At 39.2% G+C, this 57671-nt stretch carries 40 protein-coding genes and 1 other RNA gene (1 of these 41 only partly in view); 24 read left to right on the top strand and 17 right to left on the bottom strand.

What is annotated here, in order from left to right; genetic code table 11:
• Positions 1-58: 58 nt before the first annotated feature.
• From petA to H4J70_RS08845, 5 genes are all read left to right on the top strand, one after another.
• Positions 59-649 carry a ubiquinol-cytochrome c reductase iron-sulfur subunit gene (gene petA, locus H4J70_RS08865; RefSeq protein ID WP_070375785.1) on the top strand — a complete coding sequence of 197 codons (591 nt, stop codon included), beginning with the start codon at positions 59-61 and terminating at the stop codon, positions 647-649.
• Positions 649-1914 (top strand): cytochrome bc complex cytochrome b subunit, encoded by a 1266-nt coding sequence (locus H4J70_RS08860; protein WP_146799547.1) that lies wholly within the window; start codon positions 649-651, stop codon positions 1912-1914. The genes petA and H4J70_RS08860 overlap by 1 nt, the downstream gene beginning before the upstream one ends.
• Positions 1914-2627 carry a cytochrome c1 gene (locus H4J70_RS08855; protein WP_182213685.1) on the top strand — a complete coding sequence of 238 codons (714 nt, stop codon included), beginning with the start codon at positions 1914-1916 and terminating at the stop codon, positions 2625-2627. Before H4J70_RS08860 ends, H4J70_RS08855 begins: the two co-directional genes overlap by 1 nt.
• 85 nt (positions 2628-2712) lie before the next feature.
• Entirely contained in the window at positions 2713-3351 is a 639-nt protein-coding gene (gene sspA / locus H4J70_RS08850) for a stringent starvation protein SspA (protein ID WP_070375788.1), read from the top strand.
• Between the two features lie 2 nt (positions 3352-3353).
• Positions 3354-3821: a ClpXP protease specificity-enhancing factor gene (locus H4J70_RS08845; RefSeq protein WP_404842492.1), complete on the top strand. Its 468-nt coding sequence runs from the start codon at positions 3354-3356 to the stop codon at positions 3819-3821.
• A 163-nt stretch (positions 3822-3984) separates the two neighbouring features.
• Here the strand turns inward: H4J70_RS08845 and dolP are convergent, their stop codons facing one another.
• From dolP to H4J70_RS08825, 4 genes are read right to left on the bottom strand one after another with little or no spacing between them, the layout of a single operon-like run.
• Positions 3985-4551 (bottom strand): division/outer membrane stress-associated lipid-binding lipoprotein, encoded by a 567-nt coding sequence (dolP, locus tag H4J70_RS08840; RefSeq protein WP_182213870.1) that lies wholly within the window; start codon positions 4549-4551, stop codon positions 3985-3987.
• Between the two features lie 4 nt (positions 4552-4555).
• Positions 4556-5146, bottom strand: a complete 591-nt coding sequence (locus tag H4J70_RS08835; RefSeq protein WP_070375790.1) for a phosphoheptose isomerase — start codon at positions 5144-5146, stop codon at positions 4556-4558.
• Positions 5147-5173: 27 nt separating this feature from the next.
• Positions 5174-5548, bottom strand: coding sequence for a YraN family protein (locus H4J70_RS08830; protein WP_259364682.1), 375 nt, complete (start codon positions 5546-5548; stop codon positions 5174-5176).
• Positions 5535-7412 (bottom strand): penicillin-binding protein activator, encoded by a 1878-nt coding sequence (locus H4J70_RS08825; RefSeq protein WP_182213682.1) that lies wholly within the window; start codon positions 7410-7412, stop codon positions 5535-5537. Before H4J70_RS08825 ends, H4J70_RS08830 begins: the two co-directional genes overlap by 14 nt.
• A 76-nt stretch (positions 7413-7488) precedes the next feature.
• On the opposite strand from H4J70_RS08825, the gene rsmI reads away from it, so the two are divergent.
• Positions 7489-8349, top strand: coding sequence for a 16S rRNA (cytidine(1402)-2'-O)-methyltransferase (rsmI, locus tag H4J70_RS08820; protein ID WP_182213680.1), 861 nt, complete (start codon positions 7489-7491; stop codon positions 8347-8349).
• A gap of 123 nt (positions 8350-8472) precedes the next feature.
• On the opposite strand, the gene H4J70_RS08815 is transcribed toward rsmI, so the two are convergent.
• Entirely contained in the window at positions 8473-10731 is a 2259-nt protein-coding gene (locus H4J70_RS08815) for a TonB-dependent receptor (RefSeq protein ID WP_182250953.1), read from the bottom strand.
• Positions 10732-10948: 217 nt separating this feature from the next.
• Here H4J70_RS08815 and H4J70_RS08810 point away from each other — a divergent pair, with 217 nt between their 5' ends.
• The 5 genes from H4J70_RS08810 (at position 10949) to H4J70_RS08790 (ending at position 17113) form a co-directional block, all read left to right on the top strand.
• A complete protein-coding gene (locus H4J70_RS08810; RefSeq protein ID WP_182213678.1) occupies positions 10949-11971 on the top strand; it encodes a LacI family DNA-binding transcriptional regulator in 1023 nt (340 codons plus the stop codon).
• A gap of 102 nt (positions 11972-12073) precedes the next feature.
• The gene (locus H4J70_RS08805; RefSeq protein WP_182213677.1) at positions 12074-13303 is read left to right on the top strand and encodes a sugar MFS transporter; all 1230 of its coding nucleotides are present in this window, start codon (positions 12074-12076) and stop codon (positions 13301-13303) included.
• A 23-nt stretch (positions 13304-13326) separates the two neighbouring features.
• Positions 13327-14880: an alpha,alpha-trehalase TreF gene (treF, locus tag H4J70_RS08800; RefSeq protein WP_259364717.1), complete on the top strand. Its 1554-nt coding sequence runs from the start codon at positions 13327-13329 to the stop codon at positions 14878-14880.
• A 126-nt stretch (positions 14881-15006) separates the two neighbouring features.
• An RNA gene (rnpB, locus tag H4J70_RS08795) (RNase P RNA component class A) lies at positions 15007-15412 on the top strand.
• Positions 15413-15766: 354 nt separating this feature from the next.
• Positions 15767-17113 carry an AarF/ABC1/UbiB kinase family protein gene (locus H4J70_RS08790; protein WP_182250952.1) on the top strand — a complete coding sequence of 449 codons (1347 nt, stop codon included), beginning with the start codon at positions 15767-15769 and terminating at the stop codon, positions 17111-17113.
• A gap of 137 nt (positions 17114-17250) precedes the next feature.
• On the opposite strand, the gene H4J70_RS08785 is transcribed toward H4J70_RS08790, so the two are convergent.
• The 6 genes from H4J70_RS08785 to proC all read right to left on the bottom strand — a co-directional run bounded on the left by H4J70_RS08785 (position 17251) and on the right by proC (position 27266).
• A complete protein-coding gene (locus H4J70_RS08785) occupies positions 17251-19002 on the bottom strand; it encodes a Mur ligase family protein (RefSeq protein ID WP_220465262.1) in 1752 nt (583 codons plus the stop codon).
• Between the two features lie 294 nt (positions 19003-19296).
• Positions 19297-22116 (bottom strand): cyanophycin synthetase, encoded by a 2820-nt coding sequence (gene cphA, locus H4J70_RS08780; protein WP_182213673.1) that lies wholly within the window; start codon positions 22114-22116, stop codon positions 19297-19299.
• A 503-nt stretch (positions 22117-22619) separates the two neighbouring features.
• A complete protein-coding gene (locus H4J70_RS08775; RefSeq protein ID WP_182213672.1) occupies positions 22620-23447 on the bottom strand; it encodes a cyanophycinase in 828 nt (275 codons plus the stop codon).
• An 8-nt stretch (positions 23448-23455) separates the two neighbouring features.
• Positions 23456-24628, bottom strand: a complete 1173-nt coding sequence (iadA, locus tag H4J70_RS08770) for a beta-aspartyl-peptidase (RefSeq protein ID WP_182213671.1) — start codon at positions 24626-24628, stop codon at positions 23456-23458.
• Between the two features lie 401 nt (positions 24629-25029).
• Positions 25030-26301, bottom strand: coding sequence for a glutamate-5-semialdehyde dehydrogenase (locus H4J70_RS08765; protein WP_182213669.1), 1272 nt, complete (start codon positions 26299-26301; stop codon positions 25030-25032).
• 185 nt (positions 26302-26486) lie between these two features.
• Complete coding sequence (gene proC, locus H4J70_RS08760; protein ID WP_182213668.1) at positions 26487-27266, bottom strand: pyrroline-5-carboxylate reductase; 780 nt, start codon at positions 27264-27266, stop codon at positions 26487-26489.
• A gap of 382 nt (positions 27267-27648) precedes the next feature.
• Between proC and proB the strand changes: the two genes are divergently transcribed.
• The 6 genes from proB (at position 27649) to H4J70_RS08730 (ending at position 34112) form a co-directional block, all read left to right on the top strand.
• The gene (proB, locus tag H4J70_RS08755; protein ID WP_182213667.1) at positions 27649-28827 is read left to right on the top strand and encodes a glutamate 5-kinase; all 1179 of its coding nucleotides are present in this window, start codon (positions 27649-27651) and stop codon (positions 28825-28827) included.
• Positions 28828-29081: 254 nt separating this feature from the next.
• The gene (locus tag H4J70_RS08750; RefSeq protein WP_182213665.1) at positions 29082-30428 is read left to right on the top strand and encodes a DASH family cryptochrome; all 1347 of its coding nucleotides are present in this window, start codon (positions 29082-29084) and stop codon (positions 30426-30428) included.
• A complete protein-coding gene (locus H4J70_RS08745) occupies positions 30421-31977 on the top strand; it encodes a cryptochrome/deoxyribodipyrimidine photo-lyase family protein (RefSeq protein WP_259364719.1) in 1557 nt (518 codons plus the stop codon). Before H4J70_RS08750 ends, H4J70_RS08745 begins: the two co-directional genes overlap by 8 nt.
• A 6-nt stretch (positions 31978-31983) precedes the next feature.
• Entirely contained in the window at positions 31984-32130 is a 147-nt protein-coding gene (locus tag H4J70_RS08740) for a DUF2256 domain-containing protein (protein ID WP_182230194.1), read from the top strand.
• Positions 32131-32181: 51 nt separating this feature from the next.
• A complete protein-coding gene (locus H4J70_RS08735; RefSeq protein ID WP_182213662.1) occupies positions 32182-33732 on the top strand; it encodes a cryptochrome/photolyase family protein in 1551 nt (516 codons plus the stop codon).
• A gap of 128 nt (positions 33733-33860) precedes the next feature.
• Positions 33861-34112 carry a TIGR03643 family protein gene (locus H4J70_RS08730; protein WP_070375800.1) on the top strand — a complete coding sequence of 84 codons (252 nt, stop codon included), beginning with the start codon at positions 33861-33863 and terminating at the stop codon, positions 34110-34112.
• Between the two features lie 110 nt (positions 34113-34222).
• Here the strand turns inward: H4J70_RS08730 and putA are convergent, their stop codons facing one another.
• On the bottom strand, positions 34223-38047 hold the full coding sequence (gene putA / locus H4J70_RS08725; protein WP_182213660.1) for a bifunctional proline dehydrogenase/L-glutamate gamma-semialdehyde dehydrogenase PutA: 3825 nt from the start codon (positions 38045-38047) through the stop codon (positions 34223-34225).
• Between the two features lie 420 nt (positions 38048-38467).
• Positions 38468-40255 (bottom strand): PhoX family phosphatase, encoded by a 1788-nt coding sequence (locus H4J70_RS08720; protein ID WP_182213658.1) that lies wholly within the window; start codon positions 40253-40255, stop codon positions 38468-38470.
• Positions 40256-40429: 174 nt separating this feature from the next.
• On the opposite strand from H4J70_RS08720, the gene H4J70_RS08715 reads away from it, so the two are divergent.
• From H4J70_RS08715 to H4J70_RS08685, 7 genes are all read left to right on the top strand, one after another.
• Positions 40430-42076 carry a hypothetical protein gene (locus H4J70_RS08715; protein WP_182230191.1) on the top strand — a complete coding sequence of 549 codons (1647 nt, stop codon included), beginning with the start codon at positions 40430-40432 and terminating at the stop codon, positions 42074-42076.
• 536 nt (positions 42077-42612) lie between these two features.
• A complete protein-coding gene (pdhR, locus tag H4J70_RS08710) occupies positions 42613-43374 on the top strand; it encodes a pyruvate dehydrogenase complex transcriptional repressor PdhR (protein ID WP_157471132.1) in 762 nt (253 codons plus the stop codon).
• Positions 43375-43671: 297 nt separating this feature from the next.
• Positions 43672-46359: a pyruvate dehydrogenase (acetyl-transferring), homodimeric type gene (gene aceE, locus H4J70_RS08705; protein WP_182213654.1), complete on the top strand. Its 2688-nt coding sequence runs from the start codon at positions 43672-43674 to the stop codon at positions 46357-46359.
• A 19-nt stretch (positions 46360-46378) separates the two neighbouring features.
• A complete protein-coding gene (gene aceF, locus H4J70_RS08700) occupies positions 46379-48052 on the top strand; it encodes a dihydrolipoyllysine-residue acetyltransferase (protein WP_182250951.1) in 1674 nt (557 codons plus the stop codon).
• 212 nt (positions 48053-48264) lie between these two features.
• Positions 48265-49698, top strand: coding sequence for a dihydrolipoyl dehydrogenase (gene lpdA, locus H4J70_RS08695; protein ID WP_070375807.1), 1434 nt, complete (start codon positions 48265-48267; stop codon positions 49696-49698).
• Between the two features lie 378 nt (positions 49699-50076).
• On the top strand, positions 50077-52029 hold the full coding sequence (locus H4J70_RS08690; protein WP_182213651.1) for a S9 family peptidase: 1953 nt from the start codon (positions 50077-50079) through the stop codon (positions 52027-52029).
• 186 nt (positions 52030-52215) lie between these two features.
• Positions 52216-52554 (top strand): hypothetical protein, encoded by a 339-nt coding sequence (locus H4J70_RS08685; protein WP_182213649.1) that lies wholly within the window; start codon positions 52216-52218, stop codon positions 52552-52554.
• Positions 52555-52802: 248 nt separating this feature from the next.
• Here H4J70_RS08685 and H4J70_RS08680 read toward each other — a convergent pair whose 3' ends face one another.
• The 4 genes from H4J70_RS08680 to H4J70_RS08665 form a co-directional block, all read right to left on the bottom strand.
• Positions 52803-55610, bottom strand: coding sequence for a bifunctional aconitate hydratase 2/2-methylisocitrate dehydratase (locus H4J70_RS08680; RefSeq protein ID WP_182221783.1), 2808 nt, complete (start codon positions 55608-55610; stop codon positions 52803-52805).
• Positions 55611-55943: 333 nt separating this feature from the next.
• Positions 55944-56237 (bottom strand): hypothetical protein, encoded by a 294-nt coding sequence (locus tag H4J70_RS08675; protein ID WP_182250950.1) that lies wholly within the window; start codon positions 56235-56237, stop codon positions 55944-55946.
• A 700-nt stretch (positions 56238-56937) separates the two neighbouring features.
• The gene (locus H4J70_RS08670; protein ID WP_182250949.1) at positions 56938-57501 is read right to left on the bottom strand and encodes a YSC84-related protein; all 564 of its coding nucleotides are present in this window, start codon (positions 57499-57501) and stop codon (positions 56938-56940) included.
• A 110-nt stretch (positions 57502-57611) separates the two neighbouring features.
• Positions 57612-57671, bottom strand: partial view of a MipA/OmpV family protein gene (locus H4J70_RS08665; protein WP_182250948.1) — the 3' end only. Its footprint extends 840 nt past the window's final position; only the last 60 of its 900 coding nucleotides appear in the window; its start codon lies off the right edge, out of view; it ends in the stop codon at positions 57612-57614.

Below are 57671 nucleotides of genomic sequence, written 5' to 3'. Positions count from 1 at the left end.
GTAGCTGTGAGAATAATAATTCGAATTTGTTTGAAACAATGTTATTTGGAGATTTTGAATGAGCAATGCGCCCGTGAATAACGGCCGTCGACGCTTTTTAACTGCTGCTACTTCGGTAGTAGGTGGTGTTGGTGTTGTCGGTTTGGCTGTGCCTTTCATTGGTTCTTGGAACCCTAGTGCTAGAGCGAAAGCTGCAGGTGCTCCGGTTGAAGTCAATGTTAGTAAAATAGAACCAGGTCAATTAATCCGCGCTGAATGGCGAGGAAAACCTGTGTATGTGGTCCGTAGAACTGAAGAAATATTATCAACTTTAGCGGCGCATGACGATCAATTGAAAGACCCAGGTTCAGAAGAGCCTCAACAACCTACTTATGCAGCCAATGCATATCGTTCAATAAAGCCTGAGTTTATGGTTGCTTTAGGCGTGTGTACTCACTTAGGTTGTGCTCCTACTCACCACCAAGGCGATTTTGAAGAGTTTGTTGAAGGTGTAAAAGACGGTTTCTTTTGTCCTTGTCACGGTTCTAAATTCGATATGGCTGGTCGTGTTTTTCAAAGCGTTCCTGCACCAACAAACTTGGTGGTTCCTGAGCATTCATTCCCAACAGCAGACACCTTATTAATTGGTGTTAGCGCAGGAGAAGCATAATGTTAGCTAATTTAATGGCGTGGATTGACAAACGTTTACCGTTAACCGACGCGGTAAACAAGCATGCTGGTCAATACCCTGCACCTAAAAACTTTAATTTTTGGTATGTCTTTGGTGTTTTAGCGAGTGTCGTACTCGTCAATCAATTGTTAACGGGTGTTTGGTTAACAATGAGTTATGAGCCATCAGGTGAAGGTGCATTCGCTTCTGTAGAATACATCATGCGTGATGTTGATTACGGCTGGTTACTTCGCTATATGCATTCTACAGGCGCGTCAGCGTTCTTTGTTGTTGTTTATATGCATATGTTCCGTGGCATGATGTACGGTTCATACCAAAAGCCTCGTGAGTTACTTTGGATCTTCGGTATGTTGATCTTTTTAGTGCTTATGGCTGAAGCTTTCATGGGTTACTTATTACCTTGGGGTAATATGTCTTATTGGGGCGCGCAGGTTATTATTTCTCTGTTTGGTGCTATTCCAATTATAGGTGATGACTTAACACTCTGGATACGTGGTGACTACGTTATATCAGGTGCTACCTTAAACCGTTTCTTTGCTTTACACGTTATTGCAATGCCACTGGTTTTAGTTGTATTAGTTTTCTTACATATTCTTGCACTTCATGAAGTGGGTTCGAACAACCCTGAAGGCACAGATATTAAAAAACCTAAAGGTAGTGTGCCATTAGAAGAGCACAGTAAATTTACTTTCCATGAGCAATATACTAAAAAATACGATATCGTCGATGCGATCCCGTTCCACCCTTATTACACGGTTAAAGATTTAGTGGCGATCGTTATCTTCTTAATCATTTTCTCTTGGGTAATGTTTTTCAACCCTGAAGGCGGTGGCTACTTTATGGAAGCGCCGAATTTTGAACCTGCAAATGGTTTGAAAACACCAGAGCATATTGCACCGGTTTGGTATTTTGGTCCTTTCTATACCATCTTACGTGTTATCCCTGATAAGTTATTAGGGGCAGTTGGTATGTTTTCTGCGATCATTGTCTTATTCTTATTACCTTGGTTTGACCGTGGTACAGTGAAATCTATTAAATTCCGTTGTACTGCTCATACGGTTAACTTAGCGCAATTTGTTATTTGTTTTATTGCTTTGGGTATTTTAGGTACATTGCCATCAACACCGGTCTATAACTTAATTGGTACTATCGCTACGTTTGGTTATTTTGGTTTCTTTCTTGCCTTATGGGTATACAGTAAGAACGAAAAAACTAAGCCAGTTCCAGAGAGGGTTTCAGGATAATGAATAAATTTATTAGAGCTTTTACTTTTGGAATTTTTGCGCTTGTGCCTATGCTTACACTTGCTGCTAGCAGTGGTGTTCATTTAGACAAAGCCGGTAATGATTTAAGTGACAAAGAGTCACTTAAACGTGGTTTTCAATCTTACATTAATTATTGTTTAGGTTGTCACCAGTTACAGTACCAAAGATACAACCGTACTTTTGAGGATTTAGGTATTAGTGAAGCCGATGGTATTGCTAATTATATGTATACGGGTGAAAAAGTCGGTGATCATATTACTAATACTATGCCAGCAAAAGATGCGGCTAAATGGTTTGGTAATACACCACCTGATTTAACGCTAATGGCGCGTTTAAAACCAGGGCCTGATTATATTTATACCTACTTGCGTTCTTTCTACGTTGATCCTGAGCGTCCCTTTGGCGTTAATAACACGGTATTAAAAAATGCGGGTATGCCGCATGTTTTACAGGGTTTACAAGGTGTTCGTACGATGGACGAAAATGGTAAACTCAGTGAAGCAACGGGTGGTTCTATGACCGTTGAAGAGTACGATGCCTTTGCTCGTGATTTAGCCAATTTCTTAGAGTACACCGGTGAGCCAAGCAAGCTTAAGCGTGAAGCTATGGGATATTGGGTAATAGGTTTCTTATTTATTTTCCTTATTTTTGCTTACTTACTTAAAGTTGAATATTGGAAGGATGTACACTAACAATTATTGTTAATGTACAGCGTTTTATTTATGGGGGGCTTTGGCCCCCTTTGTTAGTTTTTTATTACAGATTTTTGGAGGCATTATGGCCGTAGCAGCAAACAAGCGTTCAGTGATGAATTTATATTCTCATGCTGATGATATGTATAGTCATCAAACACGCATCGTACTCGCTGAAAAAGGTGTTGGCGTTGATATTCACTTAGTTGATTTGGCTAACTTACCAGAAGATTTACTCGACTTAAATCCCTATGGCACAGTACCGACGTTAATTGATCGTGAATTAGCACTATACGAAGCATCAATTATTATTGAATACTTAGATGAGCGTTTTCCTCATCCACCATTAATGCCAGTTTATCCGGTATCACGTGGTCGTAGCCGTTTGATGATGCATCGCGTAGAACAAGATTGGTACAGTCTAGCAAAAATAATTATGAGTGGCCCAGCAGACGCTGCAAGCAAAGCTCGTCAAGAACTTAAAGAAAGTTTGTTAAGTGTAGCGCCAATTTTAAATGAAGCGCCTTACTTTATGAGTGAAGAATTTAGTTTAGTTGACTGTTACTTAGCACCACTATTATGGCGTTTACCTGCTTTAGGTATTGAACTTGATGGTGAAGGCTCTAAAGAATTTAAAGGTTACATGCTGAAGTTATTTGAACGTGAGTCATTTCAAGCATCGTTAACTGAAGAAGAACGTGAAATACGTTTAGGTATGTTTTAACCTTGATATCTCCAGAGATGACCTCTAACAAGCCTTATATAGTGAGAGCTTTTTATCAGTGGATTTCTGATAACGACCTTACACCATATATTGCTGTAGATACGAGTGTCTATGGTGTGTTAGTTCCAACAGCTTATGTGACTGATGGGCAAATTGTGCTCAACGTTTCAATGTCAGCTGTTGGCTCTATTTCTCTTGCTGATCATGCCATTGAAGTTAGCGCACGTTTTGGTGGTAAGCTTGAACAGCTGGTCGTGCCTTACGGTGCTATAAGTGCTATTTATGCAAAAGAGAATGGTGCAGGGACATCGCTTGCGATTGAACACCCTGAACCAGAACTTGATAAAGAAATAAGTCCAGTAAAGCCAGTAGGTTTATCTAGTGTCTCTTCAGATAAGAGCAGCACTGTAAAAACCAAGTCTGAAACGGGTTCAGCGAAAGGTAAGCCTAGCTTAAAAGTGATCAAGTAATTACTAAAGACACCATAATTTTTGTTGGTATATTAGCGGTTATGCTGAAATTGTTTTAAATTTATTTCAGTCGTTATTATGACAAGCAGCAAATAATAAAAAAGCTTCACAAGTATTAACTTGTGAAGCTTTTTTTATGAGCACTATGGTAAGTAACTTATCGTTAAATGTATTCAAATATTTTGAATACACGATTGACGCCGCTAACATTACGGGCTATCTCTACGGCTTCATTAGCTTGTGCTTGTGTTATTAAGCCCATTAAAAATACTTCGCCATTTTCAGTAACCACTTTAATATTAGTCGCATCGATGTTGTCACTGCCAAAAAGAGCCGCTTTAACCTTAGACGTTAACCAAACATCATTACTTCTGGTCGTAATAGAAGTGGTATTACTGATACGAATTTGATTATGTAGCTGAACAATTTGTTTAACTTCATTAATCGATTTTATCGCCAGATCGCGTAAATAGGTATTGGGCACTTGCCCGATAACTAAGACACTACCGTTAACACTGATCACTTGTAGATTAGTGTTGTCTTCGAGGGCTTGATGTTTGCCAAGCTTAGCATTGGCCTCAAATTCAATTTTTTGGTCGTCCAACTGTGTACCAATACTACGCTCATCGGTAGCAGCAGATGCTCCACCGACAATAGTAACAACAGCAGCAGCAACACACCCTTGCAAAAGTACAATACTTGCTAGGGTTATTAATAATTTTTTTCGCATCATATTAATTGGCATCTTGAGGAAATAAAGTCGTGTCAATAATATCGCATAAGCAATGTATTACCACTAAATGTACTTCTTGAATTCTAGCCGTACGTGAAGAAGGTACACGTATTTCTACATCGTTTTCGCCCAGTAAACCTGCAATATCACCACCATCACCGCCGGTTAATGCGATAATAGGAATGTCGCGAGATACTGCTGCTTCAATCGCTTTTATGACATTGCGAGAATTACCACTGGTTGAAATAGCGAGTAAAACGTCACCATTATTACCTAATGCTCGCACTTGTTTAGAAAATATTTCATCAAAGGAATAATCATTCCCGATAGAAGTAATCGTCGACGTGTCGGTTGTTAAGGCTATTGCCGGCAAAGGTGGTCGTTCAGTTTCATAGCGGTTTAATAACTCGGCTGAAAAGTGCTGTGCATCACCCGCTGAACCGCCGTTACCACAGGCAAGTATTTTATTACCAGCCAATAAGCTTTGCACCATTATCATACCAGCATGCTCAATAGGGCCAGCTAGTAATTCACTGGCGGCAATTTTGGTTTGGATACTTTCGGTAAAGTTGCTTTTGATCCGTTCTAACATAAATGAAATTAGCTCCGTTTATTGACTCTAAAAGGCGTTTTTTAGCCAGGTAATATCGAGATTGTTTATATTACCTTGTAAAGCAATAACATCAAATCGACAAGAAGTATTATATTCGTTTAAACCACATTGTTGCAGATAAATTGCAGCTGTTTTCCTAATTTTTTGCTGTTTTTTCGTTGATATTGCTGAAATAGCACCACCAAACGACATCGAAGCACGATATTTTACTTCGACAAAGACATAAGTGTCAGCATCTTTGACGATTATATCAATTTCACCTAACCGGCAGGTGTAGTTTTTTTCTTCAATAATTAAGCCTTGTGCCACCAAAAAATCTCCCGCGTACCTTTCGGTAATATCGCCAGTTTTTTTAGTCGTAACTGGCTTAGTCCATAGCAATTTCAGCGACCTCGCCATCTTGATATATGCCCCACAATAAGCTTCGCGTTAGGGTGTTATTACTGTTTAATTTTAATATACCGGTTTGACCATAATGACGAACATAAGGTTTTTGTTTCATTAGCGGCAGTTTATCGACTAAATATAGGCTGTCATAACCCATGGCAAAGATGCGTTGTAAAGAGTCAGTGCGACTTGGCCAAAGCGTTTTACTCAAATCAGCTAATTGAGCATTTTGTTGTTGGCTACTTAATAGCCAAGGCATTTCGGTAAATATAAGGTTACGAAGATCATTATGCTTACTTGAATCTTGTTTACTGCTATGACTGCGAGAGCTAGCATAAACCGGGATAATAGTAGCAAAAGGACTGGTATTAACATCAATGTACGGTTTTAGTAATTTTGTTTGTGCCGGTGAACCCACTAAGTAAAACATATCGATGTCACGGCGATTTCTTGGCTCTGAATCGATACTCTGTTTTACTCTTATTTTCAAATCCTTGATACGGGCTTGGCTACTATCAACCTCTAAGCTAGCCTTGAGTTGCTCTTGCATCATTTTGCCTTTTTCGAAATATACAACTTCAGGAGCATAGCCGTTAATCAGTTGCCATTGTTTGCTAAAGGCTCGGGCAATTCTTTTACTGGCGGTATCTCGGTGGCTGAGTATGACTGGTGAGCGATAATTTTTTCGACTCAATGTTGTTGCTGCTTGGTAAGCTTCGTCTTCTGGGCGCATCGACAGAATGAATTGCTCTGCGCTCCGTTGCTGAACTTTTGGGGTGTTAAGTAATAAGCTAGGTAGCAAAATTTCACCTTGGGCAAGGAACTTATCAACATTATTTTTAAGCAAAGGGCCAATAATAAAATGACTATCTAAGGCGATTAGCTGTTCATTTAATAAGGTCCAGTCAAGTGTATCAGCATCGATAAAGGTTAAGTTTTTATTGGGAATATTACTATAAGCGGCTAGGATCCCTTGCTGGGCAGCTTTTCCTGCAGACGCTTGTTTACCGGAAAGGGGTAAAATAATAGCAATATTTTCAATAAGTGCTTGTGGGCTTTGTTCTGTTCTTCTTAATGTTTCAATAATCGCTTGTGCGGGGTGCGCAGAAAAATCACCTTGCCACTGACTTAAGTAAGCATCAAAGCGGTTAATATCACCGCCAAATTTATGCGCGTAAGTTAATAGTTGTTGCCAACCTTTAATATAAGGCGGGTCAAGCTCTGCTAATTGGCTGACTTGCCAAGTAGACAGTAAACTTAATGCTTGCCATAGTTCATAAATATCATCAACGTCTGTATTTGAACTACTGGAAAACCATTGCAATTTAGCGTTGACCGCACTAATTTCTAATGCTCTACGCTGCTGTATATCAGCCAGTAAGAAGTAGTAGTTTTCGCGATGAATAGCGTTATTATCGGTTGAAATTTTATTAGCAACTTCAAGCTGCTTAAAGGCTAATTCAACCTCATTTAGCTTAAGTAAACTTTCTGCACTTACCAATGCTAGACGGTAATTGTCTTGTGAATTGTCAGTTAATGTTGTGAGTTGCTCAGATAACCATAGTGCTTGATTATAACTCTCCTCACCAATCAGTAATTCACTAGCATCAATAAGTGTGGCGATTGCTGTTTTTACTTCTTGTGTTTGTGCAGCCGACAGCAACTGTTGTGAGGTTATTTTATTATTGGCACTCGCTAATGGTTGATTTCGAGAGTCGATTGCGCCTTTATTGGCAGCAATATTTTTGGAAGTACCGCAACTTGTCAATAATGTCGTTGTTAGTAGAACGACAGAAAAGAGTGTAGTAATGCGATAAAAAGTGCTTTTTTTAGAAAACAAAAAATTAGTTTGGCTCACCAGCGATAAATCCGTACTTTATTAGTTAGCTTTATAATAAACTTCATCTTCATCAGTCTCAACTTAAGTATTCATTATGTCGTCAGTATTTGTAGAATCAGGCACGCTTTACATCGTCGCCACACCCATCGGAAATTTAACCGACATCAGTCAACGCGCACTTGATGTGTTAACTCATGTGGATATTATTGCCTGTGAAGATACTCGCCATACTCAAAGATTATTATCTGCTTATTCTATCAAAAACAAAACATTATCATTACATGACCATAATGAACGCCAACGTCAAGACTATGTAGCAACACTTTTACAAGAAGGCAAAAGCATTGCACTGGTTTCAGATGCCGGAACACCCTTAATCAGTGATCCTGGTTTTCATTTGGTTCGCCATTGCCGACAACTTAATTTACCTGTTTCTCCTATTCCGGGTGCTTGTGCAGCAATTGCTGCTCTATCTGTCGCGGGTTTACCCACAGATCGCTTTTCATTTGAAGGTTTTCTTCCTTCAAAATCAGGTGCTAGACAATCAACATTAGCAAACTTATTAGAAGAACCGCGCACTATGGTGTTCTATGATGCGCCACGTAGAGCAATTGATACCGTTGAAGATATTGTCAAAGTATTGGGTGGAGACCGTCAGGTGGTTATTTCTCGTGAGTTAACAAAAACGTTCGAGACCGTCCACTCAGATACTGCTGAAAACTTACTAGCTTGGTTAAAAGAAGATCCAAATCAGTTAAAAGGTGAAATGGTTTTAATCATAGAAGGCAAAAAAATTGACGCCAATGTGATACCCGCAAAAGCGATTGACACATTGAAGTTATTATTGGAAGAAATGAAACCTAAAAAAGCTTGTGCAATTACTGCTGAAATTTATGGTGTGAAGAAAAACGCTTTATATGAGATTGCCCTTTCAATGAAGGAAGACCAAGTTTAGGTCGTTTACTCTCACTAATACGCTTATTTTAAATAGTACGAGTAAATGATAATTAAATAAATATAAAAAGCCAGCTAATAATATAAGCTGGCTTTTTGCTAATCGCTCAAACGTACCGTCAAACTAGAACTGATAACTCACGTTAAAATCCATTGTACGACCTATGATATAACGGCCATTATCCAACAGACCAGAAGTTCCGCGCGGATCTGCTTCTGTTAAACCTTCTTCATCAGTAAGGTTGTTCACCGCTAATTGCATTTTAACTTCGTCAGTAAGGTTTAGAATGACACCAAAATCAATTTTCGTATAACCTTCTAATATTAGCGCATCAGTATTCTCTGGATCACTGAAACGGTCGTCTGCCGAAGAAACTGTACCGTATACTGTGCTGTACATGCCATTGTCAAACTCAAGATCGTAGCTTGGCGTGATACGTACCTGCCAGTTTGGTAATCTTTGTGCTTGATTACCGACATTATCAGGGTTGCTAGACTCTGTAAGCTCAGTTTTTTGAAGCGTCGCACCTACGGCAACAGAGAAGCCATTATCGGTGAAGAAATTAAAATCAATCTCTACTCCATAAGCTTCATTGGTCGTTACTTGTGCTGGTTGGCCTGGAATAGCAACGAAAGAATCACCAGTCACTTCGTTGAAAAAACCTGTAGCATAAAGGCTAAAGTTATCAGCTGAGTGTTTATAACCTAATTCATATTGAGCAACTTCTTGAACTTCAGTTTGACCTTCTCTTAAATTATCAAAGAAAGGCATTTTGCTACCGTCACTGATACGAGCAAAAATTCCTTGTTTCTCTGTAAACATCCAGTTTGCACCAACAGTCCATGAAGTACTTGACTCATCAAAAGAGGCTACCTGATCAATACTACCGTCTAAGCCCGTATCAAGCGTATATTCAATTTCATGATTTTCACGACGTACACCACTATCGATAGTTAAAACATCTGAAATTTCATAAGATGCAGCAGCATAAAATGCGGTAGTTTTGCCATCACCAATGCTATTGATGTCGTAACTCCAACTACAGTGGTCGGCATTGTCATTACAGTCAATACCTGTCAGGTTTTCGCCACCTTGTTCTACCACATGATAAGACTGATTACCTAATGACCACCAATCGGTAGATGAAAATGTAGAATTATAAAAACCACCCGTTACACTGCCTTTATCAAATGTTTTAGTTAAAGCAAAGTCGTTAGTAAATGCTTCTATTTCTTTGAGAACGACCCAACCACCAATCATTTGTACGTCGGTATCACCATTATATTGAGTACCAGTAACCACACCAATGGCCGATTCGCCATTATCAGCAACCGTTGATAACTTAACCGCTCCACCTTGTGGTACTAAGCCATAGGTATCAGCATCACCTTTGGTGTAAGAGAAACGATCAACAAGACCCCAACCATTATCAAGGGTTAAATCAATGCTACCGCCAGATACTGCGCCATTCCAGCCTCGGCCTTTACCAAAATCAAAAACTTTAGATTCTCCATCACCAAACTCAATTTCTTGCAGACGATTATTAGTGCCAATTTGCGTATAGTTATTGTCTACGCCATCAACAGTGATAGGTGCGGGTACATACCAAGTACCATGATCATCAGTTTGACGGGTATAAATATTAATTTTACCGTTGTCTAACTTTTTAGTAATGTTAATAGTAAATTGATTACCTTCTTCAGCATTAAAACCTGCGTCACGAGCGCCAGGTGAGCTTTTAATATAGCCACCAACCATGAAGTATAAATCATCAGCTAAGCGACCACTTATTACGCCATCTACACGTTGTAAGCCGTAATCGGATGTTGAATATTTAATTGAACCTTCAGTATATTCAGAGCCTTCTTTTAATAAAAAGTTAGTGGTTAAGCCTGGCTGACCATTTGATATTACTGGGTTTGTGCCGCCACGAAGTGCTTCCATAAATTCAATAGTATCGTCTAAGCGAAATATGCTTGAATTTTCTAGGAAACTAAGTGTTGGTGGTGGGAAAATAGGAGCGCCTTGCAGCTGAATTGTAAGGTATGGTGCGTCACTTGCACCTGGAAAGCCGCGAACAAATACATTGGCACCGGCAACGCCACCCGAGCTTTCAGCCCAAACACCAGGAATTGCTTTAAAAAGATCAGCGGTACTTTTAGGTGCTATTTTTATCATGTCGTCTTCAGAAAAAGAACTAACAGCAAAGCTTGCTTCTTCCTTAGCAACGCTTTTACCACTGAAAGTACCCGTAACAACAATTTTTTCGATATTAGCATTTTTATTTTTTGTTGATGTTTTCTCTGCCGCAAAGCTTGAACTCACTTGGCAGCTTAATGCGACAACTATCGCAATGGTAGATAGTTTGAAGTTAGTAGTCATGTATTTTTCCCTCTTATACCAATATTAGCAGTGCCATATCAGTTATTAGTTATATTTATTGATATTTCCTTCCCCATAATTAATATAAAGATGAATGCAAACGTTTGCAAGTTGTTTTTGCAAACGTTTGCATTGTTGTGCTTTCAATTGCAATACTAGCTAGATATGTAATACTTCCTCGGCATTTATATTTTATTAATTTTGGAAATAAACGGAATTGGCTAACGCAAACAAACTTACTTTGGCAGGGCTGGCTAAACTAGCAGGTGTATCAACGTCAACGGTATCAAGGGCTTTGAATGATAACCCTTTGATAAAAAAAGAAACACGTGAAAAATTACAAGCATTAGCGAGTGAACATAATTTTAGCTTAAATAGAGCTGCTAGCCGTTTACGCACGCAAAAAACCAATGTTGTCGCGGTAATTTTAAACTTAACTGACAATACCGATCAAAGTATTAGTGACCCTTTTTTACTCAAAGTGGTGGGCGATTTAAACCAAGCACTTAATCAAAGTGGCTATGAATTACTGTTGTCGAATTCTTTTATGGCAACACAAGATTGGGCTAATTACTTCATAGGAAGTAGTCGCGCTGATGGCATTATTGTTATTGGGCAAGGTAAAAGCACGGAAAAAATTGAAAAGGTGGCTGAATCTAATGCACCACTTGTTGTGTGGGGCGATCCAAAAGGGCACGCGAACTATGCCGTTGTCGGCAGTAATAATGAGCTAGGCGGATATTTAGCGACGGAACATTTAATAAATACCGGTTGCAAACGTATTTTGTTTCTTGGAGATCCTGAACATGCAGAAATGAGTGAACGCTATAAGGGCTATGGGCGTGCACTAAAAGAGTATGATATTAATATTAGTGATGAATTAACATTAGCGTGTGATATAACCAGTAAAGTGGCTTACGAAAGAATCGGCGATCTTGTTCTTGAAAAGGGGCTGTTTTTTGATGGCATTGTTGCATCAAGCGATATGGTGGCACTTGGAGCGTTGAAAGCGTTGAAAGAGCGTTATGTCAGTATTCCAAATGATGTTGGTATTGTAGGATTTGATGATATAGCGATGGCTGAGCTTTTTCACCCGTCACTTACCACGATTAAACAAAATACTAAATCGGCGGCTAAAATTATGGTGGAACAGTTATTAGTTCAGTTTAGTGGCGGAAAAGCAAAATCGGTTGTTATGGATATTGAGTTAATTGCACGAAACTCTACCCGCTCTATCTAATAATCGTTAAATCCTCTTATTATTAGCGCACGAATGCAAACGTTTGCATTCGTGCGCTTTTGATTATAGACTAAACTTAATTATCAAATAATGAGTTTATTTATGTCGCGTTTTATTACCATAAGTGCAATTGCTGCAAGCTATTTCGTTTTTGCTATTCTGCTTAATAGCGTAGGTACTGTCATTCTTCAGTCAATAAATAGCTTTGATATAAGCAAACCGCAAGCGAGTACATTAGAAGGTTTTAAAGATTTATCTATCGCGTTTGTTTCTTTTTTTGTGGCATCAGTTATTCCACGAATTGGATATAAAATTGCGCTGGCTGTAGGTTTAGCCATAGTTACCATCGCTTGTTTCTTAACGCCAGTTATTGGTAACTTTCTAGTGATCAAACTCCTATTCGCCTGTATAGGTGTTTCGTTTGCTTTAGTCAAAATATCAGTTTATTCCATTATTGGTCAGTTAACACATTCAGTAAAATCTCACTCTTCACTGCTTAACACCATAGAAGGTATTTTTATGCTCGGCAGTTTATCGGGCTATTGGTTATTCAGTTTTTATATTGATGGCAATTCGGCAGAGTCTACGCAATGGATGAATGTTTATTATGTGCTAGCCGTTATGTCTTTATTAACCTTAGTGTTAGTGAGCTTTTCTTCGATTAGCAAAGCTGAGCAGTCTTCGACATCGACAAGTATATTTAGTGACTTTGTTGAAATGATAAAAATGAGTTATCAGCCTTTGGTGCTTATCTTTGTCATCTCTATATTTCTTTATGTATTAATTGAACAAGGGATCGGCACTTGGCTACCTACGTTCAATAGTGAAGTCTTAGGTTTACCCACCAATATTAGTGTACAGATGACGAGTATCTTTGCCGCTGCATTAGCATTAGGTCGATTATTAGCTGGGCAAATTCTACGTTACCTAAATTGGTATACCTTTTTGAATATTTGTTTAGCAGGGATGGCATTAATTATTCTATTACTACTGCCATTAACACAAGACCCGACAACGGGTTTAGTCACCAGTGTTTTTGATGCTCCAGCCGTCGCTTATCTTCTCCCGTTAATTGGTTTAATGATGGCGCCTATTTATCCTGTACTCAATTCAGTGATGCTAAGTAGTTTAGCGCGTGCAAAGCACTCATCAATGACTGGACTCATTGTGGTATTTTCTGCACTCGGTGGTACTACAGGTTCTATTATTACCGGTTATTCTTTTGAAGCACTCGGTGGTCAACAAGCCTTTTATCTCTCGTTAATACCTATGGGACTTCTCGTCGCTAGTTTGTATTTTTTTAAAGTCGCAACTGCGAAGCATTCTGTTTAAAGAAATAACAACAAGGTTACCCCATGATGAATACCGAATTATTAAATCAACAAACTAAAGAAAGTTTACATTTTTTTGAAAGTGAATTATTCAAAGATGTGCAAATGAGTGGTTTGTTTGCCGACAGCAAAACTTTTACTGATGCTATTCCTAAAACTGCTTTTATGGAAATTTTACAGAAGTATAAAATTGAAAAAAAACATAAGTCTTCATTCAATTTAGAAGCTTTTATCACAGAGTGTTTTGATATTGTTGAGCATAAAGAAATACGTTCAGAAAACGTAAAAACGACTATCGCCGAACACATTGATTCACTATGGACCGCTTTAAAAAAGGAAGCTGATCCCAATGCTGTAGGCTCTTTGTTACCTCTGAAAAATCCTTATATAGTGCCAGGAGGTAGATTTAGAGAGATATATTACTGGGACAGCTACTTTACTGCATTAGGTTTGATTGAGTCAGGAAATATTGCTTTAGCTGAATCTATGTTGAGTAACTTCTTAGAATTACAATCAAACTATGGTTGTATTCCTAATGGTAATAGAAGTTATTATCTATCTCGCTCGCAGCCTCCTATTTTAGGCTTGTTAGTTGAGTTACTTTTGCCTTTTCAACAAAATAAACAGCAATTTATAACAACTCATATTAAAGCCATTGAAACAGAATATAAGTTCTGGATGCAAGGTAAGGCATTGGAGACAGATGAACAATTTGAGTCTAGACGAATCATTAAAATGCCCGACGGAAGTTTCTTGAATCGATATTGGGATGATAATGCTGCTCCTCGTGCCGAATCATATCGTGAAGACATTGAATTATGTCAGGAATTAATGCCTGAAGACCCTGAATCTTTCTATCGTAATATTCGTGCAGCATGCGAATCAGGATGGGATTTTAGCTCACGCTGGTTAGGTGATGAAAATTCATTAGCGTCTATTAGAACCACGCGCATTCTACCAGTTGACTTGAATTGCTTATTGTACAAGCAGGAAGAATTACTCGCTAAGTTCTATGAAATACTGGGGAATGAAGCGTCCAGCCTTGTTTATAAAGATTATGCGGCAACAAGAAAAGCAGCAATACAGCGTTATATGTGGTCAGAAAATGATGGTTTTTACATGGACTATGATCTAGATAAAAAATCTTATAGCTCAGTAAAATCATTAGCCGGAGTATTACCTTTGTTTGTTGAGTTAGCTGATGCGAAACAAGTTGACCAAGTTAGTAAGGTGATTGAAAATGAATTTTTACAGCGAGGCGGTTTAATCACGACTGCTATTGAAACAGGCCAGCAATGGGATTCACCAAATGGTTGGGCGCCATTACATTGGTTTGCTGTTCAAGGCCTAATTAAATATGAAAAACAATGCTTAGCACTAACCATTAAGAACCGTTGGCTTAATACGGTAGAGTCGTATTTTCAGCAAACAGGAAAAATAATGGAAAAATATAATGTATGTCAGCAAAGCCATAAAGCCGAAGGCGGAGAGTATGATGTACAAGAAGGTTTCGGTTGGACAAATGGTGTGCATGTCGCCTTTAGCGCTTTATTTTTAGTGAAAGAGACTAAGCTGTAGCCTAAAAATAGCTAATTATAGTAATTGGTAATAATAAAAGGTTACTTACATCAGTGCTCACAATCATTTTTTTTAGTCGTATTAATAAGCCTTGGCGTTTTTTTGTAATTAAGGTAAAATGCGCGCCGAGTTGACCAGACAATCGCTGCTTTATTCTTGTATCAGATGTGTAAACTGAAGATATAGGTATGAGGGGGAGGAAAGTCCGGGCTCCAATGAGCAGGGTGCCAGGTAACGCCTGGGCGGCGTGAGCCGACGACAAGTGCAGCAGAGAGAAGACCGCCGATGGTTGTTTCTAGGAACTTCACAGGTAAGGCTGAAAGGGTGCGGTAAGAGCGCACCGGATTGCTGGTAACAGTAATTGCAGGGTAAACTCCACCCGGAGCAAGACCAAATAGGGTTTCATATGGCGTGGCTCGCGTTGAAACCGGGTAGGTTGCTTGAGCCTTAGAGCGATTTAAGGCCTAGACGAATGATTGTCACTCTTTTTCGAAAGAGATACAAAACCCGGCTTATGTGGTCAACTCAACTATTCTAGTGACCGCTTGATTATTTTAATAATAATCAAGCGGTTTTCTAAAATCCTTTCGTATCAATCTATACAATCCCAAATAATGTTATAGCGCTAGCTATAGGAGACTGAACGGCTTTCTATGCTGTTTAATTGACGCATTATCTTAGTCTTCGAAATACATAAATACCTAAAAATAAGGTAGTAATTGAACGTGTTGAAGTAACCTGTCTTTTTTGATTGTAATGTCATTGGTTGCCGGCTTAATTTTTGTTAATCTTATTCTTGCCCCTCACCGCTTGCTATAAATAGTATGGAGGCTAGAGTAAACAACATTAAGGTAATAGTTAACATGCCCAACCAAGCCATTTTGCGATGACCGACAAACGTAAAGAGCGGAAAGTACCTTCCGGAAGAATTGCTCGTCTCGCTAAGTTGGGCGGTTTGGCCTCAGCGGTTGCCGGCAATATTGTTAAAGGTGCGACAAAACAAATGCTCAGTGGACAACGTCCATCATTAACTGAGTCCTTACGTAATATTGACAACGCTATATCTATCACCAAGCGTTTAGCACATATGCGCGGCGCGGCGATGAAACTTGGTCAACTACTCTCCATGGATGCCGGTGAATTACTGCCTATCGAATGGGAACCTATTCTTTCAAGATTGCGCCAAGAAGCTGACCCTATGCCTAAGGCGCAACTACTTAAAACCTTGGCTGCGTCTTGGTCAAAAGACTGGCATCAACAATTTAGTTATTTTTCATTTACCCCCATCGCATCGGCAAGTATTGGTCAGGTTCATCGGGCAACACTAAAGGATGGTCGTCAGTTGGCGATTAAGGTCCAGTACCCGGGTGTTAGAGAAAGCATTGACAGTGATATTGATAACGTCATGAATTTATTAAAACTCAGTGGCGTTTTACCTAAACATATTGATTTGACTAGCGTGCTCGCTGAAGCAAAAGCACAGCTTAAAGCTGAAGCTAATTATTTACAGGAGGCGGAATTTCTTAACACTTATCGTGAAAAGCTGGGTAACGATCCTCGCTTTATTGTGCCCTTTGTTGTTGACGAGCTAACGGACAAAAATATACTGACGATGGAATATATCGAAGGTTCTCCCATCACTGATATTAGTAACATGAGTGCTGGTATTGTTGATTTAGTCTGTAGCCAATTAATGGATTTAACTTACCAAGAGCTATTTACGCATAAACTTATGCAAAGTGATCCCAACTTTGCTAATTTCTTGTATCAGAGCGATACACAAAAAATAGTGTTACTTGATTTTGGCGCTTGCCGGCAGCTTTCTCAACATACCTCAGTACATTATCTTGCTATGGCTGATGCAATGCAGCGTCAAGATAATAATGACATGCGTTCAGCCTTGTATTCGCTTGGCTTAGTTGACAATAACATGAGTGATACCGCGATAGATATTGTGCTAAAGACGTGTTTTGAAGCTAGTTATTGTTTACAAAGTAATACGGGCTACAACTTAAAAAAACAACAACTGATTAAGCGAATTAGAGAGGTTAGTATGCCATTAATTACCGATAAAACAGCGATAGCATCTCCGATATTTGAAGTTGCATTAGTCAATCGTAAAATTACCGGTATGATACTGCTAGCCAATAAGTTGGGGGCAACACTCGATTTTAAAAGCACACTTGCTCCTTATTTACTGGAAAGCGCAAAGCAATTAAACGATGAAACCTAACACAATCGATTTTCAAAACAGCAACTGCTGTTTTAGTCTTTTAAAAGTAAACTTTAGTAACCGCCTGAGCTATTTTTAAATCACTCAGCGGCTTTCTAAAGTTCTCTATTATTCAATGTTATTGATGATTTTATGGTTTACGACATACCTGCTGTTTGATTTGCCTTTTTGGTTAATAACTCGATCACTTTATTTCGTTCAGATAAAACGATTAACAGTGCTAAATCATTAGCTGACAGTTGATTAACAATCTGTTGCGCACCTTGATAAGGACCCTCTGAAAAATAGATGTTATCGGCAGACATACCACTTTCAATCGCTACTTTAGCTATTAAATTTGATATTTCGCCAAGCTCTCTTCCTCTTAAGTACTCGACAGTTTCGGCCGCAACCAATATATCAGGTTTCATTTTTAAGGCTGATTTTGTCATTTTAATAATATCGTCATTGCTGCGATCACCTGCATGACTAAGCATCAAAAACTTTCGTGATGCTGGTATATTGGCCATGGTCAGTGCCATGGCATTCATACCATGAACATTGTGGGCAAAATCCATAATAACCGAAGCGCCATTGAGTTTAAATTGGTTACCGCGGCCCGGATTATCGTCAACATTACTTGAAAAATTTTGCAAGGCAAGACCAATCACTGCGCTATCTATGTGTAAGCTCTTAGCTAAAGCGGTCGCCCCTAAGGCATTTTGAACATTATGTCGGGCAGCGCCGTTTAATGTCATAGGTATATCGTTAACGGCAACGATCATCGATTCAAGGCGCTCGCCAGTGCTGGTATTTTGCGTACAATAAAAAATTGCGCCGTCACGGATGAAACAAATAGCACCACCAATGGCTTTATGCTGTTGAAGTACTGGATTATTTTCATTTAATGAAAACCAACATTTATTAACGGTTAATGTTGGTGCAAGTGCTGTTAAATACGGATCATCAGCGTTGAGCACTAATACACCGCTAGTTAGCGCTTTTGCTACAACCGCTTTGGTTTGTGCAAGCCCTGCTACGGTATTGATACCATATTGCCCTAAATGGTCTTCAGCTATGTTGGTAATTAATGCGGCATCAACGTGATCTATGGGTAGGCCACGGCGCAATATTCCGCCGCGCGCGACTTCTAGAATGGCTGTTTCGGTTTCTGGATGTCGAAGTAACATTCGTGCACCACCGGGTCCTGAATAATCACCATAATCTATTATTTTTTCGCCAACACGAATAAAGTCAGTCGAGGTGACACCGCAACATTTATTAGACTGCTTAATAATTTCAGACATGATACGCACGGTGGTTGATTTTCCGTTAGTGCCAGTGACCAATGCAATAGGAATTGATTGGTAGTGTTGCCAATTGAGCTGCGTTGGATCTGGTAATGATGTCACTGGCCAGCGTTGACAGCTTTTACCGTAACCTAACGAAAACTCATCATCATCAACTAAATAATCGACATGATTATTTATGGCTAAATCTATTAAGTTAAGTAGAGCAGGGTTAGCCTCTTCGGCAATCATTTGTTTAAGACGAGTGACGGTTTTATCCATTTCTTGTTGATGAGTGTCACTTATACTGCCGGTTAAAATTTTGCTACACGCAAAATCCCATGCGGCTTCGTTGACATCGCAAGATGCATACAAGGCATCCATTGGCGCACTTATCGCAAGGCTTATGCCGTCTTCAAAAATACGATAACACGTAGATTCATCTTGCCAATCGACTGCTGCCAATAACTGATTAACGTAAATTAACCACTGATCAACGACTGTTTGCTTATCGATGCCTGAGACAAAAGCATCAATAATCGCGCCGGGTTTATTCCATAATAAGCTTTTGCCAGTAAGCCGTCGCTGGTCATCTAATGTTAAGGTTATAAGGTTATTCATGGCATACCAATTTGATTAAATTTATTCCCAACGCAGCGCTGTTAGGAAAGTGAGAAGAAGGTAAAGCTGTATCAATATAATTGTTCACTTTGAGACAGTTTTGTTAGGTCATTATTTGTATGACAAGCTCGATGATGATTTCAAAAACTAATACGCAGCTTTATTGGTTTAACAATAGGCTGCGTTAGTTTATGCCGCTAATTTATGCCGCTAGGTTATGTTGGTAACACATCACCTAGCGAGGTTAAGCTTATTCATCTTAAGTTAATGGCAAATAACTGCATTAACTTGGTTTTAATCACTTTCTTCTTCTATGGTTGAAACAATGCGAACGCCTCGATCATCCTTAACTAACTTCATGCCTGACTCTAGTATAAAGGGATCAGGTTCATCGGTGTTTAACATCGAAACAACGGTATGCACGGGTTTTGTTAATGTTTCTGCTGGATTATCTTCACTACCGTTAAAATTAATGATTTGCTTCCAACAACGGGTAATCGCATCACCAAAGACAATCACTAAATCATCTTTATTTGCCATCGACAAGGCTTTTTCAGTAGCTGTGACCTCGTCAGGTATCATCAAGATATTGTCTTCGCTGATACCTTGTGCTTTTAACGTTGCAGCTAACATTTGCGGCACTTCATCACTACCACGTCCACGAAGATTGTCATCGGCGCGACAGATATATAAATCAAAATGTCCAGCGGCTGCTTTGGCGATGTTTTCAATATCTTCATCACGGCGATCTCCCGGTGCGGCTAATACCGCAATACGCTTACCATTAACGTCTAATTTAGTCGCTAATTCGCTCATATGGCGAACACCATCGGCGTTGTGAGCATAATCTAAAATAACTCTAAAAGGATGTTCATCAAAGACGTTCATTCGCCCCGGTGCTTGATAGAAGGTGGTGTTAAACGTTCTTAATCCTTGTTGAATTGCATCAAGTGGTTTATCTAGAGAATAGGCGAGGGCAGCGGCAAACATCGCATTTTGTACGTTATGAGTGGCTTTACCTTCCAGTGTAGCAGGAATTAAATGTGTCCAAAGTAATGGGATATGCGCACCGTTATCAAAGATGGTGATCATTTCACCATTGATGCCCTTTTCAAGCACCACGGCACGTCCACCCGCGCGAATATGCTCTCTAACTAAACCATGTCCTGAATTCATAGTCACATAACATAAATGTTTTGCTTGAGTATGGTCGGCCATTTTTAAACAAAGTGGGTCGTCGGCATTAAGTATAACCGCGTCTTTGGCTACTTCAACGACAATACGTTTAATTTCAGCAAGTTGTTCTAGGGTATCAACACCTTTTAAGCCTAAATGATCGGGTTGAACATTAATGCAGGCGGCAACATTACTTTCTCTATAACCTAAACCTGAGCGAACGATGCCACCACGGGCAGTTTCAAGAACAGCAATATCAACCGAAGGATCTCTTAAGACAATTTGTGATGCAACGGGTCCGGTCATATCGCCTTTTACTGATAACAGACCATCAACGTACACACCATCAGTTGATGTCATACCTACAACATGTCCTGCTGTTTTTAAAATGTGCGAAAGCATTCGTGAAGTTGTTGTTTTACCGTTGGTACCTGTAATGCCGGCAATAGGGATACAAGTGGGTGTATTAGGTGGAAAGAGCATATCAATAACTTTGCCAGCAACATCACGAGGTTTGCCATGGCTTGGTGCAACATGCATACGAAAACCTGGCGCAGCATTGACTTCAACGATACCGCCGCCGATATCTTTATATGATTGAGTAATGTCAGAGGTCAGAAAATCAACACCGCCAACGTCAAGACCAACGGCTTTTATCGCTCGTTCAGCCATCACTTTATTGTCAGGGTGAACTACATCAGTCATGTCTATCGCGGTGCCGCCCGTTGATAAATTAGCGGTTGAACGTAAATAGAAAATTTCGCCTTCAGGTAATATGGTATCAACGCTATAGCCAGCTTCTTCAACTAAACGGGTTGCTTGTGAGTCCATTTCGAGTTGAGTGAGTACTTTTTCATGGCCAACACCCCGACGTGGGTCTTCATTTACAATATCGATTAATTGCATAATGGTGTGTTTATTGTCACCAACAACATGACCCGGTACGCGTTTTGCGACAGCAACAAGTTCGCCATTAACAACAAGCATTCGATGATCTAAACCGGTTAAAAATGACTCAACTAAAACAGCTCTACTGGTGCCTTGTTCGCGGGCAAAATCAAATGCTGTATTAATTTGCTCATCAGTGGTTAAATCGATAGAGACGCCACGGCCATGGTTAGCATTTAATGGTTTAAGTACAACCGGTAAGCCAATACGTTTTGCTGCTTTTATGGCATCTTTGGCAGAATAAACCATTTGTTGTCTAGGCACAGGTAAACCGAGATCATTTAATAAATTGTGGGTGTCTTCTTTATCACAAGATATTTCAACAGCAATATGATTCGTTTGGCTAGTAATGGTGGCTTGAATGCGCTGTTGGTATTTACCATGGCCAAATTGTACTAAGCTGTACTGATTTAACCGTAGCCATGGGATATGACGTTCTTCGGCTGCCGTTATTAAAGATTGAGTACTTGGACCAAATTCTTTGCGCTGTGCATAACGAATAAAGTTTGATAGCTCTTCTGCAAAATCGAAATCGGCTTCTAATTTTGTTTGTAGTTGTGCTTGAATATTTACTGGCATCACTGAGATAAGCAGGTTTCTGGCAAGTTCAGCAGCAGCTAATCCAACATCTCGTTGTTTGTACTGAAAGACCATGTCATATTGACCAACTTCGCCATTGCCTCTGGTTTTGCCAAAAGTAACTTCAGTACCGGCCATGCATTGCAGTTCTAAGGTTGCATGTTCCCATATGTGAGCTATCCAGGTACCTTCATCTTCTTGCAAGCGCCTAATAAAACCGCCAGATTCGCCGTATGAACAGCCATGCTCTTTTAAACCGGGTAAGGCTTCAATTAAGCCATCAATGAATTCTTTACCTAATTTTACCGAAGGGTATTGCTCTAATATGCCAACATCAACAGCGTGTCGAATAACAGGAAAATGGGCGTAAACATTAGGGCCAACATAAACATTACTTGTTAATATTTTCATTATATGTCCAAAAATCAGGTGATTAGAATTATTATTATGTGTACCTACAAGTTGAACCTTTTGTCGAAAACAGGGTGCAACAAAATATAATATGACAATTATTGGGAGGAATAAATCACGGTGATACTGAACTGACTATGTGCACAGGTTCTATTGATGTGCATATGTTGAGTTACAAACCGAGAAGTTTCAACGCATTACACTTAAGATCTTTATAAGATCGAATAGAAGTAAAAAATTGCCATAAAAAAATAATGGTATAACAAAAAGATACCATGGTTTTACTAATAGACAAGACAATTTTTTTCTAAACTTGCTAATGATAAAATGCGCAAGGAAAGTCAGCCAAAAAGTTATGGTGAATAGCGTCGTAGAAAGGTGTTTTTTAATTCGGGTTCAATGAAAAAGAAGCGGCGTTTGTGAGCCTTTTAAAGAGATTTGCCCATAAATAATGCGTTTATTTATGGGCAAATTTTAGCTTAGCTTATTGGTATCTAAAGAGACTAAACGGCTTTAGGTGATGCGACTCGAGTATTTAAACAATAAGTATCACCGTGACTAAGCATATGAAGTTTTAACCCTATCAAGGTAATGGAATCTCCTGTACGAGCTTCAGCCATTGAACTGTGCTGCAAATCAGAAGGGTCAACTACCGTAATACTTCCGTGTCCAACTACTTCTAGTAACCCGTCTGGCGCAATAAAGGCAGCGGTATTTTCACAAATTCCGAGTCCTGAAGCAAAAGGATTATATGAAACAGCAGAAAGTAGACGTCCTAAACGATTACGTTGACTAAAGTGTTGATCTAAAAGTACTTTACTTATTAAACCTAAGCCAGGAGCAAAAGTTACACCTTGCTCATTAGGTAATGCACCGGTAGAGCCACCTGCAATCATATGCTCAGGCATAATAGCGGCACCTGCAGATGTTCCTGCAACATGCACACCTTCAGAGTTTAATTTTCTTATACTCTGTGCAATCGAAGTACCGCCTAATATAGTCGACAAGCGTAATTGATTACCACCGGTAATAAAAATACCTGTTGCGTTTTCAAGTGCGGCTAAATAATCTTCGCGCTCAGCATCTTCTCTGCTATTTATCGGTAAAGATATCGCATTTTTGACATTAAGATTACGAAAAATAACTTCATAATTTGGCCCAGTCTCAGCAAGCTGTGACGCGGTTGGAATAATCACTATATTGGCATTTTCATCGCCACATAATTCTACAAAACGTTGTAGAATTATTGGGTCATCAACACGCTCTTCTGCCCCCCCGATTGGAATTATAAATCCCCTTTGCTGACCTTCAGCAATTTTTGCTGGACACATACCTACCTCTACTCAAAAGTTCCACTTACTACTGTTGTGTTGTCACGTTTATGCCAACGACCTTTTATCATCACGTCAGTAATTTCAAATTTGTTGTTAAGTACGAGCATATCGGCATCGTTATTACGTACTATTTTTCCTTTACTGTGTAAACGTAGCAACGTAGCCACGTTGCTAGTAAACATCGGTAAAATACTTTCAAGCGCAATATTCTTTCTTAATGTTGCTTGTAATGTTTCCAGTAATGTACTGGCTCGGCCAAAGTCCATGTGTTGTAATTCGCCTTGTTGATCGAAACAAGGTAAACAACCACCACCGTCTGAACTGACGGTTATTTTGTCCAAGGGTAAACCTCTTTGTACGGCAATTTCTATCGCATCGCATGCCTCTAAACCAGGCTCTGCTGTGCCTTCAGGAAAAGCGGTAATATCGATATAACAGCCGTGCGCTAATAATTTGCAACTGTCTTCAAATAATGGCTTATTTCGATTAACGTGCGTCGGATTAAAGACACGGGCAGGAATTTCTGTTTCATTAATCGCTCGCTCAATTAATTCAAGACGCCGTTCACCATCACCGAGATGAAAATGAATAATACCGGCTTTGCCTGTCAATAACCCCGCAACATGTGCTTCACTAGCTAGTTTTATTACTTCTTCAAAAGTTGGTTGGCTTGAACGATGATCGCTAATAGCAAACTCACCAATACCAATAACCGGCTCTAAAAAAGTAATATCTGCTTTTGCGCTACCAATTAACGTTGTTAACGGATAATGATAACCACCGGTCCAACAATATGCCGACATGCCTTCTTCACGGAGTCCGTAAACTTTGCTTATTAGGTTGGCAATACTTCGAGTGGTGTCATCTGTACCTAAAAGTCCAACTACAGTTGTCACACCCACTTGGGTAAATTCTGAAAGAGAAACTGGGGGAACTTGTGTTGAAAAACCTGCTTCACCACCACCACCGGTAATATGAGCATGACTGTCGATAAAACCTGGCACTAGGTATGCGCCATTAAAATCGATAACTTCAACCGGCCAGTTATCAGGGATATTATGGTGGGCATGATCAGATACATCAAAAATATCAGCGATTTTTCCACCAGCAATCAGCACATCTTTAATACCCATAGGAGCAGGGTTATAAAGGTTCACGTTTTTTAATAATGAAATCATAGGTTTACGGTAAGGCTTTATAAATGACGGGCAAGTATAGACTATTCTATACCTAGTCCTAAGGGTTGCAACTATAACATAGCTATAATTTCTCAGCCAACTACATTTGTAAACGAAAGGTTTAAATACTGTTTTACTAAGTATTTAAATCTATAGTGCATTGATAAGGTTCACGAAAGTGATAGTAATTCCGCGCCTAAACTAACGGTAGCTTTAACGTTTTAATCGTTTAATAAATGTATGGGGGATTTACGTGAAAAAGGTCTGAACTTAATATAAATAGCTAGCCCCTAACACTCGGTTAGAGGCACTATTATTGCTAACAAAAAAGTGTTAACTAGGTATAGCTTTAGCTAAAAGTTTGGTACTTTTATGCGTGGTAGTGTTTAACGCAAAAGCGTTTAAGGACGAGTTTGCCCTTGACCGGCAACACGGTATTTAAAAATGGTTAGCTGCTCTAAACCAACGGGTCCACGTGCATGTACTTTACCGGTCGCAATACCAATTTCAGCGCCCATACCAAACTCACCACCATCAGCAAACTGAGTTGAGGCGTTATGCATCACCACGGCAGAATCGACAGAGCGCATAAACGTTTCCGCGATTTCCGCATTTTCAGTGATAATAGCATCGGTATGTTTAGAGGAATGCTCTTCAATAAAATCAAGTGCTTCATCTAATCCAGATACTACTTTAACCGATAAAATCGCATCAAGGTATTCAGTATCCCAATCGGCTTCAGTTGCAACATTAATACGGGGATCGCAGGCTTGAGCCGCAACATCGCCACGAATTTCACAACCCGCTAAGGTGTCTACGAGTTGTGGTAAAAATTCTTTTGCTATTGCTTGGTCTAACACTAAACTTTCAGTTGCACCACAAACACCAGTTCTGCGTAATTTTGCATTTTTAATGATACTGAGTGCTTTGGTCAAGTCAGCGTCTTTATCAACATAAATATGGTTATTGCCATCTAAGTGTAACAAGGTTGGTACTTGAGCTTCGTTTCTGACTAGCTCAACTAAACCTCGGCCACCACGAGGAATAACTAAATCAACATAATCGGCACAGCGCAGTAAAGCGGCAACGGCAGATCGGTCATCGGTGTCAACCAGTTGTATACAGTTAGCCGGTAAGCCAGCCGCACGTAAACCCGTTGCCATACACTCAACAATAATACGTGTGGAATTTAAGCTTTCAGAGCCGCCACGTAAAATTACCGTATTACCTGACTTAAGACATAACGCGCCAGCATCTGCGCCAACATTAGGACGTGATTCATAAATCATCCCAATAACACCAATAGGTGTTGCTACACGGGTTATTTTAAGACCATTGGGACGGTCAAATTCAGCTAATACTCGACCGACAGGATCGGCTAGCTTGGCAATGTCTTCTAGCGCGACAGCCATACCTTCAACTCTTTCAGGGTTAAGCTCTAATCGGTCTACAAAAGAATCGGCTTTACCGGCTTTTTTAACGCTTAAAACATCGAGTGCGTTTGCTTTTAGCAGTGCGTCCATATTTTCACGAAGCGCATTTGCGGCAATAGTTAATGCTTTGTTTTTTTGTTCTGTCGTTGCACAGGCAAGTACTTTGGCCGCGGCTTTTGCTTGCTTACCAAGCGTGGTGATCATTGTTTCTATATCAGTATTCTTAGAGGTATTTGACATTAATTTTTATCCTTTTACTTGTTCATTTAACGCTAAACTGTTTGATCAACTTTTTTACTTGAATGATATTAACTTTTATTTTTATCGCTGATATTAATATCAAAAGCAATAATAAAAGTTCAGTTTAAAGAATTTAGGGTTTTCATCAAAAATGTTTGAGTGCGTCATTGCTGACTAGACTAAAGTTAGCGCAAGGCTACTGCACGTTGATAAGCCGATAAAACAGTTGAGTCAAATAGAGACGCTAACTGTTCATCTTGCATAAGCGCACTTAATCCTGCCGCTGTCGTACCATTTTTACTGGTTACTGAGTTTCGCAAAGTCTCGGCATCTTCTTTACTCGTTAAGGCCAACTCCATCGAACCACTGAGTGTATTCAATACCAACTCTCTTGCAGTTTGCGGTGAAAAGCCGAGTTTAATTGCCGACTCTATCCAACAACGTGCTATTTCAAAGGCATAACCAGGACCACTTCCAGCGACTGCCGTTACTCGGTCTAGCTCGTCTTCGCTGGTTGTTATGTGTGTAAAACCAACGGCATTGGTTAATGCTACAGCGTTTTCAATTTGAGCCGCACTACAACGAGAGTTTGCGAAAAGTCCGCTAACGCCTCTACCAATTTTTGCGGGTAGATTTGGCATAACGCGAACAATAGCTTGTTCGCCAATCAGTTGCTCTATTGAAGAAACCGAGTAGCCAGCAGCGATAGAAATAATGCAACCCGAATCAGCAAGATGACGACGATAGCTTGGTAATATTTTTTCAATAAGCTGTGGTTTAATCGCAATAACAATGATGTCGAAACGTTGATCAGCTAGCTCTTCAATGGCTTGTCTGACGATAACATTCTGCGGTGCTTTAACTAATGAGGGATTAATAATAGTGATGGTGTGATTTGTAGAGGTTGCCCAACGAGTCAATAAAGAACCGCCCATTTTACCACAACCAATCATAAGTAATGACATGAAACTCCTGTTGTTTTTTAGCTTACATTGAATGAAATGCAGATCGTTTTGCAGGTGTTCAGTACGAACTTTTTAAAATCCGATAATATATTTTTCAAAACGTTGAGTTTGAGTTCAATTGAAAAATTATCTTTTTTAGTATATGATATCTGCACTCATTTGTCGATTGCCGTCAAATTCTAACGTTTTTACCAACGTTTCAGCAATTTTTTATCTATTACTTTTAACGCGGTCAACCGCAGATAAATTTATGTTATCAGTAATAAGCAATAATTCTAATACGACAATAAAATATCACGAAAATAGCTGCAATTTGTTGAATCAATTTTGTGAATGATTCAACGCTACTATTTATTTTAATTAACCAGAGCACGGAGTAATTTTGCCCTCATTTGAACAACAAAAAACTGATAAATCTTCTCGAAACAAGCCACGTATCGTTATTAAAGTGGGTTCGAGTCTCTTAGCAAATGTTAAAAATTTAACACCTAGTTTTGCTTTTATGCATGGTCTCCTAAGTGACATATCTTTGTTACGCGAGCAAGGCTACGAAGTTGTACTGACCTCTTCTGGTTCAGTAGCATTAGGTCTAAATACGGTTGGTTGCACTATTGAAAATGCTAGTGTGCAAGATAAGCAAGCGGCTGCCGCTTGTGGACAACCCATCTTAATGCATGCCTACAAGCAAATTGCACTTGAGTATGGTTTTGATATAGCACAGGTTTTAGTTACCTTAGATGATTTAGAAAATAGACGTCGCTTTCTCAATATTAAAAATACCGTTCATCGCCTGATAAAACAAGGCGTAATGCCTATCGTCAACGAAAATGATACGGTGACTACAGAAGAAATTCGTGTCGGAGATAATGACAGACTTGCTGCTAAAGTCGCACAAATGATTGGCGCAGAGTATTTGTTTATTCTTACCTGTATCGATGGCGTGTATGACCGAGACCCTTCAGAAGAAGGCGCAATTTTTGTCGATTCTATCGAAGATGTTAGTAGTTATATGGAAGCGGCAAGCGGCACCAGCTCTTTAGGTACCGGTGGCATGCTAACTAAACTACAAGCGGCCAATATGGCGCAAAATGCTGGTTGTACAACCATTATTTCGAGAGGGACGATGGAAGCGCCTGTTACCGGAATATTGCAAGGTGATCGCAGACACACTAAGTGTATTGCTCACTCATCACCTTCATCTGCATGGAACATCTGGCTAACTGACCGTTTACAAATGGCCGGTAGTTTAGTGATAAAACAAGAAGTTGCTGATGCATTATTTGGCGGTGACGAAGGATTTACCTGTCACGATGTTGTTTCAATACATGGCAACTTCGAGCGCGCAGATGTGCTTCACGTCTACGACGAAAAAGGTGAAGAAATAGCACGTGGTTTGTGTAACTTCTCATCGGATGAAACAGCCATTATTGCTAGTCGTCCAGACGAAACAGTGCAAAATATCCTTGGGTATAGCGCTTCACAACGATTGATCAATAGTGAAAACTTGGTCGTCTTAAGTGAACATCATCTTTCTTGGGATGAACCTGTTCAAGATGATTAATTGATTAAATGACCTCTGCAGCAATGCAGAGGTTTTTTTTTATCACTTAAATACACTCGTCATTCTTACCTATTAAGTATTAGCCTCAGCTAACCGACTCAACTATGATTTTCTGTAAAACCTGCTTTTATCAATTAGTGGGCGATTAACTGCCTGACTACATCGAGTTACACCCGCATATAATAACTTAACGATGTTGATCTAATCGCTAAGTTAATTCGTATATAATTTTTTTGAATCTTCGAATTATATCTATGAAACGTTCCTTATACTGGGTGACTAACGATCTTCGTCTCAATGACAACATTGCACTTAACTTAGCCAGCCAAAGCGAACAATTACTTTGTGTTTATGTCGTTGATAAAAAGTGGTTCGAGCCAAAGAACTATCAATCTAAACCTTTGGGTGATAAACGCTGGCACTTTTTACAGGGGTGTTTGAGTGATTTTAATCAAAGTTTATTAGCATTAGATCAACAACTTTACATTGTTTACGGGGACACATTATCGAGTTTAACCGCGCTCTGTGAAAAATATGATATTACCGATGTTATTACCACACGTCTTCCTGGCACATATGAAAACAGTTTGATCGATGAGCTCGGTCGGCGTTTGCCCGAAGCGGATATTCATCAGGTCGATCAATTTACGTTATTCCCACATCACGTTTTACCCTTTGAACTTGAGCAACTCCCAATAAGTTATTCTAAGTTTAGAAAGGTGATGGCTGATATTAGCATCGCTGATGTTACACCCAGCACTCAATCTTTGCCCAGTATGTTTGCTAATATGCCTTCACCAACAATTTTTAGGCCATCGTGGTTACCTAACACACCTTATCAAAGGGCAAAGTGTGGTTATAATTTTGAGGGCGGTGAAACTGCCGGTTTAAAGCAGCTTAGTCGTTACTTTTCATCGGCTTTACCGGCTGATTATAAACAGGTTAGAAATAATTTAGACGGCTGGGATAATAGCAGTAAGTTATCGGCTTGGTTAAATTATGGTTGTATCTCTGCGCGGCAAGTAAACCGCTCCATTACTGATTTTGAAGAGCAGCAAGGGGAAAATAGTTCAACACAATGTCTATATTTAGAATTATTATGGCGAGAATACTTCCAGTGGTTACATTTTAAAGTAGGTGCAAAAACCTACCAATTTAAAGGTTTGGCTGAACATCCACCCTTAACTTCATTTTATCCTGAGCGTTTTAATAAATGGTGCTTAGGTCAAACTCCTTATCCGCTTGTTAATGCCTGTATGAATGAATTAATGACCACAGGTTATATAAGTAATCGAGCCCGTCAAATTGTAGCCAGTTGTTTGGTTAACGAACTCAGTGTTGATTGGCGATTTGGCGCGGCTTGGTTTGAAGAGCAGCTAATAGATTATGATGCTGGAGTTAATTGGGGTAATTGGCAGTATATTGCGGGTGTCGGCGTTGACCCTAGAGGTGGCAGACATTTCAATATTGAAAAGCAAACAGCACTTTATGACCCTGATGGGGTTTATCAGGCTAAGTGGCTTACCCGAGATGATTATTCGAGTAAGCCACTGGATTCTGTCGACGCTTCTGATTGGCCGGTGCAACCGCTAAATGACTAAGACACTTATTGAAGAAAAACCGATGAATACAGCGGTAAATGTTGTTTGGCTGAAACGTGATTTACGCCTCAGTGATCATCAACCTTTAGTGCAAGCGATTAAATCGGGTCAAACCTTGCTTTACTACGTCTTTGAACCGCTACTTATAAATGATCCTCATTATGATGAGCGGCATTGGCGTTTTGTTTGGCAATCTATTGCTGATATGAATAGTCAGCTAGCCGCTTTTAATTCACGTGTATATTTGTATTTTGGTGATGCAATAGCGGGCTTAATTGAAATCAATAACGTCTTTAAAATAAGCGGGTTGTTTAGCCACGAAGAAGTGGGTTTATTATCGACCTTTGAGAGAGATAAATCGGTACAACAGTGGTGCCAAGCACAAGATATAGTTTGGAGTGAGAGTCAATTTGGTGCAGTAAGTCGTGGCAAAAAAAATAGAATTGATTGGGACAAACACTGGCGCCAAGTGATGAAAGCCCCGCTGGAACAAGCCAAATTATCGGATGATGTTCTAGCGAGTTGCACATTAATAGATAAGCTATTTGTCTGCAGTTTTCCAATATCATGGTCAATAACGGATGACTTTATGCTTAAAGGTGGTGAGCTTTGGGCGCAAAGAACCCTGCAATCCTTCTTAAAGGGTCGTGGTAAGGGGTATCATTTTGATATATCTAAACCGCAAGCAAGTCGTAAAAGTTGCTCTCGGTTGTCACCTTATCTAGCCTGGGGCAATATAAGTTTAAGAGAGTTCTATCAAACTATTTTGATAACAAGATCAGAGCGGGGTTGGAAACGACCAATAGACGCGCTGGCTTCTCGGCTACATTGGCATTGTCACTTTATTCAAAAATTTGAAAGTGAACATCAAATGCAATGGCGACCCGTGAATAAAGCCTATAATGACTTAATGTATCCAGATATTCATTGTGGACTGAGTGTTGAAGAACGACTAGATAAATGGAAAACTGCGCAAACAGGTTATCCATTAATTGACGCTTGTATGCGTTGTTTAGAGCAAACTGGCTATATAAATTTTCGTATGCGGGCGATGCTAGTGAGTTTTTTATGCCATCATTTACTGGTGGATTGGCGATTAGGCGTTACCCATTTAGCACAATTATTTCTTGATTTTGAACCTGGCATTCATTACCCACAATTTCAAATGCAGTCTGGTGTTACTGGTACTAATATCATAAGGGTTTATAACCCGGTTAAGCAATCATTAGAGAAAGATAGTCATGGTGAATTCCTGAGAAAATGGTTACCTGAATTAGTTGAGTTACCCAATGAAGTTATTCATACACCCTGGTTATTGTCACCCATGGAACAACAGCTTTATCAATGCCAATTAGGTGATGATTATCCATCTCCTATGGTTGATATTAACGAAACAGGCAAGATTGCTCGCGATTTACTGTGGGGCTTTCGTCAACGATTTACCACTAAAAAAGAAGGGCAACGTATTGTAGCTAAACATGTTAGAGGTAATAAAAAAATATCCAAAGCTAAAAAACCTCAACAGTTAAAAATTGCAGAAAGTGATTAAGTTATCATGCATAAAAAATTAACGTTACCCGAGAAAAATTGCCAGACTTGTAAAAAGAATTTCTTTTGGCGTAAAAAATGGCAAGCGTGTTGGGAAGATGTCCGCTATTGCTCTGAGCGTTGCCGACGTAGTAAAAATGCCAGCATCAGCTAAAATAATTATGTATAGATCAATTCAAAGTTAAATGTAAAGTAAGGTAAATTAATGAAGGCGAAACATCTTAGGCTAATATTAGGCGATCAACTTAATGTTATGCACAGCTGGTTTGAACGGGTCGATAGCGATGTGGTATATGTCATCGCAGAGCTTTATCAAGAAGCTAATTATACTAAGCACCACAGTCAGAAGATAACAGCGTTTTTTGCTGCTATGGATAATTTTGCTCAAACTCTGGAGAGTAAAGGGCATCAGGTTTGCTATTTAACCTTAGATGAAACAGCAAAATATCAAGATTTACCTGCTTTGATCGCCACATTAGTGACCACTTATGCCAGTGAAGATTTTAGTTTTATGCGTCCTGATGAATATCGATTGCGCGCGCAATTAAGCGAGATGTCAGCTCAATTATCGGTACCTGTCTATGAAGTTGACAGTGAACACTTTTTATTACCCTTTGATGAACTCGCTGATCATTTTAAAGCCGCTACCCACGTAAGAATGGAAAATTTTTATCGTTTTATGCGCAAGCGCTTTGCTATTTTAATGAATGGCGCCAAGCCTGAAGGTGATGCTTGGAATTTTGATGCGAATAATCGTCAATCCTTTAAAAAAACCGATCTTAAATTTATTCCTAAACCACTGGTCTTTGACAACCCAGCAAGTGATTATTTACAACGGATAAAACATCATAAGATTGACACGATAGGGCGTGAATCTGAGCATGTTGCTTATCCTATTAATCGCCAACAATCGCTAGAATTATTAACGTTCTTTTGCGAACATCAGTTAGAAAACTTTGGTAATTTTCAAGATGCGATGACTGTAGCCTCACCTTATGCTTGGAGTTTGTACCACTCGCGGCTGAGTTTTTCATTGAACTGTAAAATGCTTAATCCGCTTGAGGTCATTGAAACCGCTCTGGCTGCCTATCAAGCATCAGCAGGTAAGATAACCTTAGCGCAAATCGAAGGTTTTGTTAGGCAAATATTAGGCTGGCGAGAATATGTTAGAGGTATGTATTGGGCTAATATGCCTAATTATGCCGAGCAGAATTTTTTAGAGGCAAAGCGTGATTTACCCGCTTTCTTCTGGAATGCTAATACTAAAATGCAGTGCTTAAGAAGTGCTATCTCGCAATCACTCAAACATGCCTATGCTCATCATATTCAACGATTGATGATCACCGGAAACTTTGCTTTACTGGCTGGCATAACGCCTAGCCAAGTCGATGATTGGTATTTAGGTATCTACATTGACGCGATTGAATGGGTAGAATTACCGAATACCCGCAGCATGGCACTTTTTGCTGACGGTGGTTGGATAGCTACAAAACCTTATGCGGCTAGTGGTAATTATGTCAATAAAATGAGTGATTATTGCAAAGGTTGCCATTACAACGTTAAAGAAAAAGTGGGCGCTAATGCCTGCCCATTAAACAGTTTGTATTGGAATTTTATTGATCAAAATTATGATAAGTTTGCTGGCAATCATAGAATGAGTTTCCCTATTCGTAACTGGGATAAAATGGAGCCTGCGAAAAAAATTGAAATTAGAGAGCACGCAACACAGTTATTGAATAATCTAGATGATTTATAGGCTCATGAGTTAGCGCTGGCTAGATAGGCAGACCTTCAGTTAATGGATAAAAGTTAGGCGCTAATGGTCTTTATTTATCAGTGGCGCGTATAACGATTATGTTTATTTACTACCTTTAGGATCCTTTTATGCAATTTTCTATGGATGAAGAGTCAAGAATTATAGAAATGGCTTGGGAAGATAGAACACCATTTGAAGCAATAGAACATCAGTTTAGTTTGCAAGAGCCTGATGTTATTAAGTTTATGCGTAGTCACTTAAAACCTAGAAGTTTTAGATTATGGCGGGAAAGAGTAAGTGGACGCTCAACCAAGCATGTAAAATTAAGAAGTCCTGACGTATCGAGAGGATACTGCCCAACGCAATATAAACAACGTTGATCACAGCTATATAAAAAAATATCAATAAAAAGGGCATCTTATGATGCCCTTTTTCGTTTGATTTGTAAGTAATGACCCATAACGGGTCATACTTTTTAGACAATTAGTTGTTAATCTTCTTCAACTAAGGTCATCAGCGATGTATTACCACCTGATGCCGTCGTATCAATACTAATCGTTTTCTCGGTTAATAGACGCTGGATCAAATTATCGAAATATTCTGAACTGATCACTGGCAATATCGCCCCTTGACGTTCAGCTAATTTTTCACTGATAAAGTGCTTACGATCACAATGACTGTCGACCACAACACCTGACAAGGCAGGGTGCGCTAACATCGTTGATAAGTGGCGTAAACGTGCAACCTGAAAAACACCTTCATCAGCACCCGTTGAGAGGAACTTGTCTCTAAAGGCGATGGCTTCATCATAATACAAATCAGAAACAACACTAACAACGGTATTACCCGTAGCCAACGCCGTTACAATAGATAGTACCCAGAAGTGAAAGCTCACTGTCGCATCGGCAAAACAAATAATATTACCGCGGTTTTCCAAATACAACACATTAGACTCACCCGTTGGTCCTGGTAAGAATGTTGGCTTTTTCAAACGCTTTTCAATATCAATCAACTGCGAACGAGCGCCTTTTAAGGTCAGATTTAAATCGTCGGCTAAATCATCAACAATATCAATATGCGCAATTTTGGCTAACAGCTGACGAACACAAGAAAGACGGGTATTTAACTCAGTTAAGCGCCAGCCTTTTTCTGCTGCATTTGCTTTGTCCATAAACAAAGTTGAGGCTTTATCTGATTCTGCATCACCGTCTAAGGCTTCTACCTGCGAAGGTAGCAAGTTAAATTGTTCGGCATCTGGCGTAGCTTTTTCAATAACTAAACGTGTTAAGTAATTGGGTCCACCTGCTTTTGGTCCCGTACCTGAAAGACCACGACCACCAAAAGGTTGTACGCCAACAATGGCGCCAATCATATTACGGTTAATATAAACATTACCTGCGCGTGACAGCTTAGCTAAATCTAAGGCACGGTGTTCAATACGCGTATGAATACCCATAGTTAAACCAAAACCTGTACCATTAATTTTATCGATAACCGCTTCTATTTCATTGCCTTTAAAACGTACAATGTGCACACAAGGGCCAAAGACTTCTTTTTTAAGGACGCTAATATCTTTAATTTCATAAAGACGAGGCGCAAAAAAGAAATGCTCGTTACCTGCCACTTCAGCTGATATCTCACACTGATATAACAATTGACCATGGGTTTGCATATAGTCACTGTGTGCATTGAGCGCGCTGAGGGCTTTGTCATCAATTACTGGGCCGATATCTGTGCTTAAATATTCTGGGTTACCGACATGCAATTCTGCTAAGGCACCCTTAAGCATAGTAATGACATTATCAGCGATGTCTTCTTGTAAAAATAATACGCGAAGCGCAGAACAGCGCTGACCTGCCGATTGAAATCCTGAAGAAATAACATCGTCAACAACTTGCTCAGGCAAGGCTGTTGAGTCAACTATCATACAATTTTGTCCACCGGTTTCAGCGATGAAAGGCACCTGATCGCCACCTCTATCAGCCAACGTTTGTGAAATTATTGTGCCGGTTTCAGTGGAACCTGTAAACATAACGGTTTGAATACGAGCGTCAGGCACAATAACACTGCCCACTTCGCTTCCGCGAGCAATAACCGCTTGAACAACACCTTCAGGTAGTCCAACCGACTCCATTAGTTCAATGGTGCGCAAGGCAATTAAACTTGTTTGTTCAGCAGGTTTTGCTAATACGGTATTACCGGTAGCGATTGCCGCAGCAACTTGCCCTAAAAATATCGCTAATGGAAAATTCCATGGGCTGATACACAGTACAACACCACGAGCTTCTAAGCGTTCATCTTCTTCGAGTTCAATCGCTTGGTTAGCATAATAACGACAAAAATCGACGGCTTCTCTGACTTCATCAATACCATCTTGCGCAATTTTACCCGCTTCTTTAATACATAAGGCGATAAGTTCGTCCATATGGCGTTCAAGAATATCGGCAACGCGACATAACAAATCGGCACGTTCAGATACCGGTGTTTTCGACCACGAAGCAAATGTTGCTTGTGCGGTGTCGATCATTGCCAGCATGTCATCTTTAGTGTGGTGTTGATGGAAACCTATGACTTCACTATGGTTGGCGGGGTTTTTAACCGCTACCGAGCCTGAAGGCACATCATTTTCATTGATGTGATGATCGGTAAACCAGTTATCTAATGATAATTTTAACGGCGCTATAGCATTAATATCGGTTAAGTCTAGCCCTTTAGAATTATCACGGCCCAGACCTTTCGCATCATGATACAAGGCGATAGGTTTAACTATTTGGTGGTTATATTTATCTTTTAAACGCTGGGTTTTTTCAACGGGATCGCCCAATAAAGACTCGACTGGCTGAGACTCATCAACGATAGCATTAACAAAAGAAGAGTTAGCGCCGTTTTCTAATAAACGACGCACTAAGTAAGCTAATAACTCTTCATGATGACCAACAGGAGCGTAAATTCGACATTGAATATTTTCACTTGAGACAATTTGGTCATATAAAGAATCGCCCATGCCATGTAAACATTGAAACTCAAAACCTTCTTTATCATCGCCAGCTAGCTCAACAATGGTTGCCGCTGTGTAAGCATTATGCGTAGCAAACTGTGGATAGATACTATCTCTATATTCCAGTAATTTATTAGCACAGGCGTGGTAAGAAACATCGGTAGAAGACTTACGCGTGAAAACAGGGAAATGCTGAAGACCATCTTTTTGAGCATTCTTAATTTCAGTATCCCAATAAGCGCCTTTAACCAAACGGATCATCATTTTTCGGTTAGCACGTAGGGTTAAATCACGTAACCAATCGACGACAAAAAGCGCACGTTTTTGGTAAGCTTGTAAAGCCATGCCAAAACCTGTCCAATCGCCTAACTCGCTATCGCTAAAAACCGCTTCAATAATATCAAGTGATATATCTAAGCGTTCAGACTCTTCGGCATCAACGGTTAAGCCAATGTTATAACTTTTTGCTTGTAAGCAAAGTGCTTTAAGTTTTGGCACAATTTCGGCCATAACGCGGGCTTTGTGGGTAAACTCGTAGCGAGGATGAATGGCTGAAAGCTTAACCGATATACCGGGCACTCGGCGAGGATCATTTTTACCTGAGGCGCGAGCAACAGCGCCGATGGCATCGATTGCAACTTGATAAGATTTAAAGTAACGATCAGCATCCGCCATGGTGCGGGCACCTTCACCGAGCATATCGTAGGAATAGACATAACCTTGCTGTTCTTTAGTGGCAGCACGCGCTGTTGCCGCTTGAATAGTTTCGCCCATTACAAACTGCTTACCCATGATTTTCATGGCGTAGTTCATTGATTTACGAATAACTGGCTCGCCTAAGCGACCAATGACTTTTTTCAATAAACCAAAGCTGTCTTTTTTACGTTTATCGGCATAATTAACCATAGTGCCGGTAATTAATAAGCCCCATGATGAAGCATTAACAAACAGTGAATCACTGCTGCCTAAATGACTGCTCCACTGGCCTTGAGAAATTTTGTCACGAATTAAGGCATCTTGAGTATGTTTGTCTGGCACACGTAATAAGGCTTCTGCCAAACACATCAATACCACACCTTCTTCACTGGAGAGTGAGTACTCTTTTAATAGGGAATCAATTGCGCCATTCCCAGATTGGTCTTCACGAATTTGTAAAACCATTTTGCGAGCTCTTTCCCAAGCTCTACTTCTAGCACTAACATTAACTTCTGCCACAGGTAGAATATGATCTACTGCTATATTTTCATCAATACGATAAAATTCACGGATTTTCTGACGAATTGGGCAGTCTGTGCTAAACGAACCATTAAAAAGCATATACTCTTCCTCAAAATGACTACATAACAGCTTGGTGCTATATAGCGATAGTTACAATAGAATTTGTTTGTTTAATTCTGATTTGCCTAATTATAAATGTCGCTATAGTACAATACCACCATAGAATGTATTTCCTGGTCAAATAAGATATAAAATATACGGTATAATATATATAGTTGCCTAAAAATACTGCTGTTTACGCTAAGTTGCCATGGCATTTACTTAGCATTTACTTGCTATGGTTTAGTCAATATTTAGTGAGTGTTTTGTATTGCTAAGTCATTTCTTAATGCTGAAATTAAACCAACCCCTAGCGCTTACTACCGAGCGGCAAACAGCCTTATATTTGTATCACTTTTATGTAAAAAAAAAGCCCAGACATGCTGGGCTTTATCAATATTAACGCTGAATTTTTAAAGGTTATTCACCTTTTGGGTTATAAATCCACAGGGCGTTGTTAACATGTTTACTGGTGTCTTCACCAATTAAAACACGACCATCATCCATCACCGCTAAATTATCAGGGTTGGATATACCATTAACATCGCATTTGTTGCCATTGGCATCGCCGTCTGAATTATAAGCGCCACCGACAACGACTGGTTCCATGCGGTTAACGTTAAAGTCTGTTTGGACACCAAAGCGATATACCGCGCCACAGTAAGCTGATGAATCAAGCTGAATATCACCTTCATTATCAACCATACCTTTTCCAACTGAAGACATAGCAACATACATGTAAGGTACGGCACCACTGGCAACACCATCATAATTAATCACTACACCTTCCATTTTACGAAATTCAGTGGTCGCGCCTTTGGCTTTAGCTGCTCGTAACGTTTCTAAAAATGCGTAACGGTCGTCGCCAGCTCCATTTATTGCCCAATCATCTATTTCTGTTTGAGTGATATAGCTGGTTTCACCTTCAATATAATCAGCTTCAGTAATACCGTTATATGAATTTATCCAGGTTTTTATTTCGGTATTATTACTGCTACCTAACTCAATCCACTGAATATCAAAGCCGGCTTTTGCTGGCGCACTTGTTGCGTCTTGCGTTAATTTAGCGGCATATAAAGTGCCGGCGCTTAAATCGCCTGCGTTAGTGGCAACAAATTTATAAAAGGCTTTATTTGAACCATCATCAGTGGTGTAAACTGTTTTCCAATCAGGCATTACCACCGAATTTTCATGGGCAACACGACCTAAGGTAAAATGCTTTACTGGCGTTGGGCTCGTTGAAGTTGGGTCTGTAATTTCAACTATATAGCCGTAATCATAGGGGTTGGGTAATGTTGAACTTGCTAAATAGGTTTGTAAGTTTTTAACATCTGGGTAGCTAGGATAGCCATCTAAGTAAGCGGTGTTATTCCATTGCTCGGTATTTTCAGCTTCGTAGTTTTCTTCTGACGTTAAAGGGGTATTCCATGGTGAAAGCGTACCAAAACAATTAATGATTGTGCCTAATACCGCTGAAAAATCAACGTTAATCGCATCACCTATTGTCCAAGTTCCACTGTCTTCTTTAGATAGTTCTATACGGCTCATTGCACCTGGGCGATCTTCCCATGCGGTGAATAAAAAACCTGTGTCACCACTGGCAGAAGTTGGAACGAAGGCATTAAAATCAGGATCTTGAGATTGCTTAATCTTAGTGGCTTGATCAGCACTAGCAATCGCGCCTAAACCATGAGGCAATTGGTTATTCAAGGTATCACCCGCTTGCCCCAAAACTTGGTAGGTTCCGGCAACGACCCGTACTGCCATTTTTTCTGTATCGGTTGTTGGAACCGATAAACTCTCAGTCATAGGGTCAAGCGTACCCCAGTCAAATCCCGTTACTACGCCAACTTTTGCTGGTGTTTCGTTACCTGACAGATCTGAAGGGTGTTGTACATTAAAGAAAAGTTCATCGTTATCCGTTAAAAACATACCCGTAATTTCTGCACCTACTGGCACGGTTGCTAAGCGGGTTAGTTTTGCTGCAGCTGTCAGGTTTTGCCCATTAGCCCCATCACTCCCGTTAGCGCCATCAGTACCATCAGCACCGTTGACACCATCATTGCCATTGCTACCATCTAATCCAATGACCCCATTAGAACCGTTTGTACCATTTTTACCGTCATCACCACCACACGCTGTTAACATTGACGAACCGAGAATCACTGCTATGAGTGTCGCTATTTTTCTTTTTTTTAGATTCAGCATTTTATCTTCCTAGAGTTATGTGTAAAAACGCTATTAAAGTAATATCGGGGTGTGACATTTAGGTGACGTCTTTTTGACTTTATTGTTAAGAAAATATGAAAGTGCGCTTCAAATAACTGTAATAAAAGCCTTGTATAATTTACTGAATATATAAATGAGGGGCTATTAAAGCTTATGAAAAATTACGTATTAATATTTAGTTTACTAGTGACGATTTCCTTTATTGGTTTTTCGAGTTTATCAAAAAGTGAAAAAATGACTCAGGGCTTATTACCCGAAGTAGACATGAGTGAAATAATCACGCCAACAGCTAATGGCAGCATTAATGAAGAAGCACCTATTCCATCGCAGTGTTACACCAAAACTGCAGGGAGTAACAATCCCTGTTACACCTGCCATCAAACCTATAGCCATACTGAAACTGATAGTTACCGCAATAATTTACGTAATGACGGGGTTAATCAGGGTCTTTACAATTTTTCGGATGAAGGTGAAGGTAATAGCTGGAAAAACTTATTTGTTAACCGCGAATCCTGGATAGCAAAAATATCTGATGAACAAATAGCACAATACATAGATCAAGATAACTACAGTCAATTGTCGACGACATTAAAAGATAATAACTGGCAAGGTTTTATTCCCGACTTGGAAAACTATAATTTAGCCGGTGAAGCCTTTAATGATAAAGGTATTGCTAAAGATGGCACAGGTTGGGTGGCGTTTAATTACAAACCCTTTCCGGGAACCTTTTGGCCAACGAATGGCGCCACAGATGATGTATTAATTCGCTTATCAGCAGAGTTTAGGCAACTTAATGGCGAATATAATGAAGATGTCTATTTAATTAATCTTTCGTTAGTTGAAATGAGTATTAAGGCTTTACCACAAATAGATATTTTCCCAGCCGATGAAGTAAAGCTTAATAGCGACTTAAATATAGATGGTCAATTAACCAGACAAGTTGAATTATTGTTAGCTCAAGAATACTTTGTTGGCGATGCCAAGCAGATTAAAGTGCCTCGTCAACAATACCCGGTTAACACCGAAATTATGCATTCAGTTCGTTATGTTGGGATTGATACAAAGGGTGAAACCACTATTCCGCAACGGATGAAAGAGTTGCGCTATATGACTAAAACGCAATTATTAAATGACTCGGCAATAGACAGCGCTTATCGGCGAGAGCGAAAAGAGAAACTTGATGAACAATTACCCAGTTATATCCGTGTTAAAGACCGTGGTTTTAATAATAAATTTGGCTGGCTTATTCAAGGCTACATAGAAGATTATAATGGTGAGTTACGACCTCAGTCTTATGAAGAAACTTTTTATTGCATGGGCTGTCACTCCGCTATAGGTACCACGATTGATCAAACGTTTGCTTTTCCAAGAAAAGTAACTGGACGAGCAGGTTGGGGCTATATCAATTTAAAAGGTATGAAAGATGCACCATCGAAAGGACAGCAAGAGGGAGAAATTTTACAATATCTGCAAATTAATGGTGGCGGTAATGAGTTTCGAGAAAACATGGAAATGCACAGCAAGTGGTATAAAAAAGATGGCTCTGTTGATAAGGAGAAAGTAAAGCAAGCGGATGTTTATGCGTTAATTACCCCGTCCAAGCAACGTGCTTATGCGATGAATAAAGCCTATACCCAAATTGTCAGAACGCAGAGTTTTATTCATGGCCGCGATGTCAATATTACGCCTGCAATTAACGTTCATAAGACGATCGATGAATCAGTTGCACCATTAGAGCCAGAGCATCGAGTAGAAGGGTGGGATATTCGTTTAGATTGGTCAGATAAAGTTATAAATTAAAAAATAGTCCTATAATTCATTATTGTTTTGTGTCGCTTAAATTGACTTTTAATTAATGGAAACTCAGCTTTGTAAAGGGCTATTTTATTTAACATCTAGCCCTTTTATAAGAGTTAAGCGTAATTTATAGCGGGCTTTTCAATAATTTTTATAATGTTTTTTTTGATCTGTTATCGAATCTCAATGCGTATAAAACTAAAAATAACCAGATAAAATAATTTAGCTTAATGACTACTTTGTTGGTTAAATAGTGTTCGATACAAGGCTTTTATTTGAGTTGTTGTGTTAGCTATTCAAACAGTTGTTTGGAGTTTGAGCTCTAAAATAGTACTTGGAAAATCAGCCAAGCTGATCTATCTTCTCTTTACAAAATGTGTTTTTTTTGGTATTTTTACACCACTTTTTTGATTGGTAAGACCAATTTACCTCTTGGTTTTTTAGAAGATTTACAAAGAAAGTTTAATCACTTTTTAGTTTTATCTAACTCTAGGCCAATAAAACTATAGGTTAAGCTGTTAGTTATGACATTGTCAGGTATCCAAAAGCCAGTTAAGCAAGCAAAATTGTCGGATGTAATTTTACGACAATTAGAAGCCTTGATTCTTGAAGGTAGCTTGCAAGCAGGTGAAAAATTACCACCTGAACGAGAGTTAGCAAAACAATTTGATGTTTCTCGACCCTCATTACGCGAAGCTATTCAAAAGTTAGAAGCTAAAGGTTTAGTAAATCGTCGCCAAGGTGGTGGCACATTTGTTAGTGACCAAATTTTATCAGGCTTGTCTGATCCGTTATTTGAGTTAATGTCGAAAAGTAAAGAGTCGCAATTTGATCTCTTAGAGTTTCGTCATGGTATTGAAGGTATGTCGTCATATTATGCGGCGATGCGAGGCACGGAAAATGATTTTGCTGAAATACAGAAAAAGCATGACGGTATCGGCAATGCCCAGTTAGAAAATGATTTACGTTTAGAGGCTGAAGCTATATTCGACTTTTATCTTGCTATATGTGCGGCGTCACACAATGCGGTCACCCTGCACTTAGCGCGAAGTATGTCGAGTTTGTTGATTGATAATATTGAGCAAAATCTTACTGTTTTAGCTAAGCGCCCAGATATATTTGCGCAAATGGCTGAATTTAGAAAACGCTTGTTAGACGCAATTATTAGTGGTCAGCCACAAAAAGCTTGGGGGGCAAGCCACCGTCACCTCGCTTTTATAGAAGAAGTGCTACTAAAAATGTCACAAGAAGATAGTCGCATGGAAAGATCAATGCGCAGAATGCAACGTAGTGAATATTAATAGCTATTACGTTGCAAAATAAAATTTAGAAAATAACTGTTTAACGTTAATCAAAGCATGTAAATATGCAAAAGTTGACTATCTTTAAACACAGAAATTTAACTTATAGCTATCATAATTTAAGATGTTGAAGTTTAGTGTGAGTGCAAAATTATAGATACAAGGCATTCGTTTGCAGCAATGGTTCGCTATTGCAACAATGAGTAACGCCGTAGTGCTAGTTTTGAAACGCAATAAACCTGCATATAGAGTAATGATGACTATATATACTTACTAACTATTGGAAACTAAGTAATTATGTCTGAGCTCCCAAAAATTGATTTAGATTCATTGGAAACCCAAGAGTGGTTGGAATCTATGGATTCTATTCTGGAAAATGAAGGTCCAGATCGTGCACATTTCATTTTAGAAAAACTTATTGACCGCGCTCGTCGCAGTGGCACACATTTACCTTTTGAAGCAAAAACAGCTTATGTAAATACCATACCTCCTGGGCAAGAGCCTAATATGCCAGGTGATCAAACGATTGAAGCACGCATTCGTGCAGCTATTCGTTGGAACGCTTTAGTGCTGGTACTTCGTGCGTCGAAAAAAGATTTAGACTTAGGTGGACATATAGGCAGTTTTGCTTCTTCTGCGATGTTATACGATGTCGGTTTTAATCACTTCTTCAGAGCGGCTTCTGAAAAAGACGGTGGTGACTTTATTTTCGCACAAGGACATATCTCTCCAGGTATTTATGCGCGTGCCTTTATGGAAGGTCGTTTAACTGAATCTCAAATGGATAACTTTCGTCAAGAATGTGATGGTAAAGGGTTATCTTCTTATCCTCACCCTCATTTGATGAAAGATTTCTGGCAGTTCCCAACTGTTTCTATGGGGCTAGGTCCATTACAAGCAATTTATACTGCGCGTTTCCTTAAATATTTAACCGATCGTGGTATCAAAGATTGTTCAGCACAACGCGTTTACTGTTATTTAGGTGATGGCGAGACCGATGAGCCAGAATCATTAGGTGCTATTGGTTTAGCTTCGCGTGAAGGTTTAGATAACTTAACATTTGTTATTAACTGTAACCTACAGCGTTTAGATGGCCCTGTTCGTGGTAATGGCAAAATTATTCAAGAGCTTGAAGGTACTTTCCGTGGCGCTGGCTGGGAAGTCGTTAAAGTTATTTGGGGTTCTTACTGGGATGCCCTTATTGCCCGTGACACTTCAGGTAAACTTTTACAACTTATGGAAGAAACGGTTGACGGTGAATACCAAAACTGTAAAGCCAAGGGTGGTAAATATACCCGTGAGAACTTTTTCAATAAATACCCTGAGACAGCGGCATTGGTTGCCAATATGTCTGATGAAGATATTTATCGTTTGAATCGTGGTGGCCATGATCCGGTTAAAGTTTACGCCGCTTATAAAAAAGCGATAGAAACTAAAGGTCGTCCAACTGTCATTCTAGCAAAAACAGTAAAAGGTTTTGGTTTAGGTGCCTCAGGCGAAGCATTGAATGTTGCTCATAACGTGAAGAAAATGGATGTTGAGTCTATTAAGCTTTACCGTGATCGTTTCAATATGCCGATCAATGATGATGAAATTGCTGATTTGCCTTTCTATCGATTCCCTGAAGACAGCGAAGAGTTCAAGTACATGAAAGCGCGTCGTGAAGCGTTAGGGGGTTCTTTACCTGCTCGTCGTGTACAAGCAGATGAAACGTTAGAAATCCCATCTCTTAAAGTCTTTGACGCAATATTGAAAGGCTCTGGTGATCGTGAAGTTTCTTCAACAATGACCTTTGTTCGTGTATTGAATGCACTATTAAAAGATAAAAAAATAGGCAAGCGTATCGTGCCTATTATCCCTGATGAAGCGCGTACTTTTGGTATGGAAGGTTTATTCCGCCAAGTGGGTATTTACGCAAACGAAGGGCAAAAATACATTCCTCAAGATGCTGATCAAGTTGCTTATTATCGTGAAGATAAAAAAGGTCAGGTTTTACAAGAAGGTATTAATGAATTAGGTGCTATGGCGTCTTGGGTTGCAGCGGGTACGTCTTACTCTACTTGTAATGCGACAACAATCCCATTTTACATCTACTACTCTATGTTTGGTTTCCAACGTGTTGGTGACTTAGCTTGGGCAGCAGGTGATAGCCAAGCAAAAGGCTTTTTACTAGGCGCTACTGCCGGTCGAACAACCTTGAATGGTGAAGGTTTACAACATCAAGATGGTCACTCACATGTGCAAGCAGGTTTGATCCCTAATTGTGTGACGTACGATCCTACTTATGGTTATGAAATATCGGTTATTGTGCGTGAAGGTTTACGTCGCATGTATGAAGAAAATGAAAATATTTTCTTTTACTTAACCTTGATGAACGAAAACTATAAACATCCGGCGATGCCTGAAAATAAAAATGTTGAAGAGCAAATAATTAAAGGTATTTACAAGCTTGAAACGGTAGCAGCGAAGAAAGCTTCGAAAAAACCAAAAGTTAACGTGCAGTTGATGGGCTCAGGCACTATCTTGGAAAAGGTACGTGAAGCGGCACAAATTTTAAGTGCTGATTACGGTATTTCAAGTGATGTTTACTCAGTAACTTCATTCAATGAATTAGCCCGTGACGGTCAAGATGTTGCACGCTGGAATATGCTTCACCCAGAAAGTAAGCAAAAACAAGCGTACATTTCTAACGTTATTACCAAAGAAAATGGTCCTGCAATTGCAGCAACTGATTATATTAAAAACTATTCAGAGCAAGTGCGTGCCTACATAGACACCGAATACCGCTGTTTAGGTACCGATGGTTTTGGTCGCAGTGACAGTCGCGCTAATTTACGTACTCACTTTGAAGTGAATGCTGCTTATATTGTTGTTGCGGCGTTATTTGAGTTAGCTAACCGTGGTGATGTTGAGCGTTCAGTAGTTACTGAAGCGATTAAACGCTTTGATATCGACACTGAAAAACTTAACCCACTTTACGCATAAGCAGACTAGGAGATTTAATATGTCAGATAGTCAAAAAATTCTAGTCCCTGATGTTGGTGGCGACGAAGTAGAAATTATTGAAATTTGTTTTGCTGTTGGCGATTCAATCGAAGCAGACGAAGGAATTGTTACCGTTGAAACTGATAAAGCATCAATGGATATCCCGGCACCATTTGCTGGAAAGTTATCAGCATTATTGGTCAGTGTTGGCGATAAAATTAAAGAAGGTGATGTGATTGCTGAAATGACATCATCGCAAGCAGCACCTGAAACGGCTGAAACTACAGACGAAGCGCCAGCAGAAGCTGTAGAAGAAACGGTTGCAGAAGTTGAGTCAACTCCTGCACCTGCTGAGGCTCCTGCTAAAGCGGCGGTATCAGCACAAAGTGAAATTATTGATATTGCAGTTCCTGATATTGGTGAAGACGGTGAAGTTGAAATTATCGACGTTTTAGTGAGTGTTGGTGATGTTATTGAAGTTGAAGATGGTTTAATCACCTTAGAAACAGATAAAGCGACAATGGACGTGCCTTCGTCACATGCGGGTACCGTTAAAGAAGTATTGGTTAGCGTTGGTGGCAAAGTAAAGCAGGGCGCTATTGTTATTAAGCTTGAAACATCAAGTGGCTCACCAGTTGAAGTCGCTGCTCCTGCTCCTGCTCCTGTTGCTGAAGAAGTTGCTGAAGCACCGAAAGCTAAACCCGCACCACAAAAGGCTGCTCCTGTTCCGCATCACCCACAAGCGGGTAAAGTGGCTTCATCGGGCAGTATCTATACTTCGCCATCGATTCGCCGTATTGCACGTGAATATGGTGTTGATTTAACCTTAGTTAAAGGAACGGGCAGAAAAAGTCGTATTTTAAAAGAAGACGTACAGTCTTACGTGAAATACGAACTGTCTCGACCTAAAGCTAACGCGGGTAGCTCTGTTGCTGCGGGTGAGGGTGGATTACAGGTCGTCAGTGCTAAGGCTATCGATTTCTCGAAATTTGGCGAAATTGAAACGAAAGCACTTACGCGTATTCAAAAAATATCAGGTCCATTTCTTCATCGTAATTGGGTAACTATTCCACATGTTACTCAATTTGATGAAGCTGATATCACTAATGTTGAAGCGTTTCGTAAAGAACAAAATGTTATTTGTGAAAAGAAAAAGCTAGGCTTTAAGATCACGCCATTAGTCTTTATTTTAAAAGCGGTTGCTGATGCTTTACGTGAATTCCCTGCGTTTAACTCAAGTTTGAGTGAAGACGGAGAAAGCTTAATTCTCAAGAAATACATTCACATCGGTGTTGCTGTTGATACGCCTAATGGTTTAGTTGTCCCGGTAGTACGTGATGTCGACCAAAAAGGTATTCATCAACTCTCTCGCGAACTTCTAGAAATTAGCATGAAAGCACGAGATGGCAAATTGAAAGCGACCGATATGCAAGGTGGATGTTTTACTATTTCTAGTCTTGGTGGTATTGGTGGTACAGCATTCACGCCGATTGTTAATGCTCCAGAAGTGGCAATTTTAGGTGTTTCAAAATCAGAAATAAAACCTAAGTGGAATGGTAAGGATTTTGAGCCTAAACTTATGTTGCCATTATCAATGTCGTACGACCATCGTGTTATTGACGGTGCATTAGCCGCGCGCTTTACGGTACACTTAGCCAGTGTAATGTCTGATATTCGTCAATTGATCTTATAATTGATAGAGTCTTTGACGCTAAGATAAAAGTGAGCAGGCAGAAGTGCCTCTCACTTTTTACTACTTTGGTCAAAGAAGGTGCGATTAAAGATGGTACTTTGGTAGGAGTTTAAGTAAAATTCCGCCCAGTAAAGTATAAATAATATTATATTTGTGGCTTTCCATATTGGCAAAGCGATAAATGACAAAACAACAAGTTAATTGAGGTAAACATGAGTAACGAAATTAAAACTCAAGTAGTAGTATTAGGTTCAGGCCCTGGTGGTTATTCAGCGGCATTCCGTGCTGCAGATTTAGGTTTAGATGTAGTCTTAATTGAAAGCCGAAAAACATTAGGTGGTGTTTGTTTGAATGTGGGTTGTATCCCATCAAAAGCATTACTTCATGTTGCTAAAGTTATTGATGATGCAGCTGCAATGGCTTCACACGGGGTTACTTTTGGTAAGCCTGAAATTAATTTAGATAAAATTCGTGACTGGAAAGATAGCGTAGTCTCTCAACTTACTGGCGGCTTAGGTGGAATGTCTAAAGCGCGTAAAGTGACTACAGTTTATGGTTACGGCAAGTTCACTTCAGATAAAACGATTGAAGTTGAAGGCAATGACGGCGAGAAAACGACGGTTACTTTTGATAATGCTATTATCGCCGCTGGTTCTTCTGTTATCGATTTACCTTTTATTCCAAATGATGACCCACGCGTTATTGATTCAACAGGCGCTTTAGAACTTCATGACATTCCTGATGAAATGTTAGTATTGGGTGGTGGTATTATCGGTCTAGAAATGGGGACGGTATACAGAGCTTTAGGCGCTAATGTTTCAGTGGTTGAATTTGCTGATCAATTAGTACCAGCTGCAGATAAAGACATTGTTAAAATTTATACTAATTTCAACAAGAAAAACTTCAACATTATGTTATCTACTAAAGTGGTTGCAGTTGAAGCTAAAGTTGACGGTTTGTATGTGACTTTTGAAGGTAAAAAAGCACCAGCAGAACCGGTACGTTACGACAAAATTTTAGTGGCTGTTGGCCGTAAGCCAAATGGTCATTTAGTTGCTGCTGACAAAGCAGGTGTTAACGTTGATGAACGTGGTTTTATCAATGTAACGAATGAACTACGTACTAACGTTCCACATATTTTTGCTATTGGTGATGTTGTTGGTCAACCTATGCTTGCACATAAAGCGGTTCATGAAGCGCATTGTGCAGCAGAAGTTATCTCAGGTAAGAAACATACCTTTGAACCACGTTGTATCCCTTCTGTTGCTTACACTGATCCTGAAATGGCTTGGACTGGCGTAACAGAGACTGAAGCTAAAGAGCAAGGTTTAAACATTGAAGTCGCTAACTTCCCTTGGGCGGCTTCTGGTCGTGCTATCGCTTCTGGCCGTACTGAAGGTAAAACTAAGTTAATCTTTGAAAAAGAAACGGGCCGTATTCTTGGTGGTGCCATTGTTGGTATCAACGCAGGCGAAATGTTGGGCGAAATTTGTTTAGCTGTTGAAATGGGTGCTGATGCAGAAGACATAGGCTTAACCATTCATGCTCATCCAACATTAAATGAATCTATTGGCTTAGCGGCTGAAATTTTTGAAGGTTCAATTACTGATTTACCTAATGCAAAAGCGGTAAAGAAAAAGAAATAATCATTGTTTTTAAATAAACGATAAACTTGCATTTATGCTGAAATGCCATTCACTATTGATAGTGAATGGCATTTTTTATGGGCTATTGTTTTAGTTAGCGCTTAATCTTTACTGAACTAAGTACCTAAGCCACAACTCACCAACGCTATTTAGTGAGAGTCAGCGATATACCTTATTACCTTCGTTTTTTGATCATTATTATCAGTCATCTTTTTTTCAATGACCCACGACGTTATTAGTTTGGAGCGACCTGAATTATAAATATGGCAAGTTTACTGGCAATTTTGTAAATAATTTGTAAAGATATAGGTAAATGATTTTTATCGTATCATCGATAATGACAACTACCGCTAATCAACAAGTCGCTAGGATGCAGTAATGAAAAAAATAATAATCACTATTCTATTGCTCAGCGTGACCTTCTTAAGTCATGCAGAAAAACAAACGTTAACCTACAAGGAGTTTGGTCACTTACCTATAATTCAAGAACCTACCGTATCACCAGATGGTAAACATATTGCTGGAATATTTAACAGTGAAGATGGTCCGTCGGTTGTGATGAGTGACTTTGGCTCAAATAGCATTATAAAACTTGTTAGCCTTAAAAAGTCTAAAGACAGAATAGACTCGGTTATGTGGGCAAATAATGAACGTTTGTTGGTATCGTCGAGTTACTCTAAAAAGCAATGGGGTGATAGATTTCGAGTTAATCGATTATTTTCGGTTAACATTGACGGCAGTAAGTTGGTTGAATTAAATCGTGCAGCAAACCTTCGCAGTTTAACGGGTGCAGAAATCGCTATGTATGATTTAAACAGCTCTCAACAAGTTGTTTCGTTATTAAAAGCAGAAAAAGAATTTGTATTATTGCAGATGTACTCTCCTAAAGATAAAGGACAATCTGTCTATAAAGTTAATATTTATGAAAATAAATTTGAAAAGTTATTCGTTAATAAATATGACGTTTATAGTTGGGTTGCCAATAAAGCGGGTGATGTCGTATTGGGTGTAGGGTCTGACGATTATGACAGTACTATTACGAATATATGGTACAGAAAAGACAATAATGATGAGTGGAAGTTATTACACTCTAAAAAGGCGTTCGAAGGTGAAACTTTTTCTCCTATTTTAGTTAGTGATGATAAGGCGATTGTTATCTCTGATCACAAGTTACACAGAGACGCACTTTGGCAATATGATATTAAGTCGGGAGCCTACGATAAGCTATTATATGCTAATGATAACTATGATGTAGAAGGTGCTATTTTTAATGCGGATAGAAATGAAGTTATTGGTGCTATTTATTTCGAGCACTACCGTAAGAATCATTTTTTTACTGATGCTGACACTGAAATCTATAACATTGTAAAAAATAGTTTCAAGCAATACCAAGCCAGTATTTATAGTATGAGCAAAGATAAAAAGAAAATTTTAGTAGCTGCTCAGCGAGATAATTCACCCCCTAAGTTTTTTTGGTTAGATTTAGCTAAAAAATCAGGTGGTTTTTGGATCAGTCAATACCCCTATTTAGAAGGCAAGTCGCTGGCTAGTGTTCAACCGTTTCAATTTGAAGCATCTGATGGCATGTCATTGCACGGGTATTTAACGTTGCCAACAACGCCAATGAGTAATAATAAAAAACCACCCTTGATTATTCACCCTCATGGCGGTCCACAATCAAGAGATTACCAATACTTTAGTCCGTTTGTGCAATACTTTGCCAGTAAAGGTTATGCCGTACTGCAAGTTAACTTTCGTGGTTCCACTGGCTTTAGTAACGCTTATCAAACCGCTGGTTACCAACAGTGGGGAAAACGTATGCAAGATGATATTTATGAGGCGATAGACTGGTTAGCTGAGACCGAACTGGTTGATACTAATAATAGCTGTATTGTTGGCGCTAGCTACGGCGGTTATGTGGCATTAACGGCTGCATTTCAAAGGCCCAAGCAATTTAAATGTATTGCCAGTATCGCTGGGATTGGTGACTTACTTGAGTTAGCAAAAGATGAATACAGATACGAATCTAAACGACCTTTTATTGATAAAACCATTGGTAACCCAACGGACGATAAAATTATTGCCAGTCTTAAAGCGACTTCTGCAATTAACTATCTTAAACAGATCAAAGCACCGATATTATTGATTCATGGTAAACATGATACTCAGGTAAGGTTTAGCCAATCTGACGATTTTTATGATGCGGCTAAAGACGCTGATTTAGATATCGATTTTGTTGAGTTTGCTAATGGTACACATTATCTCGATGAAAATGAAAATCGCATAGAAGCATTTAAGGTGGTGGGTGAATTCTTAGAAAAGCACTTGTAAATGCTTGACTAACTTCATATAAAAGCCAGCATTTTTGCTGGTTTTTATGTTTAGGAACCGTGAACTGTCTCAGCGCCATCGCCATACCTTGGCAGCTATGTTGTCTCAGCATTAGTACATTTTTGGTTGTCGATGGTAGAGTACAGCTGCTTTATACTATAAATTATTATTTGAAAAGGACTTATGATGCGTTTATTTACTTTAGCTATTACTTGTTTTGCTCTATCTGCTTGTACCAACATTGTTTCTGAAAACGGAGCTTCACAATGGGATTTTGATCACAATATTCAGTTTGAACAAACAAAACTCTCTGACAATAAATATCACTTAGTGGTTAACCCTAAGTCTGATACTCATTTTGATAAGCTGGCTACTTTTATGATGAGACAGTCTTACGAGATTTGTGGCACTTATGGTTTTACCATTGAAGTGTTAAAAGGTATTGAAAAGTTTGATGACAGAAAATCGTTTCCAAATTTAATTATGCCTTCGTTATCTGCTAATATTGAATGCGCTAGTCAGTAGAAGCATTTCTGTTCAATGTAAACTTCTCTCACGTGCTCACTTAATTACAGACCCAGTTAAGTGAGGATAGTCCTTGCATGGCTGTGCCATTTTTAATAACTAGAAGATTAAAATAAAAAAGGATTACTTATTTTAGTTGATAGTAAGTTTTACCTCACTAAACCAAAATAAATAACCCTTATATTTCTAAGTCTATTTTAATGTATCGCTTAAAATAGAGTCCCTTATTAAGGACTCTATATCGGTGATTACATTACTGTAATAGGTACTGCTTGAGCAGTATACTTAGTCGTCATCTCATGCGTAGGAGGAGCAAATCGAGTTAAGTCGATACCCTCTACTGCTGACTTGTACTCTTCGATTGTTGGGAAACGACCAAGCATCGTTGAAAGTACAACTAACGGTGTAGAGCCAAGTAACGATTCGCCTTTTTTCTCAGCAGTATCTGCTACAACACGACCTTGGAATAAACGTGTTGATGTTGCAATAACCGTGTCACCAGGTTCAGCTTTCTCTTGGTTACCCATACATAAGTTACAGCCTGGGCGTTCAAGGTACATGATGTTTTCGTACTTAGTACGTGCAGCATTTTTAGGTACAGCATCGTCAAATTCGAAGCCTGAATATTTTTGTAAAATTTCCCAATCGCCTTCAGCTTTAAGCTCATCAACAATATTGTAAGTTGGTGGTGCAACAACTAATGGAGCTTTAAATTCTATCTTGTTACCTTGTGCTTCCATATTACGGAACATTTGAGCGATAATTTGCATATCACCTTTGTGAACCATACAAGAACCAACAAAACCTAGGTCAACTGATTTATCAGCGTAGTATGAAACAGGGCGAATAACATCATGAGTGTAACGTTTAGAAGCATCGTCGTTGTTTACATCTGGATCAGCAATCATTGGCTGGTCGATAATATCTAAATCAATTACTACTTCTGCGTAGTATTTAGCATTTTCATCTGGTGCTAATGCTGGCGTAGTGCCTGATTTTATTCCTTCGATACGTTGATCAGCTAAGGCGATTAAACCGTTAAGTGTTTTCGCTTCGTTTTCCATACCCTTGTTGATCATTATCTGGATACGGCTCTTAGCAAGCTCAAGTGATTGAATTAATGTTTCATCTTCAGAAATACAGATTGAGGCTTTTGCCTTCATTTCTGCAGACCAATCAGTAAAGGTAAATGCTTGGTCAGCTAATAATGTACCGATATGCACTTCAATGATACGACCTTGGAAGACATTTTCGCCATCAAATTGCTTAAGCATTTGCGCTTGAGTAGAATGAACTACATCACGGAAATCCATGTGGCCTTGCATCTTGCCTTTAAAAGTAACTTTTACAGACTCAGGGATTGGCATAGCCGATTCACCTGTGGCAAGTGCGATTGCTACTGTACCCGAGTCAGCACCAAAGGCTACACCTTTAGACATACGAGTATGCGAGTCACCACCAATGATGATTGCGCGATCGTCTACGGTAATATCATTTAATACTTTATGAATAACATCAGTCATTGCATGGTAAACGCCTTTCGGGTCACGTGCAGTAATAAGACCGAACTTGTTCATGAATGCCATTAATTTAGGAATGTTAGCTTTAGCTTTGCTATCCCAAACTGACGCTGTATGACAACCTGATTGGTATGCACCGTCTACTAGTGGAGAAATAGTAGATGCTGCCATCGCTTCAAGCTCTTGACATGTCATAGGACCTGTTGTGTCTTGAGAACCAACAATGTTAACTTTAACGCGAACATCTGAGCCTGCATGTAATGGTGTGTTCGATGTTACACCAACAGCATTGTTATTAAATATTTTTTCAACGGCGGTTAAACCTTGACCTTCATGAGAAATTTCTTTTGAAGTGGCATATACAGGTGGTGTTGCTACGCCAAGTGTTTCAGCTGCGAACGTTTGTAATTTCTTACCAAATGTTACCGCGTAAGAACCGCCAGCTTTCATGAATTCTACTTTCTGTGGTGTAAAGGCTGAAGATATATCCGCAAGCTCTTTGTCACCGTTGTATAATTTTTTCGCTTTGGTATCGATAGTTAATACGGTACCAGTCGCTACAGAATAAGCTTCCTCTAAAACTGCATCACCATTTGCATCAACAACGGCGTTGCCACTTGCATCGACTTTCTTAACCCAGTTTTTAAGGTCAAGACCAATACCGCCAGTTACATCAACGGTTGTTAAGAAGATTGGAGAAATACCATTAGTACCCGCAACTATAGGCGCAATGTTAATAAACGGTACGTATGGACTTGCTTGTTTACCTGCCAATAGTGCAACGTTGTTAACACCCGACATACGAGATGAACCAACACCCATAGTGCCTTTTTCAGCGATAAGCATGACTTTCGCTTTAGGGTACTTAACTTGTAATGCTTTAATTTCTGCTTGAGCTTCTGGAGTGCTCATGCATTGGCCATGTAATTCACGGTCAGCACGTGAATGTGCTTGATGACCTGGAGATAATAAATCAGTTGAGATATCACCTTCACCGGCAATATAAGTGACTATTTCAACTTTTGCTTCAACTTCAGGTAACTTAGTGAAGAATTCAGCTTGAGCGTAGCTTTCTAAAATATCTTTCGCCAGTGCGTTGCCTGCTTTAAATGCAGCTTCAAGACGTGCTGTATCAGCGTCATATAAAAATACTTGAGTTTTTAAAACTTCTGCTGCTGGTTTTGCTACTGCTGCGTCATCAGATAATGCTAAATCAAGAAGTACTTCAATTGAAGGGCCGCCTTTCATATGAGATAACAATTCAAAAGCGAACGTTGGGGTAATTTCTGCGACAACTGACTGAGCTAGAATAATTTCTTTTAAAAATTCAGCTTTTACACCTGCAGCACTGGTTGTGCCTGGTAAAGTGTTATAAATGAAAAAGTTAAGTGAATCTTCGCGATGCTCATTTGCAGAATCTTTAATTTGAGCAATGATTTCTGATAATAGATCAGCGGAATCAATGGGTAGAGGAGCTAATCCTAGCTCATTCTTACGATTTTCAATTTCTTTAATGTACTCTAAATATAGACTCATTTAAAACTCTCTCTAGTTCTAATGGGCTAATAACATTATCATCATTAGCAAGGAAAAATTTTGCTTATAGTTTACCTGATTTTCGAGCTACTACGAATCATTTGATTAAATAAGTACTATTCACCGCAGTGATAACTAATAGAAAGTCTAGTTGTAGTAGTTATGTTGGTATTGTTGTGCGTTGATAATATTGTAAAAGTGAGGTGAATTTCACTCTCAGTCGAAAGGTTTACTTTGCGATATACTCACAACTGCTCATATTATAACCTAAGTATAGATTGGGCATGGTCATTTATCGATGCTTTTTAGCTGCTACGGTTGGTTAATCTTTTATTAATGGCCTAACTTTTTAAGGACATTTTTCATATGGCTTTTAAAGTTTTTCTCATCTTTTGATAAACCACAGTTAAATTGTGATGTCGTTTTGCCTTGAAGGCCAATAACTGATAAATCTTCAGTTAACGTACAAGTACCGTTATCACCTTTTTTGACACTAAAGCCATTCCCCACCTGACTAGCTGTTGAGCCAATCTTCTTCTTTTGTGTATCTTCAACAAAAGAGTGCGGAACATAACTCGGTGTACCATGCATTAACGAGCCTGTATTAAGTTTAGCGAAGTTTTGCATGGCTTGGTCGATTATTTGCTGATTAATTTTATCTTTAAGGCGAGATAAATTTTGGGAAGTTGTGTGGTGTTTTACCTCTTCAGGCTGTTGTTTTATTAGCGGAGCAGTTATCGCTTTTATTAAAGGACTTGATGGTTTAATTTCTATCTTTTGCTGTGCAACGTCTTTAATGGCTAATTTTTTTTGTGCTACTTTTTTCTGTTCACTATCAACGGAAATGACTTTTTCTTGTTTATTTTCAATCGGTTTATAATAGATAAAACTATTAATAGGTACTATTTTTGGTGTTTTGGTAAAATTATCGATCAGTTTGTCTTTCGTATTACTTAACAGTAAAACAACAAAAATATGGAAAATAATAGAGAAAAAAATAGCAAACTTATAACCTTGTATTGTAAACCTCCTTGTAAATACCGTTTTTATATACCTGTTTACGTTATTGATTTTAATAAAAGCACTTATTATTAAACATTCAAGTTAACGACTTATTACTCGGCTAAATAGACCATAGATAAAAAGGTAAGTTCATCTTCTTGATGGTTTTTATAATTAAGTGGAATTTAGCCAGAGTTAAGCTTGTCCATCAACCGAAGTTAATTTATGTTGATTTTCCCTTAAAGCGCACAAGGTTTATTTATATATTGTGCACTTTACATCAATAACAGATTTAACTAAGGATAATGACTACTGAGTTGGGCTGTTAATTAAGCTTACTGTCCTGCCAAAACTTAGTGCCTTTTATTGTTGCCTGCAGGGCTAAGCCATTTTCAGTAAAAGTGTAAACAGTTACATCACCGTAATACATTTCTCCTTCAACTGAACCGCCTTTATCACCCGCTTTTGCAGCGGCATCAACATTACCACCAAAGCTCCAACCTTGATTAACAAAATCATTCATTGCTTGTGCCGTATGAAATACCATAACAATACGGTAATCTTTAACACCAAGACCAAGGCCTATACCACCTTCAGCCATATTCATATAAGTATATTTAGCTGAATTATTACTTTTAACAACACCATAGCCTGTACCAGCTGCCATAAATATTAAATTGATATTAGCATTCGAAAAGACAGCATAACCTGCCGCTGAATTAATTTGGCTGCGGGTATCTGGTTTATTAGCAAAAAGTTGGGTAAGCACCGTATCTTTCATAGTTATAATTTCTTGCTGTTGTTCTGCTTTACTACCATCTCCCATTGAAGCACAAGCAACCAAGGTTAAGCTAAGCATTAAAGAGAACAATTTTTTAATTGAGAACATCGTTTTTTTCCTTTTGTAATTGATTATCTTCAGTTTAGAGCAGTGTTAACTTTTTTATAAGTCAATTTAATCAATAGTAGCTATTTGTTTTAGTGTCATTGAAAGGTTTGTTACCAACTCGCTTTTTTGTCACTTTCGTATAAGCGCCAAACAAAGCCAATACCGACGCT

It is taken from the genome of Colwellia sp. BRX8-9, from assembly GCF_014077245.1.
In the GTDB taxonomy this organism is placed as follows: Bacteria; Pseudomonadota; Gammaproteobacteria; order Enterobacterales; family Alteromonadaceae; genus Colwellia_A.
Note: the sequence above shows the minus strand (reverse complement) of the source record. Positions and strands in the feature narration are given on the sequence as shown.

What these genes read in the sequence shown, in the direction of transcription:
- H4J70_RS08685 (WP_182213649.1), top strand. Translation starts at nt 52,216, where the DNA reads ATGCGTTTATTTACTTTAGCTATTACTTGTTTTGCTCTATCTGCTTGT.
- aceE (WP_182213654.1), top strand. Translation starts at nt 43,672, where the DNA reads ATGTCTGAGCTCCCAAAAATTGATTTAGATTCATTGGAAACCCAAGAG.
- H4J70_RS08750 (WP_182213665.1), top strand. Translation starts at nt 29,082, where the DNA reads ATGAAACGTTCCTTATACTGGGTGACTAACGATCTTCGTCTCAATGAC.
- H4J70_RS08675 (WP_182250950.1), bottom strand. Translation starts at nt 56,237, where the DNA reads ATGCAAAACTTCGCTAAACTTAATACAGGCTCGTTAATGCATGGTACA.
- H4J70_RS08805 (WP_182213677.1), top strand. Translation starts at nt 12,074, where the DNA reads ATGTCGCGTTTTATTACCATAAGTGCAATTGCTGCAAGCTATTTCGTT.
- aceF (WP_182250951.1), top strand. Translation starts at nt 46,379, where the DNA reads ATGTCAGATAGTCAAAAAATTCTAGTCCCTGATGTTGGTGGCGACGAA.
- cphA (WP_182213673.1), bottom strand. Translation starts at nt 22,116, where the DNA reads ATGAAAATATTAACAAGTAATGTTTATGTTGGCCCTAATGTTTACGCC.
- H4J70_RS08835 (WP_070375790.1), bottom strand. Translation starts at nt 5,146, where the DNA reads ATGTTAGAACGGATCAAAAGCAACTTTACCGAAAGTATCCAAACCAAA.
- H4J70_RS08745 (WP_259364719.1), top strand. Translation starts at nt 30,421, where the DNA reads ATGACTAAGACACTTATTGAAGAAAAACCGATGAATACAGCGGTAAAT.
- H4J70_RS08720 (WP_182213658.1), bottom strand. Translation starts at nt 40,255, where the DNA reads ATGCTGAATCTAAAAAAAAGAAAAATAGCGACACTCATAGCAGTGATT.
- H4J70_RS08690 (WP_182213651.1), top strand. Translation starts at nt 50,077, where the DNA reads ATGAAAAAAATAATAATCACTATTCTATTGCTCAGCGTGACCTTCTTA.
- lpdA (WP_070375807.1), top strand. Translation starts at nt 48,265, where the DNA reads ATGAGTAACGAAATTAAAACTCAAGTAGTAGTATTAGGTTCAGGCCCT.
- H4J70_RS08715 (WP_182230191.1), top strand. Translation starts at nt 40,430, where the DNA reads ATGAAAAATTACGTATTAATATTTAGTTTACTAGTGACGATTTCCTTT.
- H4J70_RS08785 (WP_220465262.1), bottom strand. Translation starts at nt 19,002, where the DNA reads ATGAATAACCTTATAACCTTAACATTAGATGACCAGCGACGGCTTACT.
- H4J70_RS08855 (WP_182213685.1), top strand. Translation starts at nt 1,914, where the DNA reads ATGAATAAATTTATTAGAGCTTTTACTTTTGGAATTTTTGCGCTTGTG.
- H4J70_RS08765 (WP_182213669.1), bottom strand. Translation starts at nt 26,301, where the DNA reads ATGTCAAATACCTCTAAGAATACTGATATAGAAACAATGATCACCACG.
- putA (WP_182213660.1), bottom strand. Translation starts at nt 38,047, where the DNA reads ATGCTTTTTAATGGTTCGTTTAGCACAGACTGCCCAATTCGTCAGAAA.
- iadA (WP_182213671.1), bottom strand. Translation starts at nt 24,628, where the DNA reads ATGATTTCATTATTAAAAAACGTGAACCTTTATAACCCTGCTCCTATG.
- proC (WP_182213668.1), bottom strand. Translation starts at nt 27,266, where the DNA reads ATGTCATTACTTATGATTGGTTGTGGTAAAATGGGCGGTTCTTTATTG.
- dolP (WP_182213870.1), bottom strand. Translation starts at nt 4,551, where the DNA reads ATGCGAAAAAAATTATTAATAACCCTAGCAAGTATTGTACTTTTGCAA.
- sspA (WP_070375788.1), top strand. Translation starts at nt 2,713, where the DNA reads ATGGCCGTAGCAGCAAACAAGCGTTCAGTGATGAATTTATATTCTCAT.
- H4J70_RS08735 (WP_182213662.1), top strand. Translation starts at nt 32,182, where the DNA reads ATGAAGGCGAAACATCTTAGGCTAATATTAGGCGATCAACTTAATGTT.
- H4J70_RS08790 (WP_182250952.1), top strand. Translation starts at nt 15,767, where the DNA reads ATGACCGACAAACGTAAAGAGCGGAAAGTACCTTCCGGAAGAATTGCT.
- petA (WP_070375785.1), top strand. Translation starts at nt 59, where the DNA reads ATGAGCAATGCGCCCGTGAATAACGGCCGTCGACGCTTTTTAACTGCT.
- H4J70_RS08730 (WP_070375800.1), top strand. Translation starts at nt 33,861, where the DNA reads ATGCAATTTTCTATGGATGAAGAGTCAAGAATTATAGAAATGGCTTGG.
- H4J70_RS08740 (WP_182230194.1), top strand. Translation starts at nt 31,984, where the DNA reads ATGCATAAAAAATTAACGTTACCCGAGAAAAATTGCCAGACTTGTAAA.
- H4J70_RS08860 (WP_146799547.1), top strand. Translation starts at nt 649, where the DNA reads ATGTTAGCTAATTTAATGGCGTGGATTGACAAACGTTTACCGTTAACC.
- H4J70_RS08680 (WP_182221783.1), bottom strand. Translation starts at nt 55,610, where the DNA reads ATGAGTCTATATTTAGAGTACATTAAAGAAATTGAAAATCGTAAGAAT.
- H4J70_RS08670 (WP_182250949.1), bottom strand. Translation starts at nt 57,501, where the DNA reads ATGTTCTCAATTAAAAAATTGTTCTCTTTAATGCTTAGCTTAACCTTG.
- H4J70_RS08815 (WP_182250953.1), bottom strand. Translation starts at nt 10,731, where the DNA reads ATGACTACTAACTTCAAACTATCTACCATTGCGATAGTTGTCGCATTA.
- treF (WP_259364717.1), top strand. Translation starts at nt 13,327, where the DNA reads ATGATGAATACCGAATTATTAAATCAACAAACTAAAGAAAGTTTACAT.
- H4J70_RS08775 (WP_182213672.1), bottom strand. Translation starts at nt 23,447, where the DNA reads ATGTGTCCAGCAAAAATTGCTGAAGGTCAGCAAAGGGGATTTATAATT.
- rsmI (WP_182213680.1), top strand. Translation starts at nt 7,489, where the DNA reads ATGTCGTCAGTATTTGTAGAATCAGGCACGCTTTACATCGTCGCCACA.